Here is a 57,124-nt window from a genome sequence, read left to right as displayed (position 1 = left end):
GGGGATGGTTCTGTGTGGCAGGAATGCTGGTCGAGAGAACACCGTGTAAAGCCGCGGCAATGGAACCATCTCGTCGTTACGCTTGACCCATCGCTCGGTCGGGTAAGCTTGTTTCTCAATGGTGAGCTGGCGGAGCGATTTGAACGAAAGCCTTTTTCATTTCAGCCAGCCGAGCAGGTTTTCTATATAGGCAAGAGCGGCAGTGGATTGCAGGTAGCGGATGAACAGTTCAATCTCAACATGGTCAATGGCTTGATTGATGAACTGAGCCTGTACGGGGAATGTCTGGACGATGGATGCATACATCAACGCTTCCAAACGGTTCTCTCCGAGTGCGGCGGTCAGCTTCCGGTCCCGGATTTGTCTCTGAACCGAGCGGTCTATGAAGGAGACCGGCACCGTCCGGTATATCATCTGATCGCACCCGGACACTGGATGAATGAGCCGCATGGTCCGGTTTATTTTGCAGGACACTATCACATTTTCTATCAGCAGAACACGAGAGGGCCCTACTGGCACGATATTCACTGGGGACATCTGGTCAGTACAGACATGGTGCACTGGCAGGACATGCCGTTTGCCCTTTTCCCGGAAAAGGATGCCGTTGATCCGGACGGAGATTGGTCAGGCAGTGCGTGCATCGGTCCCGACGAGGTTCCGGTCCTTTTCTTCACGGCTGCCAATGAGACCATGCATCCAAATCAGATGACGGCGGTGGCAACCAGTACCTGTTCGGAGGATCAAGATCCTCTATTGCCATATTGGCGCAAACATTCCGAGCCGGTTACAATCCAGCAGGACGGACTGACGTGTGCGGAAGGCGAGGTGTGGACAGGGCAATTCCGCGATCCGTTCGTTTGGAAGGAAGGAAATACGTATTACCAGCTTGTGGGCTCCGGTGTAAGAAAAGATGGGGCAGCGGTCGGAGGAACTGCCCTTGTCTATTCGTCAGAGAACCTGATTGACTGGATATACCAGGGAACCCTGATGGTGGGCGACTACCCGAACAGACCAGAGACCGGACAAGTATGGGAACTTCCCGTTTTGTTGCCACTAGGTGAGGATTCAAGGGGAATGCAAAAGCACGTCTTTCTCGTCAATCCCTGGTATGACCATGTGAGCGAACTGAATGTCCGTTATGTATGGTACTGGATCGGCACGTGGAAGAGTGAGCAGGGTCAGTTTGTCCCGGATCATGAACAACCACAGTTGCTGGATGTGGGGGAGCACTTTACAGGACCGAGCGGATTTGTTGATCCGAAAGGCCGCGCCGTTGTATTCAGTATCGCTCAGGGAAAGCGAACGCATCAGCAAGAACATGATGCGGGCTGGGCCCATAATGGCGGTCTGCCTGTTGAACTGTTTTTGCACCCGGACGATACGCTTGGCGTTCGTCCAATCGATGAGCTGCATTCTCTGCGTTCATCCCTGGTGGTCGATCTGGCAGAGGTGTCCTTGCAGGAAGCGCGTGAAGCCTTGCAGGCCGTTCGTGGTGATGTCATGGAAATCCGGCTGGAAGTTCCGAGAGCAGAGGTAGAAGAGTTAAGTCTCTACGTTCGTCAGTCTCCTAAGCATGAGGAGGAGACGAGATTGTTTTATCGGGCGGAGGATGCACATTATGGCATCGACCGAACCGCTTCATCCTTGCTCGAACAGACCGGAAAAGGCATACAGGGCGGGGTTGTGAATCTGCCCGATGAGACCATCGTTATGCATGCCTATCTCGACAAGTCGATGATTGAGTGCTATCTCAATGAGCGAAAATCGCTGACTTCGCGTGTATATCCGACGAGAGAGGATGCCATCGGCATGGATATGCATGCCGTTTTTCGAGACAGGGAGCTTATCGTACGTCTCCAGGTATGGCAGCTTCGATCGGCTTATGAGCAAGACCAGTAATCATTTTAATTTGTTTTTACAGCATATTTAGAATCCCGCAGCCGTCGAATGCTGCGGGATTTTTTGCGGAAATTTGATGAAAAGGGTAAGAATTTTATTGAAAATACTTGAAATGAGAGTGATACATGCTAAAATAAGGGTAGTGCAAACGTTTACAGTACCCTATTTTTACAATCTATACAATACTACATACGCATTATCTCCATACCATAAGCACATATGGGGGCTGAGAAGATGGAAGTGTTTACGAAGCAGTTCAATCAGGATGTGTTTATCAGAAAATTCGGAATGATGGCCAGCGAAGTGAACTGGCTACACGGGAAATCAGCCGAAGGGGGCGTTCATCCCGATGTGAATAAAGTACGGTTTCGGGTACAAGGTAGAATGCTGGAAAGACTGCTGCAGAAGCATCAAAACTTCATCCATTTGATTGCACGCTACAGTAAACATGTTTTCGACTCCTTCTTTTTCCCGCATCTGTTCATCATCACGGATTCGAACGGGGTTGTCCTCTATATTGAGGGAGACGAGATGTCGATGGCCAACGCAGAGATTATGCACAATATCGGGGTTGGCTCCTCGCTTTCGATGAACAGTGCGGGCACCAACCCGGTTTCTACCGCGATGGCGGTCAAGCGCCCGGTCTATCTGCAGGGAGACCAGCATTATCTCGAAGGCATGAAGGATTGGCTCGGCATGAGTATCCCGCTGTTCAGTGAGCATGAACCGATGGCGTACAGCTATTTCGCCTGTGGGAAGGATTTGCCTGGATCGTTCATTTATCCCTGTATTGAAACGCTGGCCGGGAATTTGCAGAATGAAGTGAACAAGCTGGAACTTCAGAACAAATCCTGGTTTATGGAGGAAACACTCGAGAAAAATCTGAAGGCTTACAAGTTGACAGAGCGAGAGCAGGATATCGCGAAATACTGGATGCTGGATTACGATTACAAGCAGATCAGCAAAGTGCTCGGAATCAGTGAAAACACCGTTCGCGTCTATGTATCGAAAATAAACAATAAAATGAAAGTCAATTCCAAGGCCTCTCTCATTTTGCGGATATTGGGGGCCATTTGAACCGTTTGCTGCGTCCTTCTCCGGATGTGGTCAAGCGGTTTTTGCTTTTTTATGCTGTTTTATCTCATACAGGTGCACTATTTTTCTGGAAAAGTAATGCATATGCATTAAAGCATGTGCATTAAGTCTTAAGACTTAATGTTTGTGCGTAGTTTAGCAGCAGAAAAAGAAGGACTATATTTAGAAGAGTATAGTAAGACATCTATAACATCTATCCTTTTACATAAGGTTGAATCAGGTATTGATACATGGTAGGACATGAATGCATTGAAGTGAAGGATTTTCCAGAGGATTGGAAGGTTGAAGGGGCCAGCAGGCGGAAGGGATGCGGATAGGCATGACGAAGACGAAGCGCAAACAGCAGGGCAACAGGAAAATATCTCCTATTCTTGTCATTGCCCTCATCACCGTGGTTCTGGGTGGCGGCTATTATGCAAGTGCCAGTCTGGGCTGGGTGGAGTTGAATGCGGTGACAGGGCTGTTCGGATCGGGAGAAAGTGAACCGTCTAAGCCGCCGAATGAAGACAAGCTTGATGTATTCGCCGCGACCAAGGGTTCGGAAGACGGAGCATCTACCGAGACGACGAACCGCGAATTAGCGTCAACTGTCTCCGCCAAGCCCTATACCGTTGTGGAGCAGAGTGAGCTGGATCAGATGCAGCGCTTGGGTCGTGGTACGCTGCCGTCATCGAATGCAAAAGCAGCCGAATGGATGCAGCAAATGAATGGGGTGGAAGTTGCACCACAGCATATGTTTTCGTTGCATGACTGGCTAATCATGCAGGAGATGGAGGCGCTTACGCCATCGCAAGAACAGGCGTTGTCCTTTGCAGCTAGTGCCTTGTATGAAGCCACCTTGCGAAGCGGTGTAGAGGCAGTCGAGCGCTATACCCATCTGGCGCTTCCGGCCGGTATGAAAGGGGGCTTGGATGTGGAATACCGCCATGCAGACAAGCCGTTTACGATCTATAATCCGTTCGACTTTCCAATCTACCTGGCATTTGAATCGGCGGGATCATCCATGGCAATCAAGGCCAATCCGTCCGAGGACTGGCGAGCTCCTGTACTCGTCATTGAAAGCGAGCAGGTAACGCAGAAGAAGATCGAGTATGTGGATTACAACGTGACCGCACCGAAGCGCATTACCAACGGAAAGCCCGCACGGATGTTTCGGGTCTATGATCAGACCGACACGGTCAATCCAACGCTCTTGTATAAAGATTTTTATGTGCCTGTGCACGATGAAGTGCTGCTTCCGCCGACTCAGAAGCAGATCAATGAACTGTACGGAGAAAAGGAATGAGCCGATTCCCAAGGTTTCTCAGGGTGGTTCTGCCTATAGAGACGAGCTCGAATTCGAAAAGGTTGCAGGTCTGGGAAATAAAGTTATCGGTCTGGAAAGGATGAGGGCTTATGCGGATTGGTGAACTGTTGGTCATGAACGGTTTGCTGACCGAGACGCAAGTGGAGGATGCATTGAAGCATCAGGTGACCACTAAGAAAAAGTTTGGAGAAATCCTAATCGATCGCGGCTCGATTTCAGAACGCCAGTTGCTGGAAGTGTTGGAATTTCAACTTGGTTTTCCAGTAGTCAATATGTTTGAGGTAGCACTCGACGTTTCAGCCGTACAGCTCATTTCGGAAACGATTGCCCGCAAATATTGTGTCATCCCCATCGAAAGAAAGAATGGCAAAATCAAAGTCGCGATGAACGATCCGCTCAATTATGACGCGATTGAAGAAATACGGATGGCAACGGGTTCAAGTGTACAGCCTGTACTGGCGACGAGATCCGAAATTGAACAAGCCATTTCGCGCAACTACGGCATGAAGGAATCCATGGATGAGCTGATGGAGGACATGGATCCGTCAGAGGGAGGAGATGAGGAGCAGGAGGCACAGGATCAGGGCTCGCCGGTTGTAAAGCTGGTAAATCAGCTCATTCAGTCTGCGGTGCAGATGAAGGCCAGCGATATCCACTTCGATCCGCAGGAGAAGCAAATCATTGTACGCTACCGGGTGGACGGGGTGCTGCGCAATGAGAAGATCTTGCCCAAGCATATGCAGGGCGTGCTGACGGCACGGCTCAAAATCATCTCCAAGCTGAACATTGCGGAACGCAGACTGCCGCAGGATGGACGCATTCAAATGAAACTTCAGCATACCCGCATCGATATTCGTGTCTCTACGCTTCCTTCCGTACATGGAGAAAGCATCGTTCTGCGTCTGCTGGATCAGTCAGCGGGAATTAAGCGAATCAGTGAGCTGGGACTGAGTGAAAACAACTTGAAGGCTTTCCAGCGAACCATTCAGAAGCCAAACGGAATTGTATTGATTACAGGTCCGACGGGAAGCGGGAAGACCTCGACCCTGTACTCGGCACTTGGGGAACTGAACAATGAAGATGTGAAAATCATTACGGTTGAAGACCCGGTCGAATATCGTATGGATGGCATTACACAGGTGCAGGTGAACAGTCAGATCGGACTGAGTTTTGCTTCCGGGCTTCGTTCCATTTTGCGGCAAGACCCCAATATTGTCATGGTGGGGGAGATCCGTGATACGGAAACGGCTGAAATTGCTGTTCGTGCCTCCCTGACCGGCCACCTCGTGTTCAGCACCATCCATACCAACAGTGCGATTAACACGATCAGTCGATTGCTGGATATGGGCATTGATTCGTATCTCATTTCCTCCTCGCTGTCTACGATTGTGGCGCAGCGGCTCGTTCGAAGAGTGTGCCGGGAATGTGCTGCGCTCGAGCCGGCCCGCGAGGAAGAATTACGGTTGTTCGAAAGCTATGGGCTGCTGGACAAGATCAAGGGAGAGCAGGGTGCACGCGTGATCCGCGGCAAGGGCTGCGGCTCTTGCAACAAATCCGGATACAAAGGGCGGATGGCTGTGCATGAGGTATTGGTCGTGGATGAAGCCATGCGCCGCCTCATCGCTCAGAATACGGGCATTGACCAGGTGAAGAAGCATGCCCTCTCCCAGGGCTATGTGACGATGATGATGGATGGACTGAAGAAGGCGGCGGGTGGTCATACCACCGTGGAAGAAGTGCTCAAGGCAGTAGCAGACGATTAATAAGGGCGGTGTTGGTGCATGCCTTATTTTCAATATGAAGCCGTGACTTCATCTGGCAAAAAAACGAGAGGGCAGATTCGGGCCATCAATAAGTATGCAGCCATATCCGAGCTGCGTGAAAAAGGCATTCAAATTCGCAGTGTACAGGAAAGTGAAGCCTCACTCCTCCAGAAGGAAATTTTCATCGGCAGAGCGGTCAAGCTACAGGACTTCGTTGTCTTCTGCCGCCAGTTCGCCGTACTGATCCGCTCGGGTGTTCAGATCGATGAGGCGCTCAATATTCTGGAGAAGCAGACCCAATCCAAATATTTGAAGCGAGCGCTTGGAGAAGTACATGACCAGGTTCGAACCGGACAAGCTTTGTCGGTATCCATGGAGCAGCACCCGAAAATCTTCCCGGAGATGTTCATCAGTATGATTGCTTCCGCCGAAGCGGCAGGAAATATGGACGACGTGCTTGATCGGATGGCGCTGCATTATGAGAAAGAACATAAAACGGTTCAGAAGATCAAGTCCGCGATGACTTACCCGATCATTGTCATGATTGTGACCAATTTAGTTGTCGCCTTCCTCTTAATGAAAATTGTGCCGACCTTTGCCGCCATGTTTGAGGACCAGGGTGAGGAGCTGCCGTGGATTACGAAATTTGTGATGGGAGCCAGTGATTTTGTAACGGACTGGTGGTGGATTATTCTCCTAGCGATCGTGGGACTAGTTACTGTGTTCCAGCTGTTGTTGAAGAAAGAGGAAATTCGCTACGAGGTGGACAAGCTCTCCTTCAAGATTCCGATATTCGGTAGTCTGTTGAAAAAAGCCGCCATCGCTCGGATGTCGCGAAACCTGTCTTCTCTTTATTTAAGTGCAGTACCCCTGTTGCAGTCGATTGATATTACGCAGAAAGTCATCGGCAATAAAGCCTTTGAGAAGGTGCTGCAGGGTGCGAAGGAAAGCCTGTCCGAGGGGAAGCAACTGTCTGATCCGTTTCGGGAGAGCGGCATGTTCCCGGAAATGTTTCTGCATATGCTGTATGTCGGTGAGGAAACCGGTCAGATTGACCAAATGCTTGTGAAAATAGCGGAATTTTATGAGGACGATGTGGACAACAGTGTGGACAAGCTGAAGGCGACGATTGAGCCGCTGTTGCTGCTGTTTGTCTCCTGTATAGTAGGGGTGATTGTGGCAGCGATGCTGTCACCGATGTTCGCCATGTATGAGAATTTCCTGAATTAAATATCGTGGGAAGGTTCCTTGGAAGGGGGTGAAAGTGTAACGCAGGGAACCGTACGCGATGCTTTCACATTGATCATACAACCAGGGGCGAATGAACAGATCATCAAGAACGATCCCGTTCGTACGGGATCACGAAAGGCAAGAACAAGCCAAGACAGGCAAGGCAAAATTTCAAATTTAGAGGAGTGTTATTCATGACGTTGGTTCAAAAAATGTTCAGAAACATGAAACTGCCAAAAATGCGTTTCCGCAAGCTTCACCAGGATGAAAAAGGTCTCACATTGATCGAATTGCTGGCTGTAATTGTAATTTTAGGAATCGTTGCAGCAATTGCGATTCCGGCAATTTCAGGTATCTTAGAAAACTCTGAAAGAAAAGCACAAATGGCTAATGCTCAAGTTATTATTGATTCTGCTAGGCTTGCTATAGCAGACAGAGGTTATGGGAATATTGGAACATCAGCGACTACAAAAATTGATAATACTTCCACTGAATCATATACTATTTCAATACAACAACTAGTCGATGGTGGATTTATTAATAGCAATTCGATCGACGATCCATATGTTAAAGGAACTCAATATCATGCAACCAATTCATTAGTGCAAATAGAGAGGCACTCTACTACAACGAATGGAGTAACTACAGAAGTATTTAAATATTATTTAGATTTAGCTCCTGCAACAGGTTCATTATATTATAATGACACACCTGAATCAGATATCTGAGATACTTCAGGAAGTGGTGTGAACTTATAATCTAGTCTAGCACGATCTGCTGGTCAGATCGTGCTCCCCTTTCTACCAATTGTGAGAGGAGACCGCGTATGTTCGGCAAGAGAAAAGGCAACAGAGGCTATGGTATACAGATTTTGGATCAATGTGCCAAAATTGTAGAAGTTGAGCGTACGACCAAATCGGTTCGATTTTTGCGTCAGCAAGAAATTGCTCTGGAGGAAGAGATCGTACGAGGTGGCAAGATTCTAAGTCCGCAAACGGTTGCCTCCCAGATCGGACAGGCTGTCCGTGAAATGGGCATCTCGGGAGCCGAGGTAACCTTGACAGTGCCAACCTCGGAGATTGCGCTGCGCAAGACAGCCTTCTCCAAACTGAAGGATAAGGACATGCGCAATCTCATCGATGTCGAGATCCACGCCAATAATACGTTTCCATTCAAAAATCCGGTGTTTGATTATATTCGGCTTGGCAAGGCAGAACAGGAGGCAGCAGCGACATCTGAGAACGGCAAGAAAGCTGCGCCGCAAGAGGATGTACTCATCATCGCAACCTCACAGGAGGTCGTGGACAATTACAGGGAGGTGCTGGAAAATGCGGGGCTTCAACCAGTAGCTATCGATCTGGCTCCGCTTGCTCTCCAGCGAATTCTGGCCTATGCAAAGGTCTCGTCTGCCCCAGCGCATGTTATTATCCATTGTGAGCACGAGTATGCAGACATTGTCATTTTTGAACAAGGTGTTCCGGTCTTTATCCGGCAGGTGCAGCAAGGTGCGAGCTACATGCTGGACATGACCAATGATGCCATGGAGGCGTATGGCAGACATCTGTCTATTGAACTCGGTCGTATTCTGAACTACTACAAGTATTCCATTTCCGCTGAACAAAAAGACGTCGAGCAGTTGTTTCTCTCAGCCAGATATTCCTGGATGGAGCCGCTTCGAAGTCAGCTGCAAAGCAGCTTCAATGGACGCATCGACGACATGCCGATCCGGGATTTACTGAAAAGTGACAACGATGAATTGTTTCACTTCGCCGTCCCGTTAGGTTTGGCAATAAAGGGGTAAGGGGGAACCGATATGAATGCCATTGAAATCAATTTGCTGCAAAAAGCCCCGAAACCCAAATCTCGCAATCCGATCCTGTTGCCCAGCTTGCTAGGAGGTCTGCTCGTTGTCTTCATCGTTTATGCTGGGATCAGTACCATGCTGGCCAATGCGGATATCGCGGACATGGAAGAGGAGATTAGCAACGTGAACGCAGAGATTCAGCAGGTGCAGCTGACTATGCAAAACAATCGATTTACAAGCTTGTTCGGTAAATATTCTGCTCTGCCTGATCAGTTGCGAGCCTCATTTCCCGCTGCCTCTGAAGTCCTGACACGTTTGCAGCCGTACATATCTACGCAAATGAATGTGACTGAATTTGAGTTTCTGGATCAAGGTACTGTGAAAATGAAAGGAAGCTTTACTGAGCTAGAAGCTTTTGTCACCTTTATTCGCAGCCTGGAGAACAGCGGGGAGTTTCAGGTGGTTCACTATTCGGATCTCATCAAGCCGGACTTTTCCAAGGATATTGAGATTGAAATAGATCCTGAGACCGGACTTCCTCTCAACGATCCGTTTAATACCAAGCTGGTCGTCACTTCTACGATCGAGTTGCAGCTAATGCCGAAGGGCGGGATAAACAATGGGGGCGAGTAATGTTCGCAAACTGAATCTGTTTCTGGTGATATTGCTGCTGTTGATGGTAGTCTTGTACATCGTGTATGTCATGCCTGTCAAGAGCGAGCAGTCCGACAAGCAGTCGGAGCTGAACCGCCTGACGAAGCAACTGTCAGATCTGCAAGCTGTGAACGGCAGTAAAGACAGGATGAAAGAGCAGGAAATGAGCAGTCTGATGAAGGTGAGACAACAAATTCCGGAAAGAGCCTATCCACTTACCTTCTATCGCGATCTGGCGTTGCTTGAAACGATGCTGGATATGAAACTGGAGTCGTACTATTATCTAGATTCCGGTCACCTGGGTTCCACTGCGAGCGAGGATGCGGAAATCAACCCGTTGACTCAGGGCTTACATATGCTGCGCTATACGGGAAAAGGGGACATGAACTATGACCTCCTCGTTCAATTCCTAAGAGAAGCAGAGACAATGAATCGACTGTATATTGTGGAAAAGGTAGAAATCAAGAATGAATGGGAGTCCCCGATTCGTGTCAACGCGGTGGATAAAATATTCGAAGCGGCCATTACACTCAAGACTTTCTATGCGCCGGAACTGAAAGATGTGTTTCCACAACCGATTCCAGAAGATTATGTCCCTACCCAAGACGTACAGCAAACCCCATTCCACTAGGCTGGAGGCGTGAAGGGATGTCTATCGATTTTTCAGAAAAAAATCATCATTCATATTTATCAATCAGAGAATTGCTCCGAATCTCCTATGAATCCCAGGCGTCGGATCTTCATATCAGCACTGCGCATCCGCCGCAAATTCGTTTGAATGGCAGATTGCGAAAATTGATTGATGAGCCGGTCAAAATGGCTCAGGCACAAGCGATGACCGAGGAACTGCTCAATGAGGATCAGATGTCACAGCTGCTCAAAAAAGGCGAGGTTGATTTTTCATTTGATCTGCCGGGCATTTGCCGCTATCGAGGGAATATTTTCAAGCAGCGCAGGCATATCAGTATGGCTTTTCGCGTATTGTCGAGCACAATTCCGCCCCTGAAATCCTTGAAACTGCCCGGTATGATTCAGGAGTTTGCACACAAGAGCCAGGGACTGATTCTTGTCACTGGGCCGACAGGAAGCGGCAAATCAACGACTCTGGCTGCGATCATTGATTACATTAATGAATCGCAGAAGAAACACATCATTACACTGGAGGACCCGATTGAATATTTGCACTCCAACAAAAACAGTCTGATCGCACAGCGAGAGGTCGGGATAGATACGATGTCCTTCTCCAGTGGACTTCGTGCTGCGCTTCGTCAAGACCCGGATGTCATCCTGGTTGGAGAAATGCGGGATCTCGAGACGATTCGAACAGCCATTACAGCAGCGGAAACCGGACACCTTGTTCTGGCTACGCTTCATACCCCTGATGCCCCGCAGACAGTAGACCGGATAATCGATGTATTTCCTACTGAGCAGCAGCGTCAAATTCGCATTCAGTTGGCTTCAGTGCTCATCAGTGTGCTGTCACAGCGTCTGATTCCGCGAACAGACGGCAAGGGGAGAGTCATGGCGCTGGAATTGCTGGTCAATACGCCAGCAGTCGGCAATCTGATTCGTCAGGAGAAAATCTACCAGATCAAATCAGTGATGCAAACGAGCAAGCACATGGGGATGCAGACGATGCTCTCCACATTGCAGGATTTGTATGCACAAGGCCTGATTCCAAGGGAAGCGATACGTGAATATGAAATGAGTGTGGGAGAGGAGATGAAGGGATGAGTAAAAGATGGATGAAGCTAGGCTTGTCGCTGATCCTGTTTCTGGCGGCAGCCCTTCCGGTGTGGGGAGCAGAGGTTGATCAGGAAAAAGAAGGATCGGTCTTTGATCCGGTTCTCGGTTCGACATGGGACGAGCGGAGAAGCTTGTATGAGTTGCTCCGGCTGGATGTGTCTTCCTATGAAATTGGGCAGGTGATCAGCAGCAAACCATACGTCGTCGTTTCCGCCAAAGACGAGAAAAGCAAGGACGCCTTTGTGAAATTGCGAATTTGGAATGGCATGCTGTCCAGATCGGAACAAGGTCTGGATGTCGCATGGGATGAACTTTGGCTGAATGCTCAGGGAAAGGTTACGTTGTCCGTCATTGAGGATTGGGTGTATATGGAGAACTATTTTAGCGCCAAATCCCAGTCCTATTACCGCACCGAAGATTACATCGGGAAGATTCCTTTTATAGCAGATATTCCGACTGATCAGGAGGCTGCTGCAAAAGGTGAGATGAACATAACGGAAGACGGCAGCTATAATCTGTATAACATGCAATTCGAAGACTTCAGTCTCTACGAAAATACAGAAGAAGCCGTGAAGCTGGCTGAAGAAGCCCCTGTCATTATGCCGGTAGAAGTTCCCGGGGATGCACTAACCCACTGGTCTCGCGATTTTATCGCCCAGTTGATGAAAGCAGGCATCATTGCAGGCTTCCCGGATGGAACGATCAAACCGAAGAAACAGTTGACCAAAGGTGAATTTGTGGCCTTGCTAGTTCGAGCACTGGAATTGCCCACAGATGACCCGGCTCTTGAAACGGGGTATCCGGATGCCAAAGGAACCTGGGTCGCTGTAGAGCTGGCCGCAGCCGAGCAGGTAAGGCTGGTTTCCAAAGGAAACGGTCATTCATTCGAACCGGCCAAAGGAATTACGCGCATCGAGATGGCGGTCATGCTGTACCGGGCGGCAGAGCTGGAGAAGCAATACGGCCAGGCAGACGCAAAAGTGTTCCGAGATACAGATGATCTCACGGTCTATCAGAGACAGGCACTGGATGTAGTGACCCGTTTGGGCTGGATTAACGGTTATGAGGATAAAACCTTCAAGCCCCATCATACTTTGACGCGAGCGGAAGCTTTTACGGTCATTTCAATCATGTACGAACAAATCAATGAATAATACAAAGGAGGAAGCGGTATGAGATCGTTCAAACGGTTCAAGCCACTCCTGAGTCTGTTGACAGCGATGACTTTGCTCCTTAGTCTGTGGCCAGGAATAACGGTGGCATCTTCAACCCTGCATTTAGTTGGAAATCGCTCTGTGGCGAACACAAATTACATGGTGGGAGATCAGGTGATCCTGCAATATTGCATAGATCCCGAGGGCAGCTATGAGCCTCGTGACCCCGTCGATATCTCCTTTGTATTTGACGTATCTGGCAGTATGGGCTGGCCAATGTCCAGCACAAGCACCAAGAAGCGAATAGCGGTGGCCAAGGAATCGAGCAACCTGCTCGTCGATAAATTTGCAAGCACCGATCTGAATGATCAGATTGGAGTGATCAAGTTTTCGGGTAGTGCGAGAGTCATTCAGAATTTGACGACCGATTTCACGAAAGTACGCGAAAAAATCAATGGACTGAATACAGGGGGCGGCACCAATATTCATCACGGCCTGATGGTCGGTTATGACCAAATTGAGGATAGCACGCGCAGTCCGTTCATTGTGCTGCTGACAGATGGAGCGGCGACCTATTATTACGATAAGGAAAATAACCAGTATAAGCATCATCGACAGCGGGCAAAGGATGCGGCGCTCGATGAAGCCAAAGACATTGGGGAAAAAGGTGTTCCCATTTATCCGATTGCGATGGCGGTAGATGGTAGTGATGTCGATATCGACCTGCTGCGCAGTATGGCAGAAGAAACAGGAGGCATTTTCTTCGAAGCGACGGATGAGGAGAGCCTCGATCAAGTATTTACGGAGCTGAGTGAAGTGCTGGATGCTTCGATTACCAATGTGAAGATCAAGCAACCATTGCCCGCCGGATTCGAACTGGTAGAAGGACAGAACCATGTATCGCTCAATCAGGGGATGCTTCAGGTCGTCAAAAACAGCATTCCGCATGAAGACCCGAACTATAACTGTCAAATGTCTGTGCAGCTCCGATATACAGGCAGTGAAGGTACGGTAGAACTGGAACCGGCAAAGGTCTCTTATGATGTAACGCAGGAGTCCAGGCAATTTGTAATCGATGATCCGATTCGCTTGAACTTCTCTGAGAAAACGCTTTCCATGAATGGAACTGCCACTCCAGCGGATAACCCGACAACAACCGAGACCGCCAACTGGCCGATCGATCATCGACTGCGTGTCGAGTATGATCTGGATGCGATAGGCAATCTCGCTTCGGTCTACTCACGTGGTTCTCTTCGCGACATTTCCATCACGCATATCTTGCCAGCGGGTGTGACAGCCCCAAGTGCTGCAGGCCAGGGATGGACCGTAAGCGAGGTAGAGATAGAGGGAAAAGTACGCAAGAAAATGCAGATCGAACTGTCTGATATCCAGTATCACAGTGATGCCTTCGCGAGTGAGCCGGAAACGAAGGATCTCGTGCTCAGCTTTGAGCAGCTTGCCATCGGTGATACAGTAAGACTCGGAGGCAGCAAAAGTGATGATCTGACGCTTTCTTATACGGATAATCACGGGAATACACAGACCGTGCAGCTGGACAATAAACTGCCGAGTTTGAAGCTGTCCCAGAAGAGCCTGACGATGCAAGGAAAAGCCTACCTTGCACCGGCATTGACCTCGGCCCAACGCGCTGCATGGAGCAGTAAGGACATCCTGCAGCTTCGATATGATCTGGAGCCGTTGGGGAATCTGTTTCAAAATCGGGGAACCGCTATTCTGGAAAATGTACAGCTCGTACATGTCCTCCCTGTAGGGGTCGAAGAGGTTTCTCAAAACCCGGACTACAAGGGCGACACCGTGCTGGGTGGTATAGAACGTCCGGAACTTCGTTATCGCCTCGGCACGGTGACCTATACGAATGGTCAGTTTAGTCCGGCACAAATCGAGAAAACTGCTCAGCTTTCCTTCTCTTCGTTCGAGTCCGATCAAACCGTCACGCTAAATGAGCCGGGCGTGATATATGTTTCCTTTACCGATAATTTGGGCATCAATCGTACGGTTCGACTGGACAATCAACTGGGTAACCTGAACATTATTGTACCCGTAGATGGGATTGCGCCCGTCATCGATCTGTCCGCAATCAGACAGAATACAGATGATCCTGAGATAAGTATATCCGTAGAGGATGATTCCAGACTTGTGAAACTCACTTACAAGGTGTACAAGAATGGATCGACCACAGCCATTGCCAGTACAACCGTTATCAATAACGATGGAAATAACACTAAATCATGGAAAAAGAATATCCAACTAAGTGATCTCATTCCGCAGGCGGACCAGCGACCAGGATGGTATCGCATCGACGTATATGCCGAAGACGAGTATGAAAATCACAAGACAGAGACGCTTTACTTTACCGCCAATCCGGGACCGGAGATTACCTTGGAGGCCATTAAATCCGGTACAGACACAACGTACGTGCCAGGCACCGCTTCCAACAAGCCAGTTCAGATTACCGTGACGGCCCAGTCCATCTTACAGGACAGCAGGTGGAAAACCACGTTTACACAATATGAATACCAGGTAACGGATTCTGCGTCGCCCGCATCCAACGGATGGAAACCATTGAAATCCAACAAGCTGGTCATATCCAAAACGGGCATCAGTTATGTGCATGTGAGAATTACCGAAAAGGTGACGCATCCTGATGACGACAGGACCTATACAGTTACCAACGATCAGGTGATCCAGGTGAGGATTGACTATAATCAGAACCGCTATTAAATCTGATCCAGAATCCGGTGATTTCCCGGGCATCGGAAGGTCCGGGAGATCAGGAAAGGAAGGAGACGCTGATGAGTATGAGTCGCAAGCGACTGGCCCGGCTTAACCAAAATGAGCAGGGCATGACCTTGATCGAGATTTTGGTCGCAGTCACGATCATGTCTATTGTCTCCGTCTGGATTGCCGGTTACTTCGTCTCTGCCATGGAGAAATCTGCAGATCAGAGCAGGGAAGGCATTGCAGCAAACCTGGCCAAAATGAAGCTCGGTCAAATCCGGGATCAACTTGGACTGAAAGGCCCTTATACGGTACTTCAGGGTGAGCTTTCAGGTGTGGCGGGCGGGGTTCTGAAGTGGGAAGAACCGGATGACCTGCCCGCATCACTTTCCTCCATCATCGATATCCAGCCTGTCGCGTTGAATGAGACGACCTATCACTATCAGGTGGATATTGGACAGGATGCCCGCATGCAAACCCTTCAGACCGGATTGGACAGCCTGACAGATCCGTATGGCATTGACGACTATATGATGCCGATCCAAGTAACCGTCAAATGGGACAAGAAATCCGTCCAGTTACGTGCTTATATTCGAAATAAGGGGAGTTCCTGATGGTGGAGGTCGTGAAATCCAAGAGAAAATGGAAGCGAATCCGGCTGCATCAGAATGAAAAAGGAATGTCATTGGTGGAAGTGTTGTCCGCGATGTTAATTCTGGCGATGATCGTGGCGATTCTGTATACATTCCTCCTCATGGGCATCACCGTTTACAAGAAGGTCTCTACAGAGACGACGCTTCGCAATCAGGCGAACATTATCTTCGGACAGATTCTCGACGAAATGAAGGACGGTGTCTACGCACAGGCTGTTCCGGATAAGGAAAAATCGTCCGAAATCAGCACGAAAGAAATGGTCATCGTCAAACCTCATATTGTGATGTCAGGTACTGAGCAATTAGATACGGATTATGTAAAAGAAACAAAGGTCGAAATCGTTGAGGTTTCTAGTGATCCTTTAATGTACAAAGTTCAAATACAAGATGGAAATAACATAAAAGAATTTCAGTTAACGGATAACAAGCGGATATCTAATGCTTCCATTACGTATATCAATGCCCATCAGATTGAACTGATGCTGGAATTCACAGGGGAACCGGGCAATATGACGCGCAGCCTGGAAAAATCCCAGATTACGATGAAGCAGCAGATCCCCTTGTTTAGATTGGAATAGAGAGCGTGGAAAGTGGTGGAAGGTATGATGAAGAGCAAGCTGAAGGAAGAGCAGGGAGCGGCTCTGGTCGTAGCCTTGCTGACCATTGTCATGATGACCATGCTTGGCATGATATTACTGGATGTGTTGCAAAACAGCCGCGTCAATTCTTCCATCAGCAAGCATCGCATTCAATCCGATCTTCTCGCCCAGCAAGGTCTGGACGAAGTCATTTCTGTCGTAAAAAAAGCAGTTGACAATGGCAATGCCACTGGAGCTGCGCAAGGGCCGATCAATCAGTATCGTTCCGGGGTGGATGCGGTGAAGACGCAATTGGAAGAAGATCTGAGAGTGCTCATCGACGACCCCGTAGCAGATTTGACGATTCCCGTCTCCTATGAAGCATCCAACCAGACCGGTACATATCGTGTGAATATGGAATGGAAGGAAATCAGCATGTATGACGCGGTACCGCCTGCCATACAGGGAAGCACGATGGATACGACCTTTTTGGAAAAACCGTTTGTGTATGAGCTGGTTGCCACGTCTGTTGGCACCAATGCGATTTCCCCCCAGGTTCCGGTGACCAAGAAAACGACTATTTACGTCAGCACCATCGAACCTGTGTTTCGTTATCCGCTATCTGCCGAGGAGAACCTGGTACTGAACGGCTCTCCGTATATAGTAGGAGATGTGCTGGTACGAAGCTCGGCTGCACCTGCATCACCATCGCGGTGTGAGGAAGTGGGAAATGTATGTATGAACCAGATTGTACCGTACCGGATTGGAACGAATGCCAGAACGTTTGACGACGGACATCTTCCTGCTGTACAGGGTTTTATTCATGCCAATGCGTATTCCATCAATGGGCAGACCCCTTCGTCCTTTCAGCGCAGCTTTTTCACAAATCAGCAGCCATTTGAGGATACGAGACTGCTCGAAGATACAGATATCGATATTGAGGCCATCGTGAACCAAATGACAAACCCGGTAACAACGGCCTATTTTGCTGGTCAGGCTCCTGCGAGGAGTGTGGCTGCTCCTGCGGATGATACTGCGGCCGCATTGAATCAGACTCTCGGGGCAGATACCACGAACGGAGAACAGTACACGGGAAGTCAAATATTTGTTAATGAGTGGGTGACCCTGAACCATAAGCTGAGGATAGAGGGAAGCCTGGTGGTCGAGAACGGGGTCTTGTTCATGGAGGATGACAGTGATGTCATACTGGATGCGCATGCTTCCCAGCGTTCCTCACTCGTCGTGACCCAGACCGATCCGGATCTGATCGCGGCCTTTCTGGGCGGCACGCTGTCTATCCCTGACGACGAATTTGTCATCATCGAAGGGGATGTGATGATGTCCAACTTTACTTTTGAAGGACGCATGTTCGTCAAAGGAAACGTATACGTCATTGGAGACCTCAACATGAAAGGCAGCCTTTATGTAGACGGCGATCTGGAATTAAAGGAAGCGAATGAAGTGAACCAAAAAGATGACAGTGATGCAGGTGGAATCAATTATAAGGAACAGCCCGTCATGATGGCATCCAGTGGCCAGATCGTCTTGTCAGACAATGTGCAGGAACATAAATTGCGGGCCTTCCTCTATGCAAGAGGGGAGATGGATCTGTACGGTGTCGCATCGAATTTGGAGATCAATGGCGGAATTCACGGCAAGAAAGTTACGCTCAGTGCAGTAAAAGGCGATACAGACCAGAACAAAGACAGTAATGGCAATGTGACAAGTTTAGATATTCAATCTAATCAGGCGACCCTGACAGAATCTGATTCAAGAATGAGAATTTATCATGATCTGACCTTGTTTAGCAACCCTCCGCTGGGCATTCCGGTGTCCCGGAAAGTGAACGCCTATGTGCAGCATATCCAGTATGTTGAGTAACCACAAGCCAGTTGATGCCATGTCCGTACACGAGCCCGGTGCCACGTCCAAGTCACGCAACCAAACCTAAACCGGAACGCGAAAGAAGAAGGAGGCCGCATCCTATGTCCTACCAAATTTTAGTTGTAGATGATACCAAGTTTATGAGAAAAATGCTGACCGATATATTGAAACAGTTCGGTCACGAGGTCGTTGGGGAAGCTGACAATGGCCTGCAGGCGGTTCAAAAGTACAAGGAATTAAAGCCGGATGTGGTGATGCTCGATATCAGCATGCCGGAGATGGATGGCATTGAGGCGCTGAAGAAAATTTTGGAGATTGATGCGGAAGCGTTTGTTCTGATCTGCTCTGCGATGAGTCAGCAAGATCAGATATCCGATGCGCTCAAATCCGGTGCCAAGGGTTACATCATGAAGCCGTTCAAACCGAACCGTGTTAATGAAGTCATCTCCAAATATGCCGACCCGTATATTCAGCAAAAAAGAGAAAAAGAAGAAAAAGTGAAGCTGGAACAGAAAAAGAAAGATTCAGACAGCAAGAGCAAGAAGGAAGAAATGACCGTTGAAAAGACTGAATCCCCGATACAGCAGGGAAAAGAGGAAACGCCGTATTGGAATCAGACGATTCAGCCGTTCTCTTCCAAAGAAAATGAGCAGCAAGATGAAGCGGTTTTAGCGGAGACCGATTTACCGAATGGCGGGCAAGGGAAAGAGGAAGTATCGTCTTCTGAGCCTTCAGAGACCTCGCAATCCCCAACCGCTTCACAGGCCTCGCCTGCTTCTGAGGCTTCGCCCGCTGTTCAGGCCTCGCCCGCTTTTCAGGCAGCGCAGGATACGGAGGTCGCGATGCAGGAATCAGCTACGGCACAGGCCGAAACCGCAGCTTCCATCACCGCAGCGTCTGAACCCGCACAGGACCAGGACCACGCTCAGGTCGAGTCCCATTCCGATCTGGTGGATGTAGACAAGACGCTCATCAGCAGAGAAGAAATGGAACAATTGACGAAGCGGGAAAGTGCATCTGTAGATGAGACAGATCGCTCTTGGTTTAACGAAAGAGAGCAGGCCACGCAGCAGCCAGATGCGGACGCAGCTTCGCACAGGAACGGACAAGCTGCAGACGGGATGGAAACCGCTGAAATCGCGGATCTCGCACAGACAGTAGAGGCTGATCCAGCTGCGGAAGCATCGGAGAAAACAGCTGGAAATACGGACATGCAGTCCGAGTCGGTGACAAGTGCCTCAAGTCAGCGAGGGGAAAGTGCCGCATCAGCGACAGATCGGAACCCTTTGCAGGATTTCAACTTTGCCGAACAGGCATTCCAGGCCGCGAGCGCCAAGTCCACACAACCAGAAAAACAGCCTGTGAGCAAACCGAAAAATGGAGGTCAATCTGTGGTGAACAGGGGGAGCAGCATGCTGAATTTTTCGAGCAGCTTTATGTGTAACTGGATGGAAACGATAGAAGGACAGGACTGTCGTTACCTGGTCGTATGTACGGAAAATGAGAACAAGATCGAGATCCAGATGAAGGCGGATGAAGATCAAAAGGAATCGGTCGTGATGACCATTGACGGATTCCGTCAGTTGTATCAATGGATGGAACAACGTTTGGGAGACAAATAAAACATGCATCCCGCCGAGCTCGTGATTTGGCTGCTTGTTTTTCTTCTGGGTGCATCGGTTAGTTCGTTTTTAAATGTTGTGGCATACAGGCTCCCGAAAGGGGAGTCTTTTGTCTATCCGTCTTCTCACTGTCCGCACTGTCAGCGTCCATTGCGGCCGCTAGATCTGATTCCGGTGGCAAGCTGGCTGTGGAATCGGGGTCAGTGCCGTTATTGCAAGGCGCGTATTCATCTCCGTTATCTGCTGGTAGAGATCATTGGCGGTGCCGGATTTGTTTGGATTTATAATGAGATAGACGGAGCGGGCAGCCTGATTCTGGCGGTTTCCCTTTTCTGTATCCTGCTTACCGTTACACTAACAGATTTGTCCTACCGTCTGATACCGAACCGAATTCTGTATCCGGCTTATGTTTATTTTTATATCTTGATGTTGCTGTTCAGTGAACGGACTTGGTGGGAGCCGCTGGCCGGTTTTTTGTTTGGTGGCGGTGTGTTGTTGGCAGTAGCCATGATCGCGGAGCGATTTTATGCACAGGCCATGGGTGGGGGAGATATTAAGCTGATGGCACTGGTGGGTCTGGTGCTCGGCATCAAGCAGACACTTCTATGCCTGTTCTTTTCTTCTTTGCTCGGTGCCGTAATTGGGTTGGTGCTGATTGCGCTGCGCATCCTGAAACGTCAGGAAGGGCTTCCTTATGGACCCTTTATCTCATTGGCGGCATGGATCATCTTTTTGTATGGACAGGCGATCATGCAAGGCTATATGCAATTATATGTGTAAGGTAGCATCGTGAAGGATCACGAGCAGCATCCAATGGGCATGAAGAATCAGAACGAATGCGTACAGAAAGGTGACTCCTCGGACCAGATAGCGAAACCAGCGTTTATGAATGCGTACGACGATGACGCAGAGCAGAGCGGGAAGAGCGAGCTTGACGACGTAAAAGAAAATCGGATGCATCACATAGACAATGGCCATCACTGGATTGGCTTCCTCAATCCAGTTAAATCGCAGGCCAATATCCGTGAAGATCGCATCAAGCAGACAAAATAGAACCAATGCAAAAGCCCATCGTCTCAAAATGGCTCCTCCTTTCAGCGTAACCGGTTCCTATGGCGTATCTGCCTGGTACCTTTTCTATACCCGAACAGAAGCAGATAGAAAACAGACCGGTGCATACCAAAAAAGCAGCTTCGGTGACGGAAGCTGCTTTCTTGTGTCTATATAAGGGTATGCAAGTAAAAGGAGTTTTATGCTTTATCTACATTTTGCGTAATTTGCCAAGCTCGGATACGATGGCTTCCATTTCAGAGATGCTGAACTGATCCTTGCTGGCGACCAGTTCATAGATATCCCGAATATCCTCATACTGATCGTTATCAAAATGAGAAGGCTTGATGGCGGCCAATGAAACCACTTTTAACTTTTTTTTGATTTCCTCAATCATATAGTGTACATTTTCTGCAGAAGGTTGATTTAAATCACGCATGTTTGATCTTCCTTTCCTTTATCCTAAGTATAGGGATTGCAAATGAACTATAAATCATTGTAACAGAAACGAGGGGGAACGGATATGAAACTTGGGGGTCGAATATTGAAGACGGGGCTTGCCGTTGTGTTGACGCTGTATATCTGTCAATGGTTTGCACTGTCACCGTCGATCATCATGGTCATTGCGGCCGTCCTGACCACCCAACCCACGATCTATCGCTCCTATCGCTATTTTCTGGAGCAGCTGCAAGCCAACACAATTGGGGCCTTGCTGGGACTGATGATGGTGTATGTGCTTGGCAATGAACCGATCGTGATCGGACTGGCCGTCATCCTCGTGATTATGACCAACCTGCTGCTGAAACTCGATACGACCATTAGTCTGTCCATTCTGACCGTTATTGCGGTCATGGAACAACCGGATGAAGTGCTCAATCGCTTCATGCTGATTATGTTGGGTATTTTACTTTCTCTGATCATCAATGCGATTCTTCTGCCGCCGAATTATGAGAAAACATTAAAAGGGAAATTGAAGGATCTCAGTGAGGAACTGTCCCTGCTGCTGCGCAACATGGTGGAGGGTGTGTTCGACGAGAAATCGCTCCGTGCCGAGAAGGAGAAACTGGAGAAGGACTTGAAGAAAGCGGATGAGCTGTACGAGATGCTGAAGGAAGAGAGTGGACTGACCCGACTGAAAAAGAAAAATCAGCTGCAAAAAACGGTCATTCACAAGCATTTTCTGGAGTCTCTCAAGCTCATGATGAAAGGACTGAATGTGTTTCGGCGGGAAGGCGAGCTGGAGATGGAAAGGGAGATTCAGGAAAACATCCTGGCTCTGACACAATACTTTGAACTGATCTTTATGAAATATGAGGGGAAAGTAAAAGTGAAACAAGCCCATGCGCGCAACCCGAAGGTCGCACAGGAAAATACCGAATTGATCGAACAGTTGATCCACCTGGACCTCGATCAGGAGGGAAGGGTTCGTTATATTGGCGTCGTGTCCGCCCTGATCGAGCTGTCAGAGCAACTGAATCATCTCGATCAGCTGGTGACCAGCTACCGCCTGCACCATAGTGAAAAAAAAGAAGCCGCTGCAGATTAACGCAAGCGGCGAGTCCAGAATCCCCCTTTGAAAAACCGGGGCTCATGAGAGATATAGAAAGCTTTTGGCGCTACTTCATTGATGGTGTTCAGAAGCTTTTTCTCATTGCTGCGCTTGGCCAGAACCTGCATAACCAGACGATGGCCGTCCTTGCCGTCAGCGAGCCACGAGGTGACTCCGAACCCTTTCTCGCGAAGCACAGCGATCAGCTTGGAGGACTCATTGTCCACCACGATCTGGGCCGTAATATAGCCCAGCGCCAGCCACTCTTCAATTTTGCTGCCCATATAAACCCCTGCTCCAAAACCGATACAATAGGCTGCCAGGTTAAAGGGGTTGTCAATATTGTCGAGCACAATATTCAGGCCCACCAAATAGACGAGCACCTCGAACATACTGAGCAGCGAAGCGAGCGTTCGATAACTTTTCATCACGAAGATGAGTCGAATCGTAAATACAGAGACATACACGACGTTAATGACGACAATCGTCAGAATCATAATCCAATCAAATTCCAATCCAAACACTCCTTTGCTGTAAAGTCTATTTCACCCGATCGGCTGGATGCAATCGGGATGATCGTAGCGGGCAGAATTAACGGCGGTTGATACCGGATAGGCTTCCATCGCCCCTGTATACGGACGAAGCAGGGAAAGCCGTTCTTCGTCAGACAGGGCGGGGGAGAGCCAGCGGGCTTCGTCTGCTCGGTGCAGGATAACAGGCATCCGGTCATGAATCGTTTCCATCGTCTCGTTGGGAGCCGTTGTTAAAAGGGTACACGTATGAACGTCATACCCGTCTGGATGTTTCCATGAATCATATAATCCGGCAAAGCTAAAGATCTGGCGATCCGCAAGCGTAATGCGATACGGCTGCTTCCGATCGGTCTCCCGCTTCCATTCATAGAACCCGTCAGCCGGGATGAGGCATCGTTTACGCTGAAAAGGCATACGGAAGGAAGGTTTCTGAACAATGGTTTCACTGCGCGCGTTAATGAGCTTGCTGCCGATTCGTTCATCCTTGCTCCAGTTCGGAATGAGTCCCCATTGCAGCTGCCCCACTCTTCGTTCTCTGTTGGCTTCGATGGCAGCGATCACCTTCTGGGTAGGCGCAATATTGTAACGGGGCTCAAAATCAAATTGGACCTGTTCAACACCCAGATAGGCCATCAGATCCTCCAGGGAAAGGGTAAAGGTAAATCGACCGCACATGAGGCTCACCATCCATTTCGTGAGAAGATGTGTATCTGCGTCACTGCTTCCTTATTGTACGCTATCCCACATTGTAAAACAAAAAAAGGAACCGGTTCAAAACCGGTTCCTCCTGTCTGTAGAGAGCATGCTTTATCTCAAGGACAATTCCTCTGTCATAATCCTGTTATCGTACTTTTGTTCCGGCACCGGAATATCGATCGTTCCGATATCCGAATAGTCATTCAGATCGGTTGCCTTGATCTGTTTTTTGGAAAGAGTATACAGCACATCGTCGATATACAGAATCCGCTCAATGTGATTCATATATTCGTGGTAAACGGCTTCCTGATTGTCCGCGCTTCCCGCTTCCTGATGGGTGATGCGGGTTTTCAGTGTGAAGCCTTTCTCCGGATCAATATGGTACACATAAGCGCCCTGGTAGACTTGTTCACCATAAGCGGGGAATCCGTAAGCATCCACCTTGGCACCTTTTACTTCCATGACCGTTACCGGGAAGGCCATGATGTCGTGCTTGGCATTCATCAGGAGCGCTTTGTGATTGTGAAGCAGCTCGGAATAGGTGCCGCGGTCTCCGATAATGACATGATCGACCTCACGCGGCTGTTCAAAGTTACTGACATCAAACAGGGCGATCTTCATCCCGGTATAATACGCTTGCGTATCGATCTGCTTGCCATTGGAATCCCGTACCGGCAATTCGATGGTATCCTTTCCAAAACCGATGAGATGCTGCTCATCGTACGGATGCAGGTAGTCGCTGTATCCTGGAATCTTCAGCTCTCCCAGCACTTTGGGAGAGGCCGGGTTTGCCATATCGAGTACGAACAGCGGATCGACCTGCTTGAACGTCACCACGTACGCTTTCTCCCCCATGAATCGAACAGAGTAAATGCGTTCGCCTGGTGCAAGGTCCTCAACAGAACCGACTTGCTGCAGATTTGGATTTAATACGAAAACATGATTTTTGGATGTGTTCTGGTTCGATCTCCACATGTCTCCGGTTGTCGTGGCGATACGGAAAAACCCGTTGTGCTCATCCATGGAAAATTGGTTAAGGATACCACCCTTTACTTCTCCTTGACCCGCATAGGTTATCGCGTCAGACGCCAGACCGAACTTATAGATCTGGGTGTAGCGCTCACCCTGAGGGACCCACATTCTGTCGATGAGTGGATCATCTGTTCCAGTGGACGGTTTCGTGGAGGTCTCATTTGGCTCCGATCTCCATTTCTGCACCGCCACATATAAATGGTCTTTGGAAGCATATACATTCTGTCCGGAACCGACGAACGATTCCACCTTCAGTTCGGTACCCGTCTGCAAGTTGACCGCTGCTACGTTCATCAGATTGGACTCAGACTGAGGTCCAGGGAAATACTTCACATCTGACCAGTTCAGGTTCTGTGGCTGCTCGCTCTTGGAACTGTCCCGATAGACGGGACCCGGCAGCTCGCCTTCCTCTTGCATAATGGTATACACATCCAGATACTGGTTCGTGACGAGATAGAGGGAATGATCAATCATGCGGGATTGCACATAATGTCCTTCCAGCTCCAGCGTTCGGGTCAGAACCGGATTGGTGATATCCGACAGGTCGACGATCTGGGCTTCTGTAAAGGAAGTCCCATAGCGAGGGAAAATCATTTTCTTCATGCTGGCACCGGAATCTGCTTCACCTGTATCGGATCCGTTCGTTGAGTGCTCCTTATAGCTGTTGCCGATAATCACAGCTTGCTTCAGTTCCGCATCCAGATAAAACTCATGTGGATTAAATGACTGATCCTTAATGGTGTACGTACCGACAAGCTTCATCTCATTGGCCGGGTTGGCTTGGAAGATGAACAGTTGCTGTTGCTGCAGCTGGTAAATATACGTGCCGTCCGTTTTGACCGTATCGGCCTCATCCACTCCTTCCACCTGGGTGTTGGTTTCGGAGTAGTCACCACCTGCATCCGCTGTATCTGCCGAATCTTCAGACCTTTCATTTTGCATGGCTGATTGTTTTTGGATACTGTAAGGAGAATTCTCCATTTGCTTCAGTAGAGTCTTTAAATGAGCATACGAGGAAAGTGTCGGCAAGTTGTCGACGGAGATATCGAGATGAACCGCCCGAGATTTTTGATCCCATTTGATGTTCACCTCTGTATGGGTGGACAGCCAGCGAAGCGGTACCATCATTTGTTGATCCTTCAAATAAGGGGTATGGGAAAAGGACGCTTTTTGACCATTGACCGTATAGGAAGATTGATTCGGTTTCAGTTTGATGTTCTTCTCGGTGCTGCTCACGATCGCTGTTTTTTCAGCTGCAAGCCATTCCACCTGCATGCCAAGCAAAACGGAAACGTTTCGAAGCGGGATGTAAACCGTGTCCTGTTTGAGTTCGGGAACGATGTGAGGCATGAAACTGTTGTTCATATACAGCTTGACCGTCTGGGTGGAGGCGTTGGTGACTTGTTTTTGAAGCGGGGTGAAAACAAGCGAAAGGGCGACCACAACCATCAAAATCCATGTAGCAGAGCGTTTAAACACAAAATTTCCTCCTTCAATTCGTCATTTGTCCTTATAGACGCAAAGAAGAAGGAAATGGTTACACTTCAATGATAAATAGGTGAAGAATTTTCTTCAAATGCCACATCCAGTAGAATCAGATCTTGAAACAGCGGGTTATGATGAAGGGGTTGGAAGCCACTGTCCTCTGCTGCAGAGATCAGGGCCGTATGATCCAGTCGATAGGCCTGTTTGAGAGACTGGAGAGCCGCGTGCGAATCACCGAGCTGGGCACAGGATCTGCCCAATGAGTAGTGGAAGATGGCATCCTCCGGGTACTGGGCAATGGCTGCTGCATAGTGTTCCCTGGATTTTTCCCACCATTCCAGCGCCAGATACGCTTCACCAGCATGAAAGGTCGCGCCGTAGTGATTCGGTTCGAGTTCAAGAATGGACAGGCAGGCTTTCAGCTCCTGTTCATATTCTTGCTGTTTGCGGCGACATTCCGCGAGCTGAATCCAGCCATCGATATCGGAAGGGACGTTGGTGGTATACGTCTCAAATGCCTTTGCGGCGTCTGCATAGCGTCGAATGGATTTCCAGGTCATGCCGAGTCCGTAGCATGCGTGTGGATTGGTCGGGTCAAGGGCTAGCGCTTCTTCATAGGTCTGGATCGCTTCCTCATACCGGTATAATTGCAGCAGGGCATTTCCCTTGTTGGTGAGCTTGATATCATCCCTGGGATCGAGATGGAGGGCATATTCGATCACATCCAGGGCTTCCTGATAGCGCCCCTGACCGTAAAGCGCCCAGCTTTTATTATTGAGCGCGGGATCACAGTAGGGATCGAGACGGAGCGCCTCATTCAGATGATGCAAGGCTTCCTCGTATGTTTCCTGGCGTGTGCCATACAGGCCTTGTTTGTTCCAGATATGCGGATTTTGCGGATATTGAAGATGCAAGGCGTTTAAATAATCAAATGCCGCTTCCTTTCCTTTTTCCTGAAACAGTTGATCGACATGGCGGTGATCCACCGGATCGGCATGCTTACTTAGGAAAGTGGAAATGGATACTGCGCCAAATGTCAGCCGGTGTACAGTAAGTCCAACGGGGTACAACAACAGATTGAGCTTTTGTCTGGTCCGCGCTTTCATTTATGCATGTCTCCTTGTTTTACGGGTGTGGCCTGCCGCTCCTACCCGGAGGCAGAAGCGGTGGATTCATCGGAGCCGGTCTGCTTCTTGGGTTGGATGAAACGCATTCTCTCCCACGATCTTGAACGCCATCTCCACAGCATTAGCAAGCCTCTCAGCCATTCATCTGCAATAAAGGCAATCCAGATGCCGGCCAGTCCATAGCCAAAATGAATGCCGAGTACGTAGGACAGGGTGACCGCAATGCCCAGCATGGACAGGATAGCCATATAGACGGGGAAACGCACATCACCCGCTGCACGGAGGGAACTGATGAGAATGAGATTGAACGATCTGCCCGGCTCCAGAATAATCGTCAACAACAATAATGAAACACAAACTTCAATAATGCCTGGATTGTCCGTGAACAGACCAATGAGGCGCTCACCGTTCAGGTAGACCGTGGTGGCAATGAGCAGAGCGAGGAGCATGCCCACTCGCAAACTGCGCATCGCGGTTTTGTATGCCAGTTCATTCTGGCCTTCTCCTACTTTATAGGAAACGAGAATTTGCGTTCCCTGACCGATGGAAGCCGAGAAGATCATGATGACAAACATAATGTTCCATGTATAGATGCGAGCCGTAACGGCCTCTGCACCAATTAAGGTTATGAAGTAGGTGATCAGCAACTGCGAAACATTATATGTCAAATGCTCGCCCGCAGAAGGAATGCCAATTCTCAGTACATCCTTGACATGCTGGATCGGCATACGAATGTAATGCCACAGTGCTCTGGGATGCCCAACGACCCGGTACAGCAGGATGAACATGATGATAAGTCCAACAGCTCTGGCGACCACGGTCGAGATCGCAACTCCTACGACCCCGAGTACCGGAAGGCCAAATGGGCCGAAGATCAGCAGGTAATTTCCAATAATATTCAGGACGTTCATTCCCATGGTGACATACATCGCCTGTCTCGTAAAGCTGTGCGCACGAATGATGGCCGATATCGTCATGATCAGTGCCTGAATAAAGCTAAGTCCTCCGGTAATCCGCAGGTAGATCAGGGCTTCATCCATAAGATTGGCAGGCACGTTCAGAGCGATAAGAAATTGTTTGCCAAATACAAATAACGCCACACTGATCAATAGTCCGAAGATAATATTCATGGTAATCGACACCGAGGCAATCTTGTCAGCCTGCGGCCGGTCGTTTGCTCCGAGACTCTGGGCGACGAGGACGCTGGTGCCGGTTACGATAAAGCCGAACATCATAATGGCGGTGCCGAGGATCTGATTCGCAAGTCCAACTGCTGCAACGGATTCGTCTGAATATTGGCTGAGCATCAGGGTATCTGCATTTCCCATGAGAATATGCAGGAACATTTCAATAAAAATAGGCCAGGTAAGGGCAAATAGCGTGATATTGCGACGATCCTGCAGTTGTTTCATGCGTGATCTCACCTCTGCTTTCAGATTCAATTCACCCATTATAGCACGCGGGTTCCAAAGGTACAGGTGCCAAATCCTTGCATTGTGTGTCATATTTCAAGATAGAAAGGCAAAAAGCCGCAAGGTTCGGCCTACGGCTTTTTCTTACAGCTTCTTTTACAGCTTTTTACCCTGTCTTTTGACAGATTGGAACGAGTGGATGTCTGCAGCGATTACCCGCCAAATGCTTCCCGAAACGCTTCTACCAATCGCGTTTCATTCACATCCCAGCAGCGGGCCAACTCCGGAGCCACCGCCTCCGCCCACCAATCAGCCAGCTTCCTGCGTTCATTGCGATGCTCGACAACCCAGGCCAGGTGCTGCATGACCTGATCCGTATACAACTTGAGACCGGCTTCTTGTTTATCCTTCGGAATATAGACGCCGAGCTTCTTGTTCGTTCGATACAGTTCCTTGGCACAGGCGCGGCGAATGGATCGGGCGTTCGGCAGAGAAGGGGAGCTGCGATTCGACTCGGATGGCATAACATCCTCACCTCCTTATCGCGGTTCCACTACAATATATCCAATCATGGGACCATGGTGTGCGCGATCGGCATGCGTTTGACAGATCAGCCGGTAAATGCCGGTCTGGGAGGCGTGAAAGGAAACGGTGGTTTCATTCCCCTTGGTTACGACACCTTTCACATCCATTCCTTCTATATAGAAGGGATGCTCGTTGCCGTTCACCCCCCAGATGTTCAATGTGACCTGATCGCCTTCTTTTACGACGATGGTACCGGGGTCCCAGCGATAGGCCTCGATCACTTTGCCATCTTTTGTGGTGGTCTTGAATTCGCCGGTAACCATGTGAATGACACGCTCTTCCACTTGTTTATCTATCTGCTCGAACGCTTCAACGGTTGGTTTGACTGCGAACACGACGGCGGCAAGCAACAGGATGGCTGCACCTGAGGTTGCATACAGCTTCTTGCGGCTCCATACATAGATTTTGGTCATGTGTTTATGTTCTCCTTTCCTGGTTCAAAATGAGCGCTTTCTGATCCGGCAAGTATCTACGCTATTCATCCTATGCAGCTGCTTGTCAGCACAGAACCGCATGCCCAGCGAGAAGGGTGATGGGATCTAAAGCTCGAACTAGAGTCGGACAGACCGATTATGGTAGAATGTTAGAGGACAAGTTTTCATATATTCTGAGAAAGAAATGAATATGAACAGAGGGTAGGAGAAGCATGGAATGGATTAAGGATATGATCGATCAGTTGTTTCAGCTATTGTCAAGTCTCGGGTACCTGGGTATTATGCTCGGACTGATGGTGGAAGTGATTCCGAGTGAGATTGTACTGGCATACGGAGGCTACCTGGTCTCTATTGAAGAGATTGAGTTTTGGCCGGCTGTGCTGTTCGGTACGATCGGTGGCGTCATTGCCCAAATTTTTGTTTACTGGATTGGGAAATACGGAGGACGGCCTTTCCTGGAGAAGTACGGCAAATATATCTTTATTCATCAGAAACATATTGATCTGTCTGAACAGTGGTTCAAGAAATATGGTTCCGGTGTCATCTTCACAGCAAGGTTCATTCCGGTGGTGCGTCATGCCATCTCGATTCCCGCAGGCATTGCCCGCATGTCGCTGATGCGATTCACCGTCCTGACGACCCTGGCGGTGATCCCGTGGTCGATTATGTTTATTTACCTGGGCATGTCGCTGGGCAAGAATTATAAGGATATTGGTGAGAAAGCCAAGCCTTATACGATCCCGCTCATCGCAGGTGCTATTTTGCTGATGGCTCTATATTTCCTTTTCAAATGGTGGATGAAACGAAGAAAGCTGACTCGGGATTACGGATGGGCAGGCGAGCAGGTCGTCGCCAGTGAGCTTGGACAGTTGCCAAGTGAATACTCGGTCCTGAATCGCCGGATTGTACAGGCCCCGAATGGGAGCAGGCAGGAATTTGACCATATTGTCGTTGGCCCAAGCGGAATTTTTCATATTGAAACCAAGAACTGGGCAGGCGAAATGATCTTCGAGAAAGAAGCCGTTCAGAGGGAAGAAGGACGTGCAGACGTCGAAGATCCGTTTGCACAGTTATACAGACAAGGCTATGTGTTGAAGGATCGATTGCGCGAACTGGGCGTGGATGCGCCGGTATACGGGGTCCTGTGTATGACCCACCCGAAAGCAGTGTGGAAAGGGAAGACCGCATTTCCAACGATGAGAACGGAAGGCGTGGTTTCCTACATTTTGAAGAAGCAATCCAAGCAGCCGCTCCGGTCTGCGGAGATCAAGAAAATCGTGCGGGCGATCCGTGAATACAGTCAGTCCAGCAAGTAGCCATTCTCCAATTGGAGACCTGTGTTTGAACTTGCAGGTGGCAGTCTGTACAATGATAGGTAAACAATGAAGCCCTATACAGGAGGATGACAATGATGACCAAAGATTTATCCCACAAGTTGTTTACGGGGATTTCACCCAAGCAATTCATGGAGCAGATGACCAAGAATGAGGAAGCCTTTCAAGACTGGTATAACCGCTTCAGTTGGAAAGATGAGGACACCGAGACGTTTTTTGAATCTCTAAACCATCGCGATGATCTGCGCTGCTTTATTTTGGCGGCAGACTGGTGCGGGGATGTCGTACGCAATGTACCGGTCATTTTCAAAGCAGTGGAAAAGGCAGGTATTCCGACAGAGGTACTGGTGATGGAGGAACATCTGGATACGATGGATCAGTTTCTTACGATGGGCGGAAGAGCGATCCCGGTCGTTATTATCACGGATACAGGCGGATATGTACTTGGCAAATGGGGGCCAAGACCGGCACATGTACAGGAAGTCATGACGGCCTTCAAGCAGGAAAATCCGGATCGGGATGCAGCCGATTATCAGGACAAGATTCAGGTGGCACGCGCAGAAATGATGAAACGCTACGGAGACGACACGGGCTATCAGCATGTTATCATTCAAGAACTGCGTGAGCTGCTGTCAGGATTTTAATATGCAGATTGAAAAGTACACACTGGGGCCCCTGCAGACGAACGCATATGTACTCACTGATGATGCACAGCAGCGAGGGATCGTCATTGATCCCGGCATGCATCCGGACATGCTGGTCAAACGGATCGAGGATCTGGAGATTGAAGCCATTGTCCTGACACATGCGCACTTTGACCATATTGGCGGCGTTGATCAGATCCGCAAGCTGAAAAACTGCCCGGTCTATTTGCATGCCAACGAGCATGAGTGGTTGTCGAATCCAGATCTGAACGGTTCCCTGATGTGGGCTGAGCTTGGCGGTCCAATCCAGACAGATTTGCCGGAGCATACGCTCGCCGAAGGGATGGAGATGCAGTGGCTGGGCGAAAGCTTCCGCATCTTCCATACACCGGGTCACTCTCCCGGGAGTGTAAGCATCCTGTGGAAGGAGCACCTGTTCAGCGGCGATGTGCTGTTCCGAACCTCTGTGGGACGGACAGACTTGCGGGACGGCAGTTCCAATCAACTGTATGCTTCGATCCATGAGAAGCTGTTCCCGCTTCCGAATGAGACGATCGTATATCCCGGGCATGGACCCAACACGACCATCGGCTTTGAAAAGGAAAACAATCCGTTCGTATAAACCATCTTCAACTAGAATCTCATCCGCCTGCTAGGGGAAATCCTCCCGGCAGAGCTGTGGTGAGATTCTTTTACTTTCACCTGACTAAGCGGGATTGACAGACAGCTCAAATCCAATTATATTAAACATATGTTTTAAACAAACGTTTATTTAAAAAAGGACAGGTGAATGAACAATGAAAGAGAGTATACGATTGTTTCTCCAGCAAAAGACGACCATCGTCGGCATCATGACGGCCATCATGTTTCAATTGATATTTAGTTTGATTTGGATGACGGGTTATGATGGCGTCACCGATCATACCGGTGAACTGAAGCTTGCGGTCGTGAATGAAGATACCGGGATCGGCCCGGAAATTGTGCAGCAGGCTCGTGAATCGGTCCCATTTCAGCTTGTGGAAATGTCATCGTTGTCTGATGCGCAGGTGCAGCTGGAGGAAAGAGAAGTTCATATGGTTGTTCATATCGAAGAAGCGTTTACGCCGGCTCTTCAAAATCCGCAGGAACAAGCGGTGCTCCATTTTTATATCAATGAGTCTAATCCGTCTCTGATCAAGAGCATGATGACCCAAACTGCGCAGCAACTGACCACGCTTGTTAATCAGGAAGCAGCGGTTCAGAGTACGACGCTGGCACTGGGACAGAATGAATGGACGGAAGGCAATCAGCAAATGGCGGTTTCCCTGATTCAGCGGGTGTCTCCGCAATTTTCCTTCTCCAACCCGGTTGACGGTATGGCCAAGCAGATGGTGCCGATGATGACGGTACTGGCTTCTTACGTAGGCTCCATGCTTCTGGCCCTGAATCTCGAGCAGTCATCGATGATCATTGGAAGCAGACTGTCCAAATGGCGGAAGTTCGCCGCACGAAATATGATCATGCTGTGTTCTGCCTTTCTGGTGTCGTTCGTCGGTTCCGTGATGGTCACCTGGCTTGGGGGACAGGCTGAGGCGGGTTTACTGTCGATGTGGCTGTTTCAGACGCTATTTGTAGGAACTTTTATGCTGGTGGCGCAAATCTTCCTCCTCTGGTTCGGGATGAGCGGGATGCTGTTCAACATTTTGTTCCTGTCGGCTCAACTCGTGTCCTCGGGCGCGATGGTTCCGCGCGATCTGCTATCCCCTTTTTATTACACACTTAGTCAATACTTGCCGGCTACGTATGCGGTAGAAGGGAATATGAATCTGCTGTTTGGCGGGCCTTCGCTCGTACAGCCTGGTCTGTTCCTGCTACTTATTGCTGCTGTCGCTCTGCTGATTGGAGCAGGAGGGGTTTGGGTGACAAGCCGGATGCGGTATAATAGAGCCAAATAGGTGGATGAGAGGATCATGGCTTGAATGGAACGGGAATTGAGGAGATGAACATGAACCACAATCAGGAACAAGATGCGAAACAGCGTATATTGCTGGCAGCCAGAAAATGCTTTGCCGCTTATGGGTTTGACCGTACCTCTGTCCGGCAAATTTGTGAGGAAGCCGGGGTGAATGTAGCACTGGTTTCCTACCATTTCGGCGGGAAGGAAAACTTGTTTTATGCCCTCTTCGAGGCCTACTTTCCCAAAAAGGAAGAGGCGGAGCGAATGAAGGTAGAGGACCCGGTTGGCGCTGTAAAACTTCTGATTGAAGAGATTACGCGCATGCGCATCCATTACCCGGAATTGATCAGTCTGCTGCAACAGGAAATTGCGCTGATGTCTCCGCGCATTCCAATTATTCGCCAACATGCCTTTCCCATCTGGGAACGGCTGCGCGAAGTGCTGCAGGCAGGGAAAGATCAGAAGCAGTTTGACTTCGAATCGCTCGATCAGGCGATGCTCTTTGTGCTCGGGTCCTTATTTATTCACAAGCAGTGGCCTTATTTTGAACCGATTATGAGTGATCCGCAGCCCAACTTCGAAGCGTCCGTTTCGTATGCGACTTTCTTTATATTAAGAGGACTAGGCTGTTCGGACAGCTAAGCGGCGATGGATTAAGAGGAGGCAGAGAACCACAGGAGGCTAAGAGCCAAAGGAGGCTGGGAGCCAAAGGAGGGGCTAAGAGATGAAAGCGATCGTCATGAATCAATATGGTGAAGCAGATGTCATGCGGATCGGGGAGGCAGACCTTCCACAGCCGAGGGCAGATGAAGTTCAGATTCGGGTAAAGGCCGCAGGGATTAACCGAGCCGATGTGCTTCAGCGCCGAGGTCTGTATCCGCCGCCTGAAGGCGCCAGCCACTTGCTGGGACTGGAGGTTTCCGGCGAGATTGTCGCGTTGGGACCGGAAGCGAAGCAGTTTGAGATCGGACAGCTTGTCTGTGCGCTTCTGGCGGGTGGTGGCTATGCTGAGGTTGTAGTCGTATCCGAGAAGGCTGTGTTTCCGCTGCCAGATGGGGTAAGTGTGGAAGAGGGAGCGGCCATTCCAGAGGCTTTTCTGACTGCTTATGTGAATTTGTTTGAGCTGGGACAGCTGCAAGCCAGGCAGCAGGTGCTCATCCATGCAGGTGCCAGCGGCATTGGAACGGCAGCGATTCAATTGGTGAAGGCAGCAGGTGCGGAGGCGTACGTGACGGCTGGCAGCGATGAAAAGGTGGATCTGTGCAGACAACTGGGGGCAAAGGCGAGCTGGAACTATCGGAATGGCTCTTTCTTGCCGTGGATTCAGCAGACTTGCGCATCTGGCGGTGTCGATCTCGTGCTGGATATGGTCGGCGGCTCCTATGCGAGTGCCAATCTGCAGGCGCTGGGACGGGACGGTCGTTATGTACTGGTGGGCTTGGTTGGCGGGGCAAAGGCGGAAGCCTTCCCGCTCGATCAGGTATTGATGAAACGATTGCAGATCAAAGCTACGACGATTCGCAGTCAGACCGATGTGCAAAAGGGGCAATGGATCTCCAGCTTTACGGCTCGTTTTGCTTCTCTCTTTGCAGCAGGGGAGCTTCGACCGGTCATTGATGAAGTGTTTCCCGCGGAAGCGGTAGCTGAAGCACACCGGAAAATGGAGTCTGGCCGGCATGCCGGAAAATTGCTGCTGCGTTTTTGAGATAGACAGCCTCGCCTCACCCGTGATATAATGAGGGTCGATATATGGGATAAAGACCTGTATCATGAAATGAATGTAAAAAGGATAATTCAATCATACCGATTGCGAAGCACGCAGTTTTCAGACGTATTTTACGTTTGAGGACTGCGTTTTTTTATGGTTTTGTAACCCGTGTCGCTGAAGGAGGAACCTAATTTGAGTAAGAGGCAGCATTTGATGATCGGCATCATTTCTGCATTGATCGCCATAGGCGCGGCGTGTTTGCTGTACTGGTTTCAGGTTCGTCATATGGAGATGGAGGAACAGATGAGCGTGATCGTTCCGAAGACATTCGTAGATTCCGGAACACGTTTGACCGAAGAGATGCTTGCAACGAAGCAAATTCCGAAGTCTGCCTATCACGACGATCTGATTGCAGACAAGCAGGAGATTATCGGATTGGACACCTGGATTCCACTAGGTGAGGGCGAGCCGATTCTGAAGTGGAAACTGAATCTGTATCACCTGTTTCCGGCTGAGGGTCAGGCGACCTTTCAAATTCCTACGGACTATATTTGTTCGGTTTCCAATGGCATCCGGGCTGGAGATGAAGTTGTCCTCTATATATCTGGTGGAGAAGAACCGTCCATGCGGCTGTTCGATGAATCGATAGTGGTCGCCTCTGTCCGTACGGGGGCGAACCAGGAGGTCGATCATGCGGAGCATTCTCTTGCACAAGCGATGGCAGATGGGAATGAACAACAGCTGTATGCGGCGCGCAGAGAACCGAACGGGCACATCGAATTCATCAATCTGAATCTGACCGAAGAGCAGTGGAAGCAGCTGGATGAGACGTGCAGCAGCGGGGAAAGACAGCTCGTGATTGCCTATCAGTCTTCCTTTTCCAGCCCTTCCCAAGACATGAAGGAGGGGGCGTCATGACCGCACCGGACAATAGGGGAGCGCTGATTGCATTTACAGGTGCCACACCGAATACGGGGTGTACGTCCGCCGCATACCTGACAGCTGCCCAATTGGCCAAATGGACGGGAAAACGGGTCGGCTATGTCTGCCTGAATCTGAAAAGCTCGAAGATTCATCGTTATCTGGGCGTAGATGAGCCGGAATATCGCCTGGATCATCTCAAAGCCGAACTGAAAAGCGGCACTCTGACACCCGGTATGCTCCTCCATCGATGCTGGCAGCCAGATTCATCTACCGACCTGCATGTCCTGTTTGGCAACAGCCAGCGGAATCAGGCGGAACTCTACGTACCTGGACATATTGAGCATCTGCTGGATATCGCGCAGCAGACGTTTGCCTATACCTTGGTGGAAACGAATGCATACTGGGACAATGCCGCTACCTTGATTGCGTTGCAGCAGGCTGCCGCCAGAATGATGGTGGTGACGAATGAAATTACCAGCTTTCAGGAGGATGTCATGGCGTGGACGAGAGAGGGCAGTCAGTTGTTCCACATTCCACAAGCAGCTATGAATCTGCTGGTATATGAATGTCGAGCAGAAGGGTTCAGCCGCCAGGATATTGAGCGGGAGACCGGTATGAAGGTGATTCAGACCTTGCGCTACTCGGACCGTGTGAAACAACATCTGGATGAAGGCAAGCTCGCTCACTTGCCCGATCAATTGCCGTATGCGCAGCCCTTTCAACGGATTGCACTCGCTATTCTGCATCAATTGGATCAACCTGCTGAAGAGATCGAAAGGGCCATGGAGAGATCGGCCTATTCGTTATTTCAAAGGCTGCTTCGTTCGTTAAAGGGTTTAAAACGGCCTCGGGGAGGGATCAATCATGAGTATCCGAAAGCATGAAGAAAAATTTTCTCCGCTTGAATACGCACGCAGCCTGCAGATTGCAAGGCAGCATGGACAGAACGAACAAATCGCCGCCAGCCAGGAGCAGGCAGTAGCTGTGAATCCGCATGACGCGGATGCCACCGTGGCCCAACGAGACCCGTTCGCCCCTTCTGTTCCTGTGCGAATGCCGATCAAGGAGGAAGCATTCAGGGAAATCGTGGAGATGGTCAGAGCGGAACTCGTACAGGCTGGCAACAAGACAGAAGATGAAAAACGCATTCATACGGAAAGACTCAATCAGGCCGTAATCGGATTTGCCGAAGCCAGGTCCTATATTTTTCACTGCATGGAAGATATTTTGTATACAAAAAGATGGACGCTCAGCAAGCAGGCTCAGGAGCTGTATGCCGATCAGGGCCTTAGTGAGCATGTGTTTGCCGAAGTAATTGGCCTGAGTGTGCTGGAGAGCGTGTTGAAGGAGAAAGAAGATCTGGAGGAGATCCAGGTAGTCGGTACGCGGATTTATGAAGTGCGCAAAGGAGTCCCGTCTCTGTCCAGCTATCAGTTCAGGCATACGGATGAGGTGTATCGTCTGCAACACAATCTTGTGCTTTATCATAATGACCGCTTTAGTCCACGTAAACGATGGGCGGAAGTAAGCTTTATTGATGGATCGAGGGTCACCATGACCGGATATGGCTATACCCAGCAGCCGACCTTGACGATCCGCTTTTACCCCCTGCATCGCATGCGGCTGGAGACGTTGATGGAACCGGCCTATGGCACGATGAGCAACGAGATGTATGTGCTCATCCAAAGCTGCATTCAAGGATATGTGAATATGATCATTATCGGTGCGACCAATACAGGCAAAACCCATCTGATGAAGGCAATGATCGGGGAAATGAACGATGAGGAGCGGATTGTTACGATCGAGATGCGCTCGGAACTGATGCTGGGACGGGACTATCCGCATAAAAATATCGTGGAGTATGAAGTGGATGAAGATGATCCCGCACATGACAGCGCGAAAGCCTTCAAACTAGCGCTCAGACAATCTCCGAGGCGGATCATTCATGCAGAGATTCGCGATGAGGATGCCAATATTTATGTTCGGGCATGCACGAGAGGACATGAAGGCAGCATGACCACGGTTCATGCCAGTGCCCTTGAGGATGTACCGGACGTCATTACCGATATGTGCATGCTGGACGGACGGGTCGTTAACGGAGACCGGATGCGCAAGAGGGTAGCGGAGTATGTGGCTCAAATCGGCATTGAAATGGGCATACGAGAAGGCAAGAGAAAGGTCATTCGCATCGTGGAATATGGCACTGGGCAGGAAGGCATATGGACCAGAGCGTTAATAGCCTGGAATCCCCGCCTTGCCCAGTGGGAGCAGCAAAGCAGCCTTTCTCCTGCTCTGCAGGCCCGCATGCGTCCTCATCTGACGAAAGAACAGTGGCAAAAACTTGCAGATCACGGGTGGGTGTAGATGCTAGCCCTGTTCCAGTATCTGCTGCTCGGACTCTTTGTATTACTGGCCTTCACCTTCAGCTATTCACTAATTATGGTGTTATATCGAACCAATGAGCAACGCGGACGCCTGCATCATCATCAGAGGTTGCAGAGAAATGAAAGGGACAGAGACACGAAACCGGACACCGCTTCGTCATCTGCAGGCATGCCTTCAGCGAGGGGTGTGCTCAGACATTTGTCAGATATGCTGGATGCATTGCACAGCGAAATGTCACTGAAAACGTTCGTACAGCTGTCGATGATGCTCGGGTTGTTTGGAGCTGTAGCCGGATTTGTGTTTTTTCAGCAGCCGCGAAGCATGGTGCTGTTAAGTGTCATGCTTGTGCTGATTCCCTATACGTGGCTGCGCATGAAGCTGGTGTCGCTGCAAATACGGAGAAAGGAGGAATTGCTGCCAGCGCTCGAGATTTTTTATCAGTGCTATATTACCACCATGCCAGGCAATATCCGGACGACCCTGCATGAAACGGTTCAGGGTGAGCATTTGGATGTATCCATGAAAAGGGTATTTGAGAAGCTGCATCGGGATCTGATTACGTATCAGGATGTGGATGAAGCGCTGCGTATGTTTGCCTTGTCTATCGGCAATGATTGGTCGAGACATTACGCGATGATGCTCAAAATGGCACTCAGTGAAGGCATTGACATACGGGAGAATCTGAAAACCTGTATTGCAGACATGCGCAAGGCGCAGCGTGAAGCTCTCAGGCATCGGGCGCGATTGCTGGAAATTCGGATAGCCAATTTTACACCGTTGCTGTTTCTCGGTTTGTTTATGGGATTGAATTATTTTTTGGACCAGGAGCAAGCCTACCGTTTTTATATTCTGGACCCTGTAGGCCGATCCATGGTGCTGGATGGCATTTGGCTGATCTTTGCCTCTTTTGTAATGGGACTTTATTTATCAATCAAAAGGATGTAATCCACATGTCAAATCTGGTTTATCAATCGGTACAGTTCGTCAGTCTGATTTCGATCGCGATCTCATTAACCATTGTCCTCTATCTGCTTGGTGTATGGTGGCTGAAGCGTCGCTCCGTTTATCGCTGGTACCGGGGACTTCAGGGACTTAGCGTTCCCAATTGGCTGAGAAAAGGACTGGGTATTCGCTCGGCTGGTCATCCCTCTTCAGAAGAATTGCAGTTTTTACTGCGCGGAGCCGGCATTCGCCTGCATGTCGTTTCCTATCAATTGTACAAGCGTGTCGTGCAGATTGTGGCGGTATTGCCCAGCGCTGCCTTGATCTTGTTACATACGGAGAGCTGGGGACTGTCGCGCACGGAAGAACTTGCCGTTCATCTGCTTGCGATCATCGTCCTGCTGAGCACGTGGCTGGATCGATGGATGCTGGAATCCATGAAGAAGCGACGGAGTATGAAAATTGCCCGTGAGTTGCATCAGGTGAGCCAGCACCTCCTGTACTATGAGGGTTCCAAGCTGCATCTGCATACGAAACTGATGCGCTGTACTTCCTTTACGACTATCATTCGAAACGAGTGGCACCAATTGCTTAATGATTGGTATTATTCGGCTGAGGATGCCATGACCCGCTTCAAGCGACAGCTGGGTACCAATGAAGCGTATCAATTTACAGAGACGCTGAAGGCGATGTACATCCAGGATAGCCAGCTCTTCTATCAGCTCTTGAGAGAGCGGATCGAAGATACGAAGGAAAAAGGCATCTTGCAACAAGATGAGGAGAAAGAAGCCAAGTCGTATGTTCTCTTTGTACTGGCAGGGCTTCCCATTCTGAATACATTCCGCATCTTTCTCTATCCATGGGTACAGGAAGGGCAACGAATTCTGAATTCGCTTAACTCCTAGTCGGAGACTCCTAGTCGCAAGCCCCCTAGTCGTAGACCCTTAGTTCGTAACTTCTAGTCAAAGATTCGTAGTCATAGACTCCTGGTTCGTCATGGATTCATCCATCTATGATCTCTTGTCAGGACTGAATGATTGGAATGGTCGCCAGCCATCTGAAGTAGAATCAGGACGGTTGCCAGTTATCGTGTGAAATAAAGGATAGATACCTATTAAATGAAGGGAAGTCGGTCGCATGAAAGATATCTTAATTACCGTGATGATGCTGATACTAGTAGTGTTTTTATTTACAAATGTAATGGGTGGAAGTGACGGGCTGAGAGGAGATATTCAGACACAAGGTGGCACAGCCTCGACCAATATTACAAGTCTGGCTCCTTAATGTGGTGAGAAAGAAGATGGGAGATTATGAAACAGATTCTTGTATCTATCTTGCTGATCCTGTTGATCGTTACCATCTTGCAAACGACACTGGTCGGTGAGAATGGAACGGAAAATGAACTGAGGGATCAAGGGGAACGGATGGCGGAAGTGATTAGCCAAATTGATCCCTAAAGGGGTAAACCATGAAGCAGATTTTAACTTTCATTCTTTTTTCTTTGCTGTTGTGTTGGCTGATGTTTGCGCCGATTTACAAGCATGTCCTGATCATGAGACAGGCGCTTCTGCAAAAAGAGGTGGATTATTTGTTGGAGATCGGTACGAATGCGAATCATGGATATATTGATGGCACCATGATCGCACAGTCGAGAGAGCGGCTGGCGCAACATGGATTTTCTGAAACTGACATTGTATATGACATTACGACCACAAATGGTCAGCAAGCCGATTCTGCAGCCAGTCGGGTCATTCGGGGAGAGGGCATTCAATTAACGGTCTCTTATCCCTACCAGGAATTGTTTCTGATCGATCGTCTGATCGGCATCGAAGGACCGGATGAATCGGCACGCATGGGAGCCAGAGGGATGCAAATGAGTGAGTATGTCCCATAATGGAGTGAGTGAATTTGTACAAGATCATTCTCTATGTCACACTTTGCGTAGTCTGTGTATTAATGGGCGCATTGCAGGTCGATGAAGAAATGGCGGTACGTGTGCTGTTTGAGAGCAAGCATGCGGTCAATCGTGCTGCACACGCCGCAGCACAGCAGGTGAACGAAGACAAGCTGCTCGCGGGCGTGTTGTCGATTGATGAGCAGAAGGCCGATGAGGTGCTGAAGCAGTACCTGTTTCAAAACTTGCGAGTGGGAACAGATGGTGAACCGCTCCAGACCTCCTATTTGGATCAAAAGGTTGAGATATTGCTATTTGAGGTCGTGAATGAGTCTTACAGTTTTCCGTACACGTATCAGGCCCCGCAGTACAATTTTGAAGTTACGCTCAGCAAACCCGGGGTGGTGGTTGTGGCGGAAGTCTCTTATCCGAGAACGTTCCAGGTGCTTGATCCGATTACGTGGCAGATCAAGGGTTCATCTGAGATGGTGATGTTTTAGCTGAATGAGCGTACGGATACAAATTGGATGATGACGTCAGGCCGAGGCTCTGTCGTCTTTTTTTGCTCAAATTCACACAGGATCTCGTAGACAGGCATACAAGTTTGGTATAGTGAGAGTAACAAATCTTTCTAGGAGGACGTGAAAATGTCTGATTGGAAGCAGCGAAGAGAACGGCTGCAGGCCATGCTGCAGGAGCAGGGGCTGGATGGATTTCTCGCCGTTCAAAATGTAGACTGTTACTACCTGTGTGGATCGATGCAATCTGGTTTTCTTTTTATACCCGCTAAGGGAGATGGCGTATTTTACGTTCGAAGAAGTGTCTCCCGTGCCATTCAGGAGGCAGACAGTGCGGTCTTTCCGCTCGCTTCCCTGAAGGAACTGGGCAAGCAGATGGCCCGAGATTTTCCTGACCTGTCCTTCGATTCTGATCTGAAAATGGCGACGACCCTGGATGTCCTGCCTGTGGCCCTGTATCAGAAGTTGCAGCAATCGATGTCGCAAGTTGAATGGACAGATGGTTCCAGCATGATGAAGAAGCTGAGAATGATCAAGAGTGAAGCGGAGATCGCCAGTATACGCAAAGCGGCAAAGGCGGTGGATACATCCTTGCAGGACGTATTGGCTACTTTTCGGCCGGGCTGGACAGAGGTCGAATTGCTGGCCAACCTGGAGAGAGAGCTTCGTCGGCACGGTCATTTCGGCATGATGCGAATGAGGGGATTCAACCAGGAGCTGGTAGTGGGCATGGTAGGTTCTGGGGGGGAGATCGCGGAACCGAGTTTTTTTGACGGGCCGGCCGGAGGAAGCGGTCTGCATCCTGCTTTTCCACAGAGTGCCTCCACCACCCCAATCCGAAGGGATGAGCCACTGTTTATTGATGTAGGCTGTACGATTGAGGGCTATGTCATCGACCAAACCAGAACGGCAGTCTGGGGCAGGCTGGACAGTGCCATGGAGCGGGCTTATCTTGTATCTGAGGACATTTTGCGGGCGCTAGAACAGTTGCTCAAACCGGGAACACCTGCGGAGGCGGTTTACTTTGAAGCCTTGAAGCTGGCTGAAAAAGCCGGGCTGCGCAGTCACTTTATGGGCTATGGCAGCGAGCAGGTGAAATTTGTCGGACACGGCATCGGGCTGGAGGTAGATGAATGGCCCGTGCTGGCCAAAGGTTTCAAACAGCCACTGGAAGCAGGCATGGTGATCGCCATAGAACCCAAATTTACGTTTCCTGGTCAGGGTGTAGTCGGCATTGAAAATACGTATCTCATCACCGAACAGGGCTTCGAGAAGCTGACATGCTCCCGTGAAGGAGTCTGGCACATTCTGTAGCCTGCATACATTGAAAACCGGGTCTGAAAGAGGTATCTTGAAATAGGCAAAGATCATGACAATAACCTTGGCAACGCACCGCGTACAGACATGGGATTACATACGTCCATCACCATGCAGAAAGTTAGCGTACGTTGCTGAAAATGAGTTTGAAAGAGGGGTGAAGACCGTGACAGGGATCGAATTGACATCAATCGCCCCGTTTCTCATCGGTTTGATCGCATTATATTTGATCGCGTTGATTGATATCTTTCGGACGGAACAGACACGCGGACCCAAATGGATGTGGATGCTTCTGATTGTGCTGATTCCGGCTTTTGGAGCGATTGTCTATTTTGTAGCGGGAAAGGTCGTTCCTCGTCGGCCATAGCCTGCACTGAACGGGATTGTAGCGGGCAAACGAAGAGATAAGTATGAGAATGACAGCAGATGGGGCAGATCGCAGACAAAGCGCCTGCGTGTTCAGAGGGATGATTCCCTGGAACACACAGGCGCTTTGTGATGTTCGATATTCCTTGTTTTCCTTCGGTCATATCGGTTGGTTACTTATTCCTGTTTGTTCTGCAACTGGTCTACAAAGTTTGATTCATATTCATCTTCGGGCAGATGAATCCATTTCTTCAGATAGCCCTGATCATAGAGCGCTTTGATCAAAATAATGAGAATCGGAGAAATAATCAGTCCGGCAACCCCGAACAGCGACAGCGAGATGACCATGAAGGCCAGGGTGGTGAAGGCAGATACCCCCAGCGTGTCGCCCGTAATTTTCGGTTCGAAAATTTGTCTGAACAGGATAACCGCCAGCAGCAAAATGGAGAGCCAGATTGCCAGGCTGGTATTGCCGACAATAAACAGATAGACAATCCACGGAATAAAGACCGCCGATACCCCAAGCAGCGGCAGCAAGTCTACGAACGCGGACAAGAGCGCGATGGAGAATGCATTGTCAATCCCAAGCAGCAGCAGCGAGATGAAAATAATGACAAAGGTGATTGTGATCAGCTTGAGCTGCGCTTTTATGTATCCACCGATGCCGATCAGTACGTTTTCGCGCAAAAATGAGAACGCGGTTTTGAACGTTTTTGGGGTTTTCTGATTCGCCGTCCGCTTCCAGTAATCAATTTCAAGGCTAAGGAAATAGGCGAGAATGATCGCGACCACAAAATTGATGAGAAACGTAGAAAAGGAGCCGAGCTTGTTCAGGAAGTAAATCAGGATCACTTTGGCGATGTCTGCGCTCTTGGACGCGATGGCCCCGAGATATTCCTGCGATTTCGCTGCAACATCGTCCGGCAACGCTTCATACTGTCCTTCCCATTGTGCAATAAGGTCCTCGACTTCATGCTGAAAAACCTTTGCATAGTTAGGGAAATTTTGGGCGAGCGTTTCGGTTTGCTTGACGAAGATAATGCCGGCTCCCAGCAAGGACCCCAGTATGAGAAGGACGAACAGAAGCATGGAGATTCCGGTCGCGAGCGATTTCTTCATCCCTTTTCGGTTTAGGGCTCTTGCCAATGGCTCGATGATAAAAAATATGACAAAAGCCAGGAAGATCGGGGCCGCGATGGCGTACAGAAAACTGAAGAGCCACATAATCAGGAATACGGTCAAAATGATGAGCCCGATATCAAAGGCGGTGCGAGAATACTTCCGATAAAATGTAAACATGCGTTCACTCCCATACAAATCCTGTATATTTACATATGATCCTTACAGTAGCATTATACTGAAATGGATCGGCCTATGCACGCACAAATTGGACACGGTATATTTTTTTTAGTAGGATAGATTTGAAAATGAAAGTTTCAAGCGTAGACGGTTCAAGGGGGAGGGAGCAGATATGAAGCTTGGACAGAAAGTCATTATCATCCAGGATCGATTTGAGCAGGGGCTGCCAGTGGGCAAGCATGCTTACGTCATCGCCTATGAGCGCAACCAGGACAATGTCTTTGATTATATTATTCGCATTCCTCATGTCAATAAACATTTCGGTGTACCCCGGGATGATATCGAGCTGGAAGAGGTATTGCTAGAGGAAGCAGTAGAGCAGGTACAGAGAGAGGCCTTGATTGATTACGCCTTGGCTACCAAGAACGAAGAGCTGTTTCGCAAGATTTTGAGAGGGGAAGACGAGCTCTCAGAGGAAGAAGAAAACTCGGAAAAGCTGCTCAGTCAACAGGAGTTTATTCGCCAGGTGAATTTACGCGCCTGGATTTGACCCGCGTCATAGATAAAAAGCATTCTCTTTTGTCCACTTCTGGATGATAGAGAATGCTTTTTGTTTTTCTGCTTTTCTGCAAAGGGTCTTCTTATATTGAGGCGGAAGCACATTGCTGTTGTTCACTCGTTTTCGTTCAAAGGCTTTCACTCACGTGCTTTCATTCACTGGCTTTCATTCGCTTGCCGCCAGGCTTTTAAAATGGGAACGGGGCAGGCTTGCCAAACAGATAGCCCTGAAAGAGGGAAATACCCGCCTGCTTGCACCACCGATGTTCCTCGACGCGCTCGATCCCTTCAGCAAGTACCTGCGCACCGATGGAGGATGAGATGTCAACCAGTTCCTGAATCAGCTCTTGCTTCTCTGTTCTTTGATCACAGTGATCAATCAGGGTACGATCGATTTTGATAATATCCGGCTTCAATTGAAGCAGTACCTCGGTTGAGGCGTAGCCCGTGCCCACATCGTCCATGGCTACTTTCATGCCGTGTTCCTTGTATGTCTCAAAAATGGCTTTCAAATGCGCCAGATCTTCGATTTTCTCCGTCTCCACAACTTCAAAAATAAAATCTTGCGGGTCCAGCTTATAATGCTGAATCGCACGGAATGTGTGGTTCAGACAATGATTGGGATCATAGATGGAAGAGGGCAGGAAGTTAATAAATCTCTTGATGCCTCTCGGAAGATGGAACGCACTTGCCGCGATGGCTGACAGCCTCGCCTCTCGATCAAGAAAGGATTGGAGACCGGCTCTTTTAGCTGCATCAAACAGTTCATTTGGACGGAAATCCGGACCGCCCTCGGTCGGTCTGAGCAAAAACTCAAAGCCAAAAATATGTTTTTCCTGGTTATAGATCGCTTGCATATGGCTTCTGAATTGTCGTTTTTCAATAATCGACAGCAGGTCATGCTCTTCAAAACGGGCGGCCAGTCTGTTCATCGGTTGAAACGGTATCGTCCATGACAACTGACTTTCTTCCGTGATAGCTGCTTCAATCAACTCCCCATATTCGACGGGGATCTGCTGCCGAAGGGTATGTATATAGGTGGAAAGTTGTTGAAAATCCTGATAGTGCCAAGAGGTTTCGGTGTGTCCGGTCCAATTCTCAAATGAGGCACGTACAAGTGGGTCTGTGATGCGGAAATGAATCGTGCCTTGTTCCTGAAGCGGCTGTGGTGGCATACATGCAAAACATGCTTCCATAGTTAATGCGTCCTCCCAGATCAATCAAATTGATATTCTGTTCACAGTATAGCACTTTGTATAATGTTTGTACAATGTTATTTTTTAAAATTTAAAATGGTTACGATAATCACGCATGGAAGATCAAGAATTGAGATTGCCCAAGTGGTAAGCTATAATAATGGAATAAATGGATTCATTGTAAGGAGAGGTGTAGAAATGAGCATAACCATTCAGGATGTGGAGCACGTGGCGAAGCTGGCACGACTCGATTTAAGCGAGGAAGAAAAGATACAGTTTACCGAGCAGATCGGTGCCATCTTGAAATACGCAGAGAAATTGAATGAGCTGGATACCGAGCAGGTGAAGGCCACCACGCATGTGATGGAAGTCAGCAATGTAATGAGAGAAGATGAAGTGCGCGAGTCGTTGCCAATTGATCAAGTATTGAAGAATGCACCGGACGAAGATGAAGGTCAGTTTAAAGTACCGGCCGTTTTGGAATAGAGCTAAGCGGAAACGAATAAGGAGGAATTATCGTTGTCATTGTTACAGGGACGTTTACATGATATACATAGCCAATTGACAAAGGGCGAGCTTTCGGTCGTGGACCTGGTTCAGGAATCTTTGAGCCAGATTCAATCTACGGATGAGAAAGTAAAGGCCTTTCTTCATGTTGGTGAAGAGCAGGCTGTGGAACACGCCAAGCAATTGGACGAGCAGTTGCAAGGGGCAGCGCAGAGAGGGTTGCTGTTTGGTCTGCCGGCGGGAATCAAGGACAATATTGTAACGCAAGGGATGAGAACGACCTGTGCGAGTCGTTTTCTGGAGAATTATGATCCCATCTACGATGCTAGCGTTGTGAAGAAGCTGAAGGATGCGCAGGCGGTCGCGATCGGAAAGCTGAATCTGGACGAGTTTGCCATGGGTGGCTCCAATGAAAATTCAGCCTTCCAGACGACGCGAAATCCATGGAACCTGGACTATGTGCCAGGCGGATCAAGTGGGGGTTCAGCGGCATCTGTTGCTGCCGGACAAGTGTACTTCAGTCTTGGAAGCGATACGGGTGGTTCGATTCGCCAGCCCGCAGCCTATTGCGGCGTCGTGGGTCTGAAGCCAACCTACGGACTGGTTTCCCGTTTCGGGCTTGTGGCTTTTGCCTCTTCACTGGACCAGATTGGCCCGATTACCAAAAATGTCGAAGATGCCGCTTATGTCATGCAGGCCATCGCCGGTCATGACGATCGGGACAGCACATCGGCCCATGTGGATATTCCGGACTATCTGTCTGCGCTTTCTGGCGATGTGAAGGGATTGAAAATAGGGGTTCCAAAGGAATACCTCGGAGAAGGTATTGATCCACAAGTGAAGGAAGCGGTACTTGCCGCTCTCAAGGTCTATGAGCAGATGGGTGCACAGTGGGAAGAAGTTTCTCTCCCTCATACCGAATATGCGGTCGCCGCTTACTACTTGCTGGCTTCATCAGAAGCCTCTTCTAACCTGGCCCGTTACGATGGCGTACGCTACGGGATTCGCAGTGACCAGGCAGAGAACCTGATGGAACTGTATACGAAATCGCGCAGCGAAGGCTTTGGCCCGGAAGTGAAGCGCCGAATCATGCTGGGCACTTATGCACTTAGCTCTGGCTACTACGATGCGTATTACTTGAAAGCTCAAAAGGTCAGAACGCTGATCAAACAGGATTTTGACCAGGTGTTTGAAAAATATGATGTGATTATGGGACCTACGGCACCGACGACGGCCTTTAAAATTGGTTCCCAGATTAACGATCCGCTTACGATGTACTTAAATGATATCTGCACCATTCCAATCAATCTGGCAGGCTTGCCGGCCATCAGCATCCCGTGTGGTCACGTTGACGGACTTCCGGTCGGCTTGCAGGTAATTGGCAAGGCATTTGACGAAGCAAATGTGTTGCGTGTGGCCCATGCATTTGAGCAGCAAACGGATTTTCACAAACAACGCCCGACGCTGTAAGGGGTCGTAAAGGGTTTATCGATTTTTAGGAGGTTAAGCGATGTCTGTATCAACCAAATATGAAACGGTCGTGGGGCTGGAGGTTCACGTAGAGCTTCACACCCACTCTAAAATATTTTGTGGCTGCTCCACGTCCTTTGGCGCACCACCCAACACACATACTTGTCCGGTTTGCCTTGGACACCCTGGGGTACTGCCGGTATTGAACCGCCAAGCGGTAGAATATGCGATGAAAGCGGCCATGGCGCTGAATTGTGAAATTGCGGACGAAACGAAGTTTGATCGCAAAAATTATTTTTACCCGGACTCCCCCAAAGCCTATCAAATCTCCCAGTTTGACAAGCCGATCGGTGAAAACGGCTGGATTGAGATTGAAGTAGATGGGGAGACCAAGCGAATCGGCATTACCCGCCTGCATTTGGAGGAAGACGCAGGCAAATTGACTCACGTTGACGGCGGTTTTGCCTCACTCGTTGACTTTAACCGGGTTGGTACGCCGCTCGTAGAGATTGTCTCCGAGCCCGATATTCGCAGTCCGAAGGAAGCGAAAGCTTATTTGGAGAAGTTGAAGGCGATTATGCAGTATTGCGAAGTTTCCGATGTGAAGATGGAGGAAGGTTCTTTGCGCTGCGATGCGAACATCAGCTTGCGTCCGTATGGGCAGGAAAAATTCGGCACGCGTGCGGAACTGAAGAACATGAACTCTTTCCGCGGTGTGCAGCGTGGTTTGGAATATGAGGAGATTCGTCAGGCGGATCTCTTGGACAACGGTGAAAAGGTTGTGCAGGAGACAAGACGGTGGGATGAAGGGCAAGGCAAAACGTTTTCCATGCGCGGCAAGGAAGAGTCGCATGACTATCGGTATTTCCCCGATCCGGATCTCGTATCTGTCTATATTGACGAAGCCTGGAAAGAACGCGTGAAGCAATCCATTCCGGAATTGCCCGATGCACGCAAGCAGCGCTATACGTCGGAGTATGAGCTGCCAGACTATGATGCCGAGGTGATTACGTCTTCTCTCAAGCTGGCGGATCTCTTCGAGGAGAGTTTGCAACATACCACGGATGCCAAAGCGGTATCAAACTGGATTATGGGCGACCTGCTCGGATACGTCAACGCTCACAATATGGAGCCTGAACAGTTGCCAATGACGGGTCAGGGCCTGGGAGAAATGATCGGACTGATTGAGAAAGGGACGATCAGCTCAAAGATCGCCAAAACCGTTTTCAAGGAAATGCTGGAAAGCGGCAAGGCACCTGCTCAAATTGTGGAGGAAAAAGGACTCGTTCAGATATCTGATGAAGGAGCCATTAAAGGAATCGTGGAGCAAGTGATTGCCAACAATCCGCAGTCGGTGGAAGACTATCGCAACGGAAAAGACAAGGCGATCGGTTTCCTCGTCGGTCAAGTGATGAAAGAAACGAAGGGGAAAGCCAATCCTGGCATGGTGAACAAGCTGATCAAGGAATCGCTGGATCAATAAGCAAACGGTGCTGAAGTCCAGTTGCATAGCCCTGGGTACGGTTACGTAAGATCGAAGCTCAATGAGCGCCAATGCCATATGATGATGAGGCCAAGACGGGAGATTCGTTCTTCCGTCTTTTGTTTATAAGTTCAGAAGATGCAGTATATCGGCATAACGGATACATGCTGAAGCATATGAGATAAACAGAATGTGCATATCACATGCGGGACTGGACACTTGTTGGGAGGCAAATGTCTGGCACGAACGACGGAAAAGGGGAATGTCCGTGGAAATCATCCAAATTGACAAGCAGTGTACCGAATCCATGGAGAGGATCTGGTCCATTCAGCAGGCCGCCTATCCATTGGAGGCGAAGTGGATCGGATTTGACCGAATCCCGCCATTGATGGAATCCTTTGAAGAGCTCTGCAGGACACCGGAATTTTTTCTGGGATGCATGCTCGATCAAGTCCTCGTTGGTGCGATTTCGTATGAGCAGATCGCCGGAGATCGTATGGAAATATGCAGAATGATGGTCCATCCTCCATTTCACCGGCAGGGGGTCGCTTCCCGATTGCTAGCCCATTTTTTGCAGCTGAACGAGGACAAATGGATAGAGGTTTGTACCGGTGAGGGCAACGAGCCTGCGATTCAGTTGTATCAGAAGCATGGATTTCGGCAGGTAGACACCCGCAGGGTGAATGATCGGCTGCAACTGATCTGCTTTGAAAAAAGTCCCGTTCGGGATCTGGACTCGATGATAGAAGGGGAAGGTCAAGATGAATCCATGGACCATTGACTCACTGGAATTGCTCTTACGGATGTCCCTTGCCGTGCTGCTAGGGGGACTGATCGGATTTGAACGTGAGAAGAGCAATCAGGATGCAGGATTTCGCACCCATATTCTGGTCTGTCTCGGTGCCAATCTGATCATGCTGCTCTCCATGTATGGCTTCTCTGCCTTTGCGGAGCAGCCTAACGTAAGGATGGACCCGGCCCGTTTGGCTGCACAAGTTGTGAGCGGCATTGGCTTTTTGGGAGCGGGTGTGATCTTAACCAACGGGATCACGATCAAGGGACTGACGACCGCAGCCTCTCTTTGGGTGGTAGCCGCTATCGGATTGGCGGTCGGTGCCGGCTTTTACCTGGCTGCATCGTTTGCCACCTTGCTGTCGCTGTTCAGTTTGCTCGTGCTAAATAAAGTAGAACGGAAATGGCTTCATCCCTCCAAAAGCAGTGTGCTTCATATTCAGTCTATACTGGGCGAGGAGCATCAACTGGAGGACATCCACCGCATGATGGAAAGCCATGATATCGGCGTGATTGACTGCGGGATGAAAATCGAGAAAAAACAGAAGGTGCCATCGGAAAAACAGGTGGTCAACTACTGGTTTAATATCCAGGGCAAGAACACCTCTATGATGAAATTGCTGGATCAGCTGAAAAACCTCGGTGGCATCGTTGAAATCCGTACTGACGAACTCTATGAGGACTAAGTGGAACATAGCGCTTTACAGATTGTTGACAAATATTTTGTTTCCCCCGTACAATAATAAGTAACATCAAGAAAAGAAAGGATGTGAGGAGCATGACGACTCGTTTTGAACAGGCTATCGAAAAGTTGAAAAAAACTGGTGTACGCATGACTCCACAGCGACATGCCATCCTTTCGTATTTATTGGATACGAAAAAGCACCCAAGTGTAGATGAGATATATCGGGCATTGGAAGGCAAATTCCCAAGCATGAGTGTGGCAACCATCTACAATAATCTAAAGGTGTTTCTGGAGGCTGGCTTGGTTAGGGAATTGACATACGGTGATGGCGCCAGTCGATTTGATGCGGAAATGTCGGATCATTATCATGCGATATGCACGCAGTGTGGAAAAATTGATGATTTTGAATATCCTCCGCTGCTGGATGCCGAGCAATGCGCACATGACAAAACCGGATTTGAAATTCAGTACCATCGAATGGAAGTATACGGTATTTGTTCACATTGTCAGGAAGCGGCTGTACATTAGCTGAGATTAGAAGCTTAGATCAGAAGGTTAGATCAGAGATGCCATGATTTTCTCCTTCTCATTCAATCGGATTCAAGTATAATAGACGTGACCTTGCCGGGTTGCGTCTATTTTTTATGGCACCACTTTTATTTCGCTTCAACATCCTGTGTGCGTAGCTCGTCTATTACGATGAAGACTGGTCTTGCTAGGAGGAAATTATGCTTAAACGGATAAAGCTTTTGTTGATATGCACCATTGCAGCCGTGCTGGTTACCGGCTATTTTTTGATGAAGCCCTCTCCCAATACGGAGCGCGTTACCGTTCAGTGGGAGAAGCCCACTTTGTTTTATCAAGGGGAGAAATGGGAAGATGCGATTCAGGGATCAGCAGCATCTTTATCCATTTCTATGGCATGGTTGCGGGAGCATGTCGACTCTTACCTGCACTACGAGAAGGAGAGCGGCACGGTGGTCATTACCACGACAGGCAAAGTGCTCAATCTGCAAACGGAGCAATGGAGTGCCCGCATGAATGATCAGCCGATTGAACTGGCTTTTCCTGTTCAGGTAAAGGAGGATCGGGTGTATATTCCAGTTGCTCCCATAACGGAACTGTATCAGATTAAAGTGGAAGAGACAGAGTCCGGTGCTGTTCATCTCTATAAGCAGGGAGATGTGCACAATTGGGGACAATCTGCCGCTGAGGAATCAGATGGAACGGTTCCTGTCCGTACGGAGGCTGGCATCCAGTATCCGATCCTGTATGATCTGAAGCCGAATGAAGAAGTACGGTTATGGAATGAGAAGCCCGAGGATGGCTGGTATCGGGTTCAGACGCCGAACGGTTTGATGGGGTATATGGCGGAAGACGATCTGCGCTGGACACGCGAGGAAATCGTTCAGGCCACAAACGGACAAGCAGATTCGTCTTCTGACCCTCCGGTCGTCAAAAAACCGCTGGCAGAGAAAGTGAATCTCACCTGGGAGCATGTTTATCGGACCAATCCGGATACGACGCAAATCACACCGATGCCAGGAGTGAATGTCATCAGTCCTACCTGGTTCAGTATCGGAGATTATGAAGGCAATCTGAGCAACAAGGCGGATACGGCCTACGTCAACTGGGCGCATGAGCAAGATTATCAAGTATGGGCGCTGTTCAGCAATGATTTTACGGATCCGGACAAGACTTCAACTGTCCTTGCTCAGCATGAGACCAGAATGAAAATGATTCGTCAGCTTGTCGCCTTTGCAGAGCTGTATAAGCTGGACGGCATCAATCTAGATTTTGAAAATGTTTATCTCAAGGACCGGGATTTACTTACCCAGTTTGTACGAGAATTGACACCTATGCTGCATGAACAGGGACTTGTGGTCTCGATGGATGTCACCGTTCGCAGCAACAGCGAAATGTGGTCAAAGTTTTATGACCGTCGAGCTCTTTCGGAGACCCTGGACTACATGATTGTCATGACCTATGATGAGCATTGGGCGAGCAGTCCGAAAGCGGGCTCTGTAGCTTCTATTCCGTGGGTGGAGAGAGGCATAGCCGGTATTTTGACATTTGATCAGGTACCCCCCTCCAAGCTCATCCTCGGGATTCCTTTATACACGAGAGTGTGGACGGAAGAAGAAGTGGACGGAAAAGTAGAGGTTTCTTCCAAAGCCGTAGGCATGGAGACCGTACTGAATACAATTAGAGAGAAGGAATTGACTCCTGTCTATCTGGATGATGTCGGACAACATTATGTAGAGTACGAGGAAGACGGCAGCCGCAAGCGTATCTGGATGGAGGATCATCGTTCGATTGTCAATCGTATCGAAATGGTGAAAAAATATGATCTGGCTGGCGTCGCGACCTGGAGACGCGGGTTTGAAACCGCCGATATCTGGCCGTTAATCGAAGAGCATTTAAACTAAACATAAAAGGCTGAATCCTAATCCGAAATGGACAGGGTTCAGCCTTTGTGCTTTGAACTGTATACGGTTAAAGGAAGTTCGTTTGTGCCACTACAGTTCTTTTGTTTCAGATGGCGTGGATTGCTTTTCCGGTGCATATTCCGGGTCAACCGTAAGAATGGTTTTACAATACATGCATCGATCGGTTTTGCCGATCATTTTGGTTTGTTTGCCACAATTCGGACATTCGAGTGCTACCGTACTGGTGGACATCATGCCTGCCCAGAAATAGACGGCCATGCTGGCCATGAGAAAAATACTGCCGAAAAACATCATGACAAACATGAGAATTTTGCCTTTGTCTCCCCACAGCAGAACGCCGGCTGTCCCGATAATCATCACACCCATGCCTGCCAGTGTCAGCAACAGTCCCCATAGTCTGAATTCATTGATTTTGCTTGATTTTAGTTTCATCGTATGCACACCTTTTGTGAGTTTTAATGTTGTAAGAAAGAAGAGAGCAGGAAATAGGTTGGCTTTGTAGAATACTGATACATATCGCACAAATGTCACTTAAACGAATTCATGATGTTCACAGAACGACTTCCCAAGCCTCATCGTTTGTTGTCAGACATCACGGATCGCTAGCAGAATAAAGGCAGTCACTGCTTTCTTAACAGGTGGCCTGCTTTATTTTAATACGAGGAAGGTAATCCTATGGCTTCAATCATAAAAAAAGATCAAGTGTGGCTGGAAAAGTTCGGAAATGATGCAAGAGTGGTGACCGTATTCTCTATTGCCAATGAAAATGAATTCAGTCCGCTGACAGACGGCTTCAATCAAATGCTTCTTGTCGTGACGGATGAGAAGCAGTCTTGCAATTACCATACTCATTATATAAGAGAAGGAAGACGTGTACAAGAAAGATGGATCCATTTGGAAGGATTGCGAAGCTGGATTCTTAACGGACAAAATCGTTACATTATTAACTGGATTGTATCCGGGGAGATTTTGTACGATAAAAATCGGTACGGACTGGAGCTTCGACAGGAATTGAAGCGGTTCCCGGATTACCTGCGCAATCAAAAACTCTTTATTGAGTTCTCCTTCTTTTTGCGCAAATATTTGCAGGGCAAGGATTTTCTAAAACAAAAACAGGTGTTTGACGCTCATATGAGCTTGTTGGAAGCGCTGAATCATTGGGCCCGGATCTCCATCATTGAAACAGGCAAGCACCCTGAGCTAACGGTATGGGAGCAAATTGAAACCATCAATCCTGGCATATTCAAATTATATGAAGAACTCACAACCAATCAGGAGACGATAGAAAAAAGGGTTGAACTCGTTTTGCTGGCCTGTGAGTTTTCTGTTATGACCAAGATGAAGGAAAGCTGCAAGGTCCTGCTGGATGTCATTGCATCGCGTAAGTCAGGGTGGACTGCGATTGAACTGAAGGAACATGAGGACTTGAGGGAACTGCATGTGGAATTTTCACTTGTACTGAACAAGCTGGTCAATCGTTCTATTTTGAAAGAAGAATCCAGGCAGAATGAATATGGTGAGCTGATCATTGCTTACCGACTAGCTTAATCCATTTGCTTCCGATCTCAATAGGAAGATCCATTACACTTCAAGGCACCTTCGGGTGCCTGATTTTTGTGTAAAGGCGGTTTTCCATTGAAAGACATGCAACATCAATGTAACAGATCGCACAACCTAATTAGCGTCCGCATAATATGCGGTTGACAGAAATCAGAAGGCTGTGATACATTATTACTCGCCGCTTCAAACGGCTTGTCTATCGAACATCCCGCAATCGAGTTCATCTCCGTATAGAGTGAATTGGAGAGGGGAGTTGTTGCAAGCTAACCTTATCGTCAGATAGGGAATATGCGGTCTGATATGATCCGGTTGCTTCATGACTTCCGCAAGCGTCATAACCCTTCTGGACTCAGCGCCATGTGCGAGAGACCGGATGAAAAAAGCACTTGCAAAAGCGCAAGCGATTGTGATATATTAAAAAGCGTCGCTGAAAACGACAGCGACATGGATGAGTTCTTCTTCACTTCATACAGAGTCATCACCGAGTGAAAAAAGACTTGCCAAACAAAAACGGATGTGTTATGATACTTCTCGCTGCTAACCACGCAGCTACAGAGAAACGCATCACACAGACGAAACATCTTGTCCTTTGAAAACTGAACAGCGAGCGAAATTGTCCAAATTTCAAAATAAGGTTTCATTGTCCTTTCCATGATGGATCGGACGGGAACCCCCGGAATGAAAATTCCAACCAGCAACAAAATGAGCAAGCCAAACTTTTTACCTTTATGCCGTTTTCCTTTGAAGAAGTATCGCTTCATCAGTGGTTCATTGCTGAATCGATGCTGCGGAAGAAAAATCGGCATCTTTATTGGAGAGTTTGATCCTGGCTCAGGACGAACGCTGGCGGCGTGCCTAATACATGCAAGTCGAGCGGAGTATAAGAAGTGCTTGCACTTCTTATACTTAGCGGCGAACGGGTGAGTAACACGTAGGCAACCTGCCTGCAAGACCGGGATAACTAGCGGAAACGTTAGCTAATACCGGATGGTCCAGAAAGTCGCATGATTTTCTGGGGAAAGAGGGTTTCGGCTCTCACTTGCAGATGGGCCTGCGGCGCATTAGCTAGTTGGTAAGGTAACGGCTTACCAAGGCGACGATGCGTAGCCGACCTGAGAGGGTGATC

At 49.0% G+C, this 57,124-nt stretch carries 56 protein-coding genes, 1 rRNA gene and 2 pseudogenes (1 of these 59 cut by a window edge); 46 read left to right on the top strand and 13 right to left on the bottom strand.

The window, feature by feature from the left end; all coding sequences use genetic code 11:
- The 17 genes and pseudogenes from ACFSUC_RS13430 to ACFSUC_RS13350 all read left to right on the top strand — a co-directional run.
- Window positions 1–1,899, top strand: the 3' portion of a protein-coding gene (locus tag ACFSUC_RS13430; protein WP_379930128.1) for a GH32 C-terminal domain-containing protein. The gene continues 393 nt to the left of window position 1, outside the view; 1,899 of the gene's 2,292 nt are visible here — the last part of the coding sequence; its start codon lies beyond the left edge, outside the window; its stop codon occupies window positions 1,897–1,899.
- A gap of 234 nt (window positions 1,900–2,133) precedes the next feature.
- Window positions 2,134–2,976, top strand: coding sequence for a helix-turn-helix transcriptional regulator (locus tag ACFSUC_RS13425; RefSeq protein WP_379930127.1), 843 nt, complete (start codon window positions 2,134–2,136; stop codon window positions 2,974–2,976).
- Window positions 2,977–3,313: 337 nt separating this feature from the next.
- Window positions 3,314–4,279: a hypothetical protein gene (locus ACFSUC_RS13420; protein WP_379930126.1), complete on the top strand. Its 966-nt coding sequence runs from the start codon at window positions 3,314–3,316 to the stop codon at window positions 4,277–4,279.
- 110 nt (window positions 4,280–4,389) lie between these two features.
- Window positions 4,390–6,063, top strand: coding sequence for a GspE/PulE family protein (locus tag ACFSUC_RS13415; protein WP_379930125.1), 1,674 nt, complete (start codon window positions 4,390–4,392; stop codon window positions 6,061–6,063).
- Between the two features lie 18 nt (window positions 6,064–6,081).
- Complete coding sequence (locus tag ACFSUC_RS13410; RefSeq protein ID WP_379930124.1) at window positions 6,082–7,293, top strand: type II secretion system F family protein; 1,212 nt, start codon at window positions 6,082–6,084, stop codon at window positions 7,291–7,293.
- A gap of 194 nt (window positions 7,294–7,487) precedes the next feature.
- Window positions 7,488–8,021 (top strand): type II secretion system protein, encoded by a 534-nt coding sequence (locus ACFSUC_RS13405; protein WP_379930123.1) that lies wholly within the window; start codon window positions 7,488–7,490, stop codon window positions 8,019–8,021.
- 98 nt (window positions 8,022–8,119) lie between these two features.
- A complete protein-coding gene (pilM, locus tag ACFSUC_RS13400; protein WP_379930122.1) occupies window positions 8,120–9,094 on the top strand; it encodes a type IV pilus biogenesis protein PilM in 975 nt (324 codons plus the stop codon).
- A gap of 12 nt (window positions 9,095–9,106) precedes the next feature.
- Window positions 9,107–9,730, top strand: a complete 624-nt coding sequence (locus tag ACFSUC_RS13395; protein WP_379930121.1) for a hypothetical protein — start codon at window positions 9,107–9,109, stop codon at window positions 9,728–9,730.
- Window positions 9,717–10,382, top strand: a complete 666-nt coding sequence (locus ACFSUC_RS13390) for a hypothetical protein (RefSeq protein WP_379930120.1) — start codon at window positions 9,717–9,719, stop codon at window positions 10,380–10,382. The genes ACFSUC_RS13395 and ACFSUC_RS13390 overlap by 14 nt, the downstream gene beginning before the upstream one ends.
- A 17-nt stretch (window positions 10,383–10,399) precedes the next feature.
- Complete coding sequence (locus ACFSUC_RS13385) at window positions 10,400–11,485, top strand: type IV pilus twitching motility protein PilT (protein ID WP_379930119.1); 1,086 nt, start codon at window positions 10,400–10,402, stop codon at window positions 11,483–11,485.
- On the top strand, window positions 11,482–12,651 hold the full coding sequence (locus ACFSUC_RS13380; protein ID WP_379930118.1) for an S-layer homology domain-containing protein: 1,170 nt from the start codon (window positions 11,482–11,484) through the stop codon (window positions 12,649–12,651). The genes ACFSUC_RS13385 and ACFSUC_RS13380 overlap by 4 nt, the downstream gene beginning before the upstream one ends.
- An 18-nt stretch (window positions 12,652–12,669) precedes the next feature.
- Window positions 12,670–15,393, top strand: coding sequence for a vWA domain-containing protein (locus tag ACFSUC_RS13375; RefSeq protein WP_379930117.1), 2,724 nt, complete (start codon window positions 12,670–12,672; stop codon window positions 15,391–15,393).
- Between the two features lie 71 nt (window positions 15,394–15,464).
- Window positions 15,465–16,004 carry a type IV pilus modification PilV family protein gene (locus ACFSUC_RS13370; protein WP_379930116.1) on the top strand — a complete coding sequence of 180 codons (540 nt, stop codon included), beginning with the start codon at window positions 15,465–15,467 and terminating at the stop codon, window positions 16,002–16,004.
- Window positions 16,004–16,621, top strand: coding sequence for a type IV pilus modification PilV family protein (locus tag ACFSUC_RS13365; RefSeq protein ID WP_379930115.1), 618 nt, complete (start codon window positions 16,004–16,006; stop codon window positions 16,619–16,621). The genes ACFSUC_RS13370 and ACFSUC_RS13365 overlap by 1 nt, the downstream gene beginning before the upstream one ends.
- A 27-nt stretch (window positions 16,622–16,648) precedes the next feature.
- Window positions 16,649–18,502, top strand: coding sequence for a hypothetical protein (locus tag ACFSUC_RS13360; RefSeq protein WP_379930114.1), 1,854 nt, complete (start codon window positions 16,649–16,651; stop codon window positions 18,500–18,502).
- A gap of 104 nt (window positions 18,503–18,606) precedes the next feature.
- Window positions 18,607–18,966 (top strand): annotated as a pseudogene (locus ACFSUC_RS13355) (response regulator); the annotation flags it as partial.
- A 1,164-nt stretch (window positions 18,967–20,130) separates the two neighbouring features.
- Window positions 20,131–20,907, top strand: coding sequence for a prepilin peptidase (locus ACFSUC_RS13350; protein WP_379930113.1), 777 nt, complete (start codon window positions 20,131–20,133; stop codon window positions 20,905–20,907).
- Here the strand turns inward: ACFSUC_RS13350 and ACFSUC_RS13345 are convergent.
- Together ACFSUC_RS13345 and ACFSUC_RS13340 are read right to left on the bottom strand one after the other, a co-directional pair.
- Window positions 20,896–21,207, bottom strand: coding sequence for a DUF5658 family protein (locus tag ACFSUC_RS13345; RefSeq protein ID WP_379930112.1), 312 nt, complete (start codon window positions 21,205–21,207; stop codon window positions 20,896–20,898). The genes ACFSUC_RS13350 and ACFSUC_RS13345 overlap by 12 nt on opposite strands.
- Before the next feature lie 181 nt (window positions 21,208–21,388).
- A complete protein-coding gene (locus ACFSUC_RS13340; RefSeq protein WP_379930111.1) occupies window positions 21,389–21,616 on the bottom strand; it encodes a DUF1128 domain-containing protein in 228 nt (75 codons plus the stop codon).
- Window positions 21,617–21,700: 84 nt separating this feature from the next.
- Here ACFSUC_RS13340 and ACFSUC_RS13335 point away from each other — a divergent pair, with 84 nt between their 5' ends.
- Window positions 21,701–22,723: an aromatic acid exporter family protein gene (locus ACFSUC_RS13335; protein ID WP_379930110.1), complete on the top strand. Its 1,023-nt coding sequence runs from the start codon at window positions 21,701–21,703 to the stop codon at window positions 22,721–22,723.
- Here ACFSUC_RS13335 and ACFSUC_RS13330 read toward each other — a convergent pair.
- From ACFSUC_RS13330 to ACFSUC_RS13300, 7 genes are all read right to left on the bottom strand, one after another.
- Complete coding sequence (locus tag ACFSUC_RS13330; protein ID WP_379930181.1) at window positions 22,720–23,223, bottom strand: DUF2179 domain-containing protein; 504 nt, start codon at window positions 23,221–23,223, stop codon at window positions 22,720–22,722. The genes ACFSUC_RS13335 and ACFSUC_RS13330 overlap by 4 nt on opposite strands.
- 48 nt (window positions 23,224–23,271) lie before the next feature.
- The gene (locus ACFSUC_RS13325) at window positions 23,272–23,934 is read right to left on the bottom strand and encodes an SOS response-associated peptidase (RefSeq protein ID WP_379930109.1); all 663 of its coding nucleotides are present in this window, start codon (window positions 23,932–23,934) and stop codon (window positions 23,272–23,274) included.
- A 132-nt stretch (window positions 23,935–24,066) separates the two neighbouring features.
- A complete protein-coding gene (locus ACFSUC_RS13320) occupies window positions 24,067–26,466 on the bottom strand; it encodes a beta-propeller domain-containing protein (RefSeq protein WP_379930108.1) in 2,400 nt (799 codons plus the stop codon).
- 65 nt (window positions 26,467–26,531) lie between these two features.
- Entirely contained in the window at window positions 26,532–27,578 is a 1,047-nt protein-coding gene (locus ACFSUC_RS13315; protein ID WP_379930107.1) for a tetratricopeptide repeat protein, read from the bottom strand.
- Window positions 27,579–27,619: 41 nt separating this feature from the next.
- Window positions 27,620–29,011, bottom strand: coding sequence for an MATE family efflux transporter (locus ACFSUC_RS13310; protein WP_379930106.1), 1,392 nt, complete (start codon window positions 29,009–29,011; stop codon window positions 27,620–27,622).
- Window positions 29,012–29,223: 212 nt separating this feature from the next.
- On the bottom strand, window positions 29,224–29,535 hold the full coding sequence (locus tag ACFSUC_RS13305) for a dehydrogenase (RefSeq protein ID WP_379930105.1): 312 nt from the start codon (window positions 29,533–29,535) through the stop codon (window positions 29,224–29,226).
- Between the two features lie 15 nt (window positions 29,536–29,550).
- Window positions 29,551–30,009: a cupredoxin domain-containing protein gene (locus ACFSUC_RS13300; RefSeq protein WP_379930104.1), complete on the bottom strand. Its 459-nt coding sequence runs from the start codon at window positions 30,007–30,009 to the stop codon at window positions 29,551–29,553.
- Between the two features lie 233 nt (window positions 30,010–30,242).
- On the opposite strand from ACFSUC_RS13300, the pseudogene ACFSUC_RS13295 reads away from it, so the two are divergent.
- The 18 genes and pseudogenes from ACFSUC_RS13295 to ACFSUC_RS13210 form a co-directional block, all read left to right on the top strand.
- Window positions 30,243–30,842 (top strand): annotated as a pseudogene (locus tag ACFSUC_RS13295) (DedA family protein); the annotation flags it as partial.
- Entirely contained in the window at window positions 30,828–31,346 is a 519-nt protein-coding gene (locus tag ACFSUC_RS13290; protein ID WP_379930180.1) for a nuclease-related domain-containing protein, read from the top strand. The pseudogene ACFSUC_RS13295 and the gene ACFSUC_RS13290, both read left to right, overlap by 15 nt.
- A gap of 95 nt (window positions 31,347–31,441) precedes the next feature.
- Window positions 31,442–32,008 (top strand): thioredoxin family protein, encoded by a 567-nt coding sequence (locus tag ACFSUC_RS13285; RefSeq protein ID WP_379930103.1) that lies wholly within the window; start codon window positions 31,442–31,444, stop codon window positions 32,006–32,008.
- A gap of 1 nt (window position 32,009) precedes the next feature.
- The gene (locus ACFSUC_RS13280) at window positions 32,010–32,630 is read left to right on the top strand and encodes an MBL fold metallo-hydrolase (RefSeq protein ID WP_379930102.1); all 621 of its coding nucleotides are present in this window, start codon (window positions 32,010–32,012) and stop codon (window positions 32,628–32,630) included.
- A gap of 175 nt (window positions 32,631–32,805) precedes the next feature.
- Window positions 32,806–33,942 carry a YhgE/Pip domain-containing protein gene (locus ACFSUC_RS13275; RefSeq protein ID WP_379930101.1) on the top strand — a complete coding sequence of 379 codons (1,137 nt, stop codon included), beginning with the start codon at window positions 32,806–32,808 and terminating at the stop codon, window positions 33,940–33,942.
- 50 nt (window positions 33,943–33,992) lie between these two features.
- A complete protein-coding gene (locus ACFSUC_RS13270; protein WP_379930100.1) occupies window positions 33,993–34,586 on the top strand; it encodes a TetR/AcrR family transcriptional regulator in 594 nt (197 codons plus the stop codon).
- A gap of 82 nt (window positions 34,587–34,668) precedes the next feature.
- A complete protein-coding gene (locus tag ACFSUC_RS13265; RefSeq protein ID WP_379930099.1) occupies window positions 34,669–35,649 on the top strand; it encodes an NAD(P)H-quinone oxidoreductase in 981 nt (326 codons plus the stop codon).
- 195 nt (window positions 35,650–35,844) lie between these two features.
- Window positions 35,845–36,570: an SAF domain-containing protein gene (locus ACFSUC_RS13260; protein WP_379930098.1), complete on the top strand. Its 726-nt coding sequence runs from the start codon at window positions 35,845–35,847 to the stop codon at window positions 36,568–36,570.
- On the top strand, window positions 36,567–37,460 hold the full coding sequence (locus ACFSUC_RS13255; protein WP_379930097.1) for a hypothetical protein: 894 nt from the start codon (window positions 36,567–36,569) through the stop codon (window positions 37,458–37,460). The genes ACFSUC_RS13260 and ACFSUC_RS13255 overlap by 4 nt, the downstream gene beginning before the upstream one ends.
- Complete coding sequence (locus ACFSUC_RS13250; RefSeq protein WP_379930096.1) at window positions 37,441–38,940, top strand: ATPase, T2SS/T4P/T4SS family; 1,500 nt, start codon at window positions 37,441–37,443, stop codon at window positions 38,938–38,940. The genes ACFSUC_RS13255 and ACFSUC_RS13250 overlap by 20 nt, the downstream gene beginning before the upstream one ends.
- Window positions 38,941–39,906, top strand: coding sequence for a hypothetical protein (locus ACFSUC_RS13245; RefSeq protein WP_379930095.1), 966 nt, complete (start codon window positions 38,941–38,943; stop codon window positions 39,904–39,906).
- Window positions 39,907–39,911: 5 nt separating this feature from the next.
- Window positions 39,912–40,808 (top strand): hypothetical protein, encoded by an 897-nt coding sequence (locus ACFSUC_RS13240; protein ID WP_379930094.1) that lies wholly within the window; start codon window positions 39,912–39,914, stop codon window positions 40,806–40,808.
- A 232-nt stretch (window positions 40,809–41,040) separates the two neighbouring features.
- The gene (locus ACFSUC_RS13235) at window positions 41,041–41,187 is read left to right on the top strand and encodes a hypothetical protein (protein WP_379930093.1); all 147 of its coding nucleotides are present in this window, start codon (window positions 41,041–41,043) and stop codon (window positions 41,185–41,187) included.
- A gap of 26 nt (window positions 41,188–41,213) precedes the next feature.
- A complete protein-coding gene (locus tag ACFSUC_RS13230; RefSeq protein ID WP_379930092.1) occupies window positions 41,214–41,360 on the top strand; it encodes a hypothetical protein in 147 nt (48 codons plus the stop codon).
- An 11-nt stretch (window positions 41,361–41,371) separates the two neighbouring features.
- Entirely contained in the window at window positions 41,372–41,797 is a 426-nt protein-coding gene (locus ACFSUC_RS13225; protein WP_379930091.1) for a hypothetical protein, read from the top strand.
- Between the two features lie 14 nt (window positions 41,798–41,811).
- Window positions 41,812–42,297: a hypothetical protein gene (locus ACFSUC_RS13220; RefSeq protein ID WP_379930090.1), complete on the top strand. Its 486-nt coding sequence runs from the start codon at window positions 41,812–41,814 to the stop codon at window positions 42,295–42,297.
- Window positions 42,298–42,444: 147 nt separating this feature from the next.
- Window positions 42,445–43,629 carry a M24 family metallopeptidase gene (locus ACFSUC_RS13215; RefSeq protein WP_379930089.1) on the top strand — a complete coding sequence of 395 codons (1,185 nt, stop codon included), beginning with the start codon at window positions 42,445–42,447 and terminating at the stop codon, window positions 43,627–43,629.
- A 169-nt stretch (window positions 43,630–43,798) separates the two neighbouring features.
- Window positions 43,799–43,999 carry a PLD nuclease N-terminal domain-containing protein gene (locus ACFSUC_RS13210; RefSeq protein WP_379930088.1) on the top strand — a complete coding sequence of 67 codons (201 nt, stop codon included), beginning with the start codon at window positions 43,799–43,801 and terminating at the stop codon, window positions 43,997–43,999.
- A 176-nt stretch (window positions 44,000–44,175) separates the two neighbouring features.
- On the opposite strand, the gene ytvI is transcribed toward ACFSUC_RS13210, so the two are convergent.
- Window positions 44,176–45,297, bottom strand: coding sequence for a sporulation integral membrane protein YtvI (gene ytvI / locus ACFSUC_RS13205; protein WP_379930087.1), 1,122 nt, complete (start codon window positions 45,295–45,297; stop codon window positions 44,176–44,178).
- Window positions 45,298–45,469: 172 nt separating this feature from the next.
- On the opposite strand from ytvI, the gene ACFSUC_RS13200 reads away from it, so the two are divergent.
- Complete coding sequence (locus ACFSUC_RS13200) at window positions 45,470–45,847, top strand: ATPase (protein WP_379930086.1); 378 nt, start codon at window positions 45,470–45,472, stop codon at window positions 45,845–45,847.
- Between the two features lie 196 nt (window positions 45,848–46,043).
- On the opposite strand, the gene ACFSUC_RS13195 is transcribed toward ACFSUC_RS13200, so the two are convergent.
- Complete coding sequence (locus ACFSUC_RS13195; protein WP_379930085.1) at window positions 46,044–47,051, bottom strand: EAL domain-containing protein; 1,008 nt, start codon at window positions 47,049–47,051, stop codon at window positions 46,044–46,046.
- A gap of 198 nt (window positions 47,052–47,249) precedes the next feature.
- Between ACFSUC_RS13195 and gatC the strand changes: the two genes are divergently transcribed.
- The 7 genes from gatC to ACFSUC_RS13160 all read left to right on the top strand — a co-directional run bounded on the left by gatC (window position 47,250) and on the right by ACFSUC_RS13160 (window position 54,417).
- Window positions 47,250–47,537 carry an Asp-tRNA(Asn)/Glu-tRNA(Gln) amidotransferase subunit GatC gene (gatC, locus tag ACFSUC_RS13190; RefSeq protein ID WP_379930084.1) on the top strand — a complete coding sequence of 96 codons (288 nt, stop codon included), beginning with the start codon at window positions 47,250–47,252 and terminating at the stop codon, window positions 47,535–47,537.
- A gap of 33 nt (window positions 47,538–47,570) precedes the next feature.
- On the top strand, window positions 47,571–49,028 hold the full coding sequence (gene gatA, locus ACFSUC_RS13185; RefSeq protein ID WP_379930083.1) for an Asp-tRNA(Asn)/Glu-tRNA(Gln) amidotransferase subunit GatA: 1,458 nt from the start codon (window positions 47,571–47,573) through the stop codon (window positions 49,026–49,028).
- 40 nt (window positions 49,029–49,068) lie between these two features.
- Window positions 49,069–50,511 carry an Asp-tRNA(Asn)/Glu-tRNA(Gln) amidotransferase subunit GatB gene (gatB, locus tag ACFSUC_RS13180; RefSeq protein ID WP_379930082.1) on the top strand — a complete coding sequence of 481 codons (1,443 nt, stop codon included), beginning with the start codon at window positions 49,069–49,071 and terminating at the stop codon, window positions 50,509–50,511.
- A gap of 268 nt (window positions 50,512–50,779) precedes the next feature.
- On the top strand, window positions 50,780–51,292 hold the full coding sequence (locus ACFSUC_RS13175) for a GNAT family N-acetyltransferase (RefSeq protein ID WP_379930081.1): 513 nt from the start codon (window positions 50,780–50,782) through the stop codon (window positions 51,290–51,292).
- Window positions 51,273–51,989, top strand: a complete 717-nt coding sequence (locus tag ACFSUC_RS13170) for an MgtC/SapB family protein (protein WP_379930080.1) — start codon at window positions 51,273–51,275, stop codon at window positions 51,987–51,989. Before ACFSUC_RS13175 ends, ACFSUC_RS13170 begins: the two co-directional genes overlap by 20 nt.
- Window positions 51,990–52,081: 92 nt before the next feature.
- Window positions 52,082–52,516, top strand: a complete 435-nt coding sequence (locus ACFSUC_RS13165) for a Fur family transcriptional regulator (RefSeq protein WP_379930079.1) — start codon at window positions 52,082–52,084, stop codon at window positions 52,514–52,516.
- Window positions 52,517–52,716: 200 nt separating this feature from the next.
- Complete coding sequence (locus ACFSUC_RS13160) at window positions 52,717–54,417, top strand: glycosyl hydrolase family 18 protein (protein ID WP_379930078.1); 1,701 nt, start codon at window positions 52,717–52,719, stop codon at window positions 54,415–54,417.
- A gap of 90 nt (window positions 54,418–54,507) precedes the next feature.
- Here ACFSUC_RS13160 and ACFSUC_RS13155 read toward each other — a convergent pair whose 3' ends face one another.
- A complete protein-coding gene (locus ACFSUC_RS13155) occupies window positions 54,508–54,870 on the bottom strand; it encodes a DUF2614 family zinc ribbon-containing protein (protein ID WP_379930077.1) in 363 nt (120 codons plus the stop codon).
- 243 nt (window positions 54,871–55,113) lie between these two features.
- Between ACFSUC_RS13155 and ACFSUC_RS13150 the strand changes: the two genes are divergently transcribed.
- Window positions 55,114–55,986: a nucleotidyltransferase-like protein gene (locus ACFSUC_RS13150; protein WP_379930076.1), complete on the top strand. Its 873-nt coding sequence runs from the start codon at window positions 55,114–55,116 to the stop codon at window positions 55,984–55,986.
- 344 nt (window positions 55,987–56,330) lie between these two features.
- Here ACFSUC_RS13150 and ACFSUC_RS13145 read toward each other — a convergent pair whose 3' ends face one another.
- Window positions 56,331–56,759 (bottom strand): hypothetical protein, encoded by a 429-nt coding sequence (locus ACFSUC_RS13145; RefSeq protein WP_379930075.1) that lies wholly within the window; start codon window positions 56,757–56,759, stop codon window positions 56,331–56,333.
- 47 nt (window positions 56,760–56,806) lie between these two features.
- Between ACFSUC_RS13145 and ACFSUC_RS13140 the strand changes: the two genes are divergently transcribed.
- Window positions 56,807–57,124, top strand: a 16S ribosomal RNA gene (locus ACFSUC_RS13140); the annotation flags it as partial.

The sequence above is a fragment of the Marinicrinis sediminis genome (assembly GCF_042685085.1).
GTDB lineage: Bacteria > Bacillota > Bacilli > Paenibacillales > KCTC-33676 > Marinicrinis > Marinicrinis sediminis.
This window is presented reverse-complemented; position numbering and strand designations above follow the sequence as displayed.

What these genes read in the sequence shown, in the direction of transcription:
- ACFSUC_RS13275 (WP_379930101.1), top strand. Translation starts at nt 32,806, where the DNA reads ATGAAAGAGAGTATACGATTGTTTCTCCAGCAAAAGACGACCATCGTC.
- ACFSUC_RS13200 (WP_379930086.1), top strand. Translation starts at nt 45,470, where the DNA reads ATGAAGCTTGGACAGAAAGTCATTATCATCCAGGATCGATTTGAGCAG.
- ACFSUC_RS13300 (WP_379930104.1), bottom strand. Translation starts at nt 30,009, where the DNA reads ATGACCAAAATCTATGTATGGAGCCGCAAGAAGCTGTATGCAACCTCA.
- ACFSUC_RS13415 (WP_379930125.1), top strand. Translation starts at nt 4,390, where the DNA reads ATGCGGATTGGTGAACTGTTGGTCATGAACGGTTTGCTGACCGAGACG.
- ACFSUC_RS13385 (WP_379930119.1), top strand. Translation starts at nt 10,400, where the DNA reads ATGTCTATCGATTTTTCAGAAAAAAATCATCATTCATATTTATCAATC.
- ACFSUC_RS13425 (WP_379930127.1), top strand. Translation starts at nt 2,134, where the DNA reads ATGGAAGTGTTTACGAAGCAGTTCAATCAGGATGTGTTTATCAGAAAA.
- ACFSUC_RS13340 (WP_379930111.1), bottom strand. Translation starts at nt 21,616, where the DNA reads ATGCGTGATTTAAATCAACCTTCTGCAGAAAATGTACACTATATGATT.
- ACFSUC_RS13245 (WP_379930095.1), top strand. Translation starts at nt 38,941, where the DNA reads ATGCTAGCCCTGTTCCAGTATCTGCTGCTCGGACTCTTTGTATTACTG.
- ACFSUC_RS13370 (WP_379930116.1), top strand. Translation starts at nt 15,465, where the DNA reads ATGAGTATGAGTCGCAAGCGACTGGCCCGGCTTAACCAAAATGAGCAG.
- ACFSUC_RS13215 (WP_379930089.1), top strand. Translation starts at nt 42,445, where the DNA reads ATGTCTGATTGGAAGCAGCGAAGAGAACGGCTGCAGGCCATGCTGCAG.
- ACFSUC_RS13305 (WP_379930105.1), bottom strand. Translation starts at nt 29,535, where the DNA reads ATGCCATCCGAGTCGAATCGCAGCTCCCCTTCTCTGCCGAACGCCCGA.
- ACFSUC_RS13165 (WP_379930079.1), top strand. Translation starts at nt 52,082, where the DNA reads ATGACGACTCGTTTTGAACAGGCTATCGAAAAGTTGAAAAAAACTGGT.
- ACFSUC_RS13380 (WP_379930118.1), top strand. Translation starts at nt 11,482, where the DNA reads ATGAGTAAAAGATGGATGAAGCTAGGCTTGTCGCTGATCCTGTTTCTG.
- ACFSUC_RS13280 (WP_379930102.1), top strand. Translation starts at nt 32,010, where the DNA reads ATGCAGATTGAAAAGTACACACTGGGGCCCCTGCAGACGAACGCATAT.
- ACFSUC_RS13225 (WP_379930091.1), top strand. Translation starts at nt 41,372, where the DNA reads ATGAAGCAGATTTTAACTTTCATTCTTTTTTCTTTGCTGTTGTGTTGG.
- ACFSUC_RS13310 (WP_379930106.1), bottom strand. Translation starts at nt 29,011, where the DNA reads ATGAAACAACTGCAGGATCGTCGCAATATCACGCTATTTGCCCTTACC.
- ACFSUC_RS13365 (WP_379930115.1), top strand. Translation starts at nt 16,004, where the DNA reads ATGGTGGAGGTCGTGAAATCCAAGAGAAAATGGAAGCGAATCCGGCTG.
- ACFSUC_RS13155 (WP_379930077.1), bottom strand. Translation starts at nt 54,870, where the DNA reads ATGAAACTAAAATCAAGCAAAATCAATGAATTCAGACTATGGGGACTG.
- ACFSUC_RS13195 (WP_379930085.1), bottom strand. Translation starts at nt 47,051, where the DNA reads ATGGAAGCATGTTTTGCATGTATGCCACCACAGCCGCTTCAGGAACAA.
- ACFSUC_RS13410 (WP_379930124.1), top strand. Translation starts at nt 6,082, where the DNA reads ATGCCTTATTTTCAATATGAAGCCGTGACTTCATCTGGCAAAAAAACG.
- ACFSUC_RS13230 (WP_379930092.1), top strand. Translation starts at nt 41,214, where the DNA reads ATGAAACAGATTCTTGTATCTATCTTGCTGATCCTGTTGATCGTTACC.
- ACFSUC_RS13240 (WP_379930094.1), top strand. Translation starts at nt 39,912, where the DNA reads ATGTCAAATCTGGTTTATCAATCGGTACAGTTCGTCAGTCTGATTTCG.
- ACFSUC_RS13420 (WP_379930126.1), top strand. Translation starts at nt 3,314, where the DNA reads ATGACGAAGACGAAGCGCAAACAGCAGGGCAACAGGAAAATATCTCCT.
- ACFSUC_RS13285 (WP_379930103.1), top strand. Translation starts at nt 31,442, where the DNA reads ATGACCAAAGATTTATCCCACAAGTTGTTTACGGGGATTTCACCCAAG.
- ACFSUC_RS13250 (WP_379930096.1), top strand. Translation starts at nt 37,441, where the DNA reads ATGAGTATCCGAAAGCATGAAGAAAAATTTTCTCCGCTTGAATACGCA.
- ACFSUC_RS13265 (WP_379930099.1), top strand. Translation starts at nt 34,669, where the DNA reads ATGAAAGCGATCGTCATGAATCAATATGGTGAAGCAGATGTCATGCGG.
- ACFSUC_RS13390 (WP_379930120.1), top strand. Translation starts at nt 9,717, where the DNA reads ATGGGGGCGAGTAATGTTCGCAAACTGAATCTGTTTCTGGTGATATTG.
- ACFSUC_RS13325 (WP_379930109.1), bottom strand. Translation starts at nt 23,934, where the DNA reads ATGTGCGGTCGATTTACCTTTACCCTTTCCCTGGAGGATCTGATGGCC.
- ACFSUC_RS13270 (WP_379930100.1), top strand. Translation starts at nt 33,993, where the DNA reads ATGAACCACAATCAGGAACAAGATGCGAAACAGCGTATATTGCTGGCA.
- ACFSUC_RS13150 (WP_379930076.1), top strand. Translation starts at nt 55,114, where the DNA reads ATGGCTTCAATCATAAAAAAAGATCAAGTGTGGCTGGAAAAGTTCGGA.
- ACFSUC_RS13235 (WP_379930093.1), top strand. Translation starts at nt 41,041, where the DNA reads ATGAAAGATATCTTAATTACCGTGATGATGCTGATACTAGTAGTGTTT.
- ACFSUC_RS13160 (WP_379930078.1), top strand. Translation starts at nt 52,717, where the DNA reads ATGCTTAAACGGATAAAGCTTTTGTTGATATGCACCATTGCAGCCGTG.
- ACFSUC_RS13315 (WP_379930107.1), bottom strand. Translation starts at nt 27,578, where the DNA reads ATGAAAGCGCGGACCAGACAAAAGCTCAATCTGTTGTTGTACCCCGTT.
- ACFSUC_RS13405 (WP_379930123.1), top strand. Translation starts at nt 7,488, where the DNA reads ATGACGTTGGTTCAAAAAATGTTCAGAAACATGAAACTGCCAAAAATG.
- ACFSUC_RS13255 (WP_379930097.1), top strand. Translation starts at nt 36,567, where the DNA reads ATGACCGCACCGGACAATAGGGGAGCGCTGATTGCATTTACAGGTGCC.
- ACFSUC_RS13330 (WP_379930181.1), bottom strand. Translation starts at nt 23,223, where the DNA reads ATGATTCTGACGATTGTCGTCATTAACGTCGTGTATGTCTCTGTATTT.
- ytvI (WP_379930087.1), bottom strand. Translation starts at nt 45,297, where the DNA reads ATGTTTACATTTTATCGGAAGTATTCTCGCACCGCCTTTGATATCGGG.
- ACFSUC_RS13170 (WP_379930080.1), top strand. Translation starts at nt 51,273, where the DNA reads ATGAATCCATGGACCATTGACTCACTGGAATTGCTCTTACGGATGTCC.
- ACFSUC_RS13350 (WP_379930113.1), top strand. Translation starts at nt 20,131, where the DNA reads ATGCATCCCGCCGAGCTCGTGATTTGGCTGCTTGTTTTTCTTCTGGGT.
- gatB (WP_379930082.1), top strand. Translation starts at nt 49,069, where the DNA reads ATGTCTGTATCAACCAAATATGAAACGGTCGTGGGGCTGGAGGTTCAC.
- ACFSUC_RS13145 (WP_379930075.1), bottom strand. Translation starts at nt 56,759, where the DNA reads ATGAAGCGATACTTCTTCAAAGGAAAACGGCATAAAGGTAAAAAGTTT.
- pilM (WP_379930122.1), top strand. Translation starts at nt 8,120, where the DNA reads ATGTTCGGCAAGAGAAAAGGCAACAGAGGCTATGGTATACAGATTTTG.
- ACFSUC_RS13360 (WP_379930114.1), top strand. Translation starts at nt 16,649, where the DNA reads ATGAAGAGCAAGCTGAAGGAAGAGCAGGGAGCGGCTCTGGTCGTAGCC.
- ACFSUC_RS13335 (WP_379930110.1), top strand. Translation starts at nt 21,701, where the DNA reads ATGAAACTTGGGGGTCGAATATTGAAGACGGGGCTTGCCGTTGTGTTG.
- ACFSUC_RS13395 (WP_379930121.1), top strand. Translation starts at nt 9,107, where the DNA reads ATGAATGCCATTGAAATCAATTTGCTGCAAAAAGCCCCGAAACCCAAA.
- gatC (WP_379930084.1), top strand. Translation starts at nt 47,250, where the DNA reads ATGAGCATAACCATTCAGGATGTGGAGCACGTGGCGAAGCTGGCACGA.
- ACFSUC_RS13290 (WP_379930180.1), top strand. Translation starts at nt 30,828, where the DNA reads ATGAAACGAAGAAAGCTGACTCGGGATTACGGATGGGCAGGCGAGCAG.
- ACFSUC_RS13375 (WP_379930117.1), top strand. Translation starts at nt 12,670, where the DNA reads ATGAGATCGTTCAAACGGTTCAAGCCACTCCTGAGTCTGTTGACAGCG.